Annotated in this window: 53 protein-coding genes, 1 pseudogene and 1 riboswitch; of the genes and pseudogenes, 37 read left to right on the top strand and 17 right to left on the bottom strand. The window is 73.0% G+C overall.

The features are described from left to right. Positions 1-121: 121 nt before the first annotated feature. The 3 genes from ACFVWU_RS27260 (at position 122) to ACFVWU_RS27250 (ending at position 4,013) form a co-directional block, all read left to right on the top strand. Positions 122-1,033: an AAA family ATPase gene (locus ACFVWU_RS27260; RefSeq protein ID WP_387625775.1), complete on the top strand. Its 912-nt coding sequence runs from the start codon at positions 122-124 to the stop codon at positions 1,031-1,033. A gap of 82 nt (positions 1,034-1,115) precedes the next feature. Beyond that, positions 1,116-1,925: an Fpg/Nei family DNA glycosylase gene (locus ACFVWU_RS27255; RefSeq protein ID WP_387625773.1), complete on the top strand. Its 810-nt coding sequence runs from the start codon at positions 1,116-1,118 to the stop codon at positions 1,923-1,925. Positions 1,926-2,012: 87 nt separating this feature from the next. After that, positions 2,013-4,013: an AAA family ATPase gene (locus tag ACFVWU_RS27250; RefSeq protein WP_387625772.1), complete on the top strand. Its 2,001-nt coding sequence runs from the start codon at positions 2,013-2,015 to the stop codon at positions 4,011-4,013. Here the strand turns inward: ACFVWU_RS27250 and ACFVWU_RS27245 are convergent. Next, positions 4,010-5,683 (bottom strand): hypothetical protein, encoded by a 1,674-nt coding sequence (locus ACFVWU_RS27245; RefSeq protein ID WP_387625770.1) that lies wholly within the window; start codon positions 5,681-5,683, stop codon positions 4,010-4,012. The genes ACFVWU_RS27250 and ACFVWU_RS27245 overlap by 4 nt on opposite strands. 70 nt (positions 5,684-5,753) lie before the next feature. Next, positions 5,754-6,137 (bottom strand): ArsR/SmtB family transcription factor, encoded by a 384-nt coding sequence (locus tag ACFVWU_RS27240; protein ID WP_387625768.1) that lies wholly within the window; start codon positions 6,135-6,137, stop codon positions 5,754-5,756. Between the two features lie 81 nt (positions 6,138-6,218). After that, a riboswitch (cobalamin riboswitch) is annotated at positions 6,219-6,412 on the top strand. A gap of 31 nt (positions 6,413-6,443) precedes the next feature. Here ACFVWU_RS27240 and ACFVWU_RS27235 point away from each other — a divergent pair. Continuing rightward, on the top strand, positions 6,444-7,553 hold the full coding sequence (locus ACFVWU_RS27235) for a HoxN/HupN/NixA family nickel/cobalt transporter (protein WP_387625766.1): 1,110 nt from the start codon (positions 6,444-6,446) through the stop codon (positions 7,551-7,553). Positions 7,554-7,561: 8 nt separating this feature from the next. On the opposite strand, the gene ACFVWU_RS27230 is transcribed toward ACFVWU_RS27235, so the two are convergent. Further along, the gene (locus tag ACFVWU_RS27230) at positions 7,562-8,413 is read right to left on the bottom strand and encodes an EamA family transporter (RefSeq protein ID WP_387625764.1); all 852 of its coding nucleotides are present in this window, start codon (positions 8,411-8,413) and stop codon (positions 7,562-7,564) included. A 151-nt stretch (positions 8,414-8,564) separates the two neighbouring features. Between ACFVWU_RS27230 and ACFVWU_RS27225 the strand changes: the two genes are divergently transcribed. Beyond that, a complete protein-coding gene (locus tag ACFVWU_RS27225; RefSeq protein WP_387625762.1) occupies positions 8,565-9,137 on the top strand; it encodes a helix-turn-helix domain-containing protein in 573 nt (190 codons plus the stop codon). Positions 9,138-9,199: 62 nt separating this feature from the next. Here ACFVWU_RS27225 and ACFVWU_RS27220 read toward each other — a convergent pair. Continuing rightward, positions 9,200-9,474, bottom strand: a pseudogene (locus tag ACFVWU_RS27220) (type B 50S ribosomal protein L31). Positions 9,475-9,510: 36 nt separating this feature from the next. Then, complete coding sequence (gene rpmG / locus ACFVWU_RS27215) at positions 9,511-9,675, bottom strand: 50S ribosomal protein L33 (RefSeq protein ID WP_387625760.1); 165 nt, start codon at positions 9,673-9,675, stop codon at positions 9,511-9,513. A gap of 228 nt (positions 9,676-9,903) precedes the next feature. Between rpmG and ACFVWU_RS27210 the strand changes: the two genes are divergently transcribed. From ACFVWU_RS27210 to ACFVWU_RS27190, 5 genes are all read left to right on the top strand, one after another. After that, on the top strand, positions 9,904-11,010 hold the full coding sequence (locus tag ACFVWU_RS27210; RefSeq protein WP_387625758.1) for a M24 family metallopeptidase: 1,107 nt from the start codon (positions 9,904-9,906) through the stop codon (positions 11,008-11,010). A gap of 79 nt (positions 11,011-11,089) precedes the next feature. Next, positions 11,090-11,653, top strand: coding sequence for an elongation factor P (gene efp, locus ACFVWU_RS27205; RefSeq protein WP_387625757.1), 564 nt, complete (start codon positions 11,090-11,092; stop codon positions 11,651-11,653). Between the two features lie 4 nt (positions 11,654-11,657). Further along, positions 11,658-12,095 (top strand): transcription antitermination factor NusB, encoded by a 438-nt coding sequence (nusB, locus tag ACFVWU_RS27200; protein WP_030290257.1) that lies wholly within the window; start codon positions 11,658-11,660, stop codon positions 12,093-12,095. A gap of 123 nt (positions 12,096-12,218) precedes the next feature. Beyond that, complete coding sequence (locus ACFVWU_RS27195) at positions 12,219-13,046, top strand: thioesterase family protein (RefSeq protein WP_387625754.1); 828 nt, start codon at positions 12,219-12,221, stop codon at positions 13,044-13,046. Between the two features lie 159 nt (positions 13,047-13,205). Beyond that, positions 13,206-14,126, top strand: a complete 921-nt coding sequence (locus ACFVWU_RS27190; protein WP_387625752.1) for a hypothetical protein — start codon at positions 13,206-13,208, stop codon at positions 14,124-14,126. Between the two features lie 145 nt (positions 14,127-14,271). Here the strand turns inward: ACFVWU_RS27190 and ACFVWU_RS27185 are convergent, their stop codons facing one another. Beyond that, the gene (locus ACFVWU_RS27185; protein ID WP_030056198.1) at positions 14,272-14,775 is read right to left on the bottom strand and encodes a transcriptional regulator; all 504 of its coding nucleotides are present in this window, start codon (positions 14,773-14,775) and stop codon (positions 14,272-14,274) included. Between the two features lie 331 nt (positions 14,776-15,106). Between ACFVWU_RS27185 and pyrR the strand changes: the two genes are divergently transcribed. The 14 genes from pyrR to ACFVWU_RS27115 all read left to right on the top strand — a co-directional run bounded on the left by pyrR (position 15,107) and on the right by ACFVWU_RS27115 (position 31,733). Further along, positions 15,107-15,730 (top strand): bifunctional pyr operon transcriptional regulator/uracil phosphoribosyltransferase PyrR, encoded by a 624-nt coding sequence (gene pyrR, locus ACFVWU_RS27180; RefSeq protein ID WP_387625750.1) that lies wholly within the window; start codon positions 15,107-15,109, stop codon positions 15,728-15,730. 5 nt (positions 15,731-15,735) lie between these two features. Continuing rightward, positions 15,736-16,722, top strand: coding sequence for an aspartate carbamoyltransferase catalytic subunit (locus ACFVWU_RS27175; RefSeq protein WP_387625748.1), 987 nt, complete (start codon positions 15,736-15,738; stop codon positions 16,720-16,722). Then, positions 16,719-18,023 carry a dihydroorotase gene (locus tag ACFVWU_RS27170; protein ID WP_387625746.1) on the top strand — a complete coding sequence of 435 codons (1,305 nt, stop codon included), beginning with the start codon at positions 16,719-16,721 and terminating at the stop codon, positions 18,021-18,023. The genes ACFVWU_RS27175 and ACFVWU_RS27170 overlap by 4 nt, the downstream gene beginning before the upstream one ends. Then, on the top strand, positions 18,020-18,592 hold the full coding sequence (locus ACFVWU_RS27165) for a hypothetical protein (protein WP_387625744.1): 573 nt from the start codon (positions 18,020-18,022) through the stop codon (positions 18,590-18,592). Before ACFVWU_RS27170 ends, ACFVWU_RS27165 begins: the two co-directional genes overlap by 4 nt. Next, a complete protein-coding gene (carA, locus tag ACFVWU_RS27160) occupies positions 18,589-19,746 on the top strand; it encodes a glutamine-hydrolyzing carbamoyl-phosphate synthase small subunit (RefSeq protein ID WP_387625742.1) in 1,158 nt (385 codons plus the stop codon). The genes ACFVWU_RS27165 and carA overlap by 4 nt, the downstream gene beginning before the upstream one ends. Further along, positions 19,739-23,050, top strand: coding sequence for a carbamoyl-phosphate synthase large subunit (carB, locus tag ACFVWU_RS27155; protein WP_387625740.1), 3,312 nt, complete (start codon positions 19,739-19,741; stop codon positions 23,048-23,050). Before carA ends, carB begins: the two co-directional genes overlap by 8 nt. Before the next feature lie 135 nt (positions 23,051-23,185). Next, complete coding sequence (locus tag ACFVWU_RS27150) at positions 23,186-24,289, top strand: quinone-dependent dihydroorotate dehydrogenase (RefSeq protein ID WP_387625738.1); 1,104 nt, start codon at positions 23,186-23,188, stop codon at positions 24,287-24,289. A 53-nt stretch (positions 24,290-24,342) separates the two neighbouring features. Next, positions 24,343-25,176 (top strand): orotidine-5'-phosphate decarboxylase, encoded by an 834-nt coding sequence (pyrF, locus tag ACFVWU_RS27145; RefSeq protein WP_387625736.1) that lies wholly within the window; start codon positions 24,343-24,345, stop codon positions 25,174-25,176. 383 nt (positions 25,177-25,559) lie between these two features. Beyond that, the gene (mihF, locus tag ACFVWU_RS27140) at positions 25,560-25,886 is read left to right on the top strand and encodes an integration host factor, actinobacterial type (protein WP_030290269.1); all 327 of its coding nucleotides are present in this window, start codon (positions 25,560-25,562) and stop codon (positions 25,884-25,886) included. A 49-nt stretch (positions 25,887-25,935) separates the two neighbouring features. Then, positions 25,936-26,493 (top strand): guanylate kinase, encoded by a 558-nt coding sequence (gmk, locus tag ACFVWU_RS27135; protein ID WP_387625733.1) that lies wholly within the window; start codon positions 25,936-25,938, stop codon positions 26,491-26,493. A 37-nt stretch (positions 26,494-26,530) separates the two neighbouring features. Further along, positions 26,531-26,797, top strand: a complete 267-nt coding sequence (rpoZ, locus tag ACFVWU_RS27130; RefSeq protein WP_030240625.1) for a DNA-directed RNA polymerase subunit omega — start codon at positions 26,531-26,533, stop codon at positions 26,795-26,797. Positions 26,798-26,965: 168 nt separating this feature from the next. Continuing rightward, the gene (gene coaBC / locus ACFVWU_RS27125; RefSeq protein WP_387625731.1) at positions 26,966-28,201 is read left to right on the top strand and encodes a bifunctional phosphopantothenoylcysteine decarboxylase/phosphopantothenate--cysteine ligase CoaBC; all 1,236 of its coding nucleotides are present in this window, start codon (positions 26,966-26,968) and stop codon (positions 28,199-28,201) included. A 150-nt stretch (positions 28,202-28,351) separates the two neighbouring features. After that, positions 28,352-29,560 carry a methionine adenosyltransferase gene (gene metK, locus ACFVWU_RS27120; RefSeq protein ID WP_387625729.1) on the top strand — a complete coding sequence of 403 codons (1,209 nt, stop codon included), beginning with the start codon at positions 28,352-28,354 and terminating at the stop codon, positions 29,558-29,560. Positions 29,561-29,648: 88 nt separating this feature from the next. Next, positions 29,649-31,733: a primosomal protein N' gene (locus ACFVWU_RS27115; RefSeq protein WP_387625727.1), complete on the top strand. Its 2,085-nt coding sequence runs from the start codon at positions 29,649-29,651 to the stop codon at positions 31,731-31,733. Positions 31,734-31,854: 121 nt separating this feature from the next. On the opposite strand, the gene ACFVWU_RS27110 is transcribed toward ACFVWU_RS27115, so the two are convergent. After that, complete coding sequence (locus ACFVWU_RS27110) at positions 31,855-32,472, bottom strand: hypothetical protein (RefSeq protein ID WP_387625725.1); 618 nt, start codon at positions 32,470-32,472, stop codon at positions 31,855-31,857. A gap of 248 nt (positions 32,473-32,720) precedes the next feature. On the opposite strand from ACFVWU_RS27110, the gene ACFVWU_RS27105 reads away from it, so the two are divergent. From ACFVWU_RS27105 to ACFVWU_RS27080, 6 genes are all read left to right on the top strand, one after another. Further along, the gene (locus ACFVWU_RS27105) at positions 32,721-33,296 is read left to right on the top strand and encodes an IS607 family transposase (RefSeq protein WP_387625723.1); all 576 of its coding nucleotides are present in this window, start codon (positions 32,721-32,723) and stop codon (positions 33,294-33,296) included. Beyond that, the gene (locus ACFVWU_RS27100; RefSeq protein WP_387625721.1) at positions 33,293-34,456 is read left to right on the top strand and encodes an RNA-guided endonuclease TnpB family protein; all 1,164 of its coding nucleotides are present in this window, start codon (positions 33,293-33,295) and stop codon (positions 34,454-34,456) included. The genes ACFVWU_RS27105 and ACFVWU_RS27100 overlap by 4 nt, the downstream gene beginning before the upstream one ends. 87 nt (positions 34,457-34,543) lie before the next feature. Further along, entirely contained in the window at positions 34,544-35,089 is a 546-nt protein-coding gene (gene def, locus ACFVWU_RS27095; protein ID WP_387625719.1) for a peptide deformylase, read from the top strand. 42 nt (positions 35,090-35,131) lie between these two features. Continuing rightward, positions 35,132-36,091, top strand: a complete 960-nt coding sequence (fmt, locus tag ACFVWU_RS27090; RefSeq protein WP_387625717.1) for a methionyl-tRNA formyltransferase — start codon at positions 35,132-35,134, stop codon at positions 36,089-36,091. Positions 36,092-36,169: 78 nt separating this feature from the next. Further along, positions 36,170-37,603 carry an RsmB/NOP family class I SAM-dependent RNA methyltransferase gene (locus ACFVWU_RS27085; RefSeq protein WP_387625715.1) on the top strand — a complete coding sequence of 478 codons (1,434 nt, stop codon included), beginning with the start codon at positions 36,170-36,172 and terminating at the stop codon, positions 37,601-37,603. A gap of 48 nt (positions 37,604-37,651) precedes the next feature. Beyond that, entirely contained in the window at positions 37,652-38,593 is a 942-nt protein-coding gene (locus tag ACFVWU_RS27080) for a MerR family transcriptional regulator (RefSeq protein ID WP_387625713.1), read from the top strand. A 13-nt stretch (positions 38,594-38,606) separates the two neighbouring features. Here ACFVWU_RS27080 and ACFVWU_RS27075 read toward each other — a convergent pair whose 3' ends face one another. The 6 genes from ACFVWU_RS27075 to ACFVWU_RS27050 all read right to left on the bottom strand — a co-directional run bounded on the left by ACFVWU_RS27075 (position 38,607) and on the right by ACFVWU_RS27050 (position 42,476). Beyond that, positions 38,607-39,053 (bottom strand): hypothetical protein, encoded by a 447-nt coding sequence (locus ACFVWU_RS27075; RefSeq protein WP_387625711.1) that lies wholly within the window; start codon positions 39,051-39,053, stop codon positions 38,607-38,609. A gap of 189 nt (positions 39,054-39,242) precedes the next feature. After that, a complete protein-coding gene (locus ACFVWU_RS27070; RefSeq protein ID WP_387625709.1) occupies positions 39,243-39,557 on the bottom strand; it encodes a sulfurtransferase TusA family protein in 315 nt (104 codons plus the stop codon). Beyond that, positions 39,554-40,240 (bottom strand): class I SAM-dependent methyltransferase, encoded by a 687-nt coding sequence (locus ACFVWU_RS27065; protein ID WP_387625707.1) that lies wholly within the window; start codon positions 40,238-40,240, stop codon positions 39,554-39,556. The genes ACFVWU_RS27070 and ACFVWU_RS27065 overlap by 4 nt, the downstream gene beginning before the upstream one ends. 58 nt (positions 40,241-40,298) lie before the next feature. Next, entirely contained in the window at positions 40,299-40,775 is a 477-nt protein-coding gene (locus ACFVWU_RS27060) for a MarR family winged helix-turn-helix transcriptional regulator (RefSeq protein WP_387625705.1), read from the bottom strand. Positions 40,776-40,851: 76 nt separating this feature from the next. Then, positions 40,852-41,208, bottom strand: a complete 357-nt coding sequence (locus tag ACFVWU_RS27055) for a DUF6204 family protein (protein WP_387625703.1) — start codon at positions 41,206-41,208, stop codon at positions 40,852-40,854. 89 nt (positions 41,209-41,297) lie between these two features. Beyond that, positions 41,298-42,476, bottom strand: coding sequence for a serine hydrolase domain-containing protein (locus tag ACFVWU_RS27050; protein ID WP_387625701.1), 1,179 nt, complete (start codon positions 42,474-42,476; stop codon positions 41,298-41,300). Positions 42,477-42,635: 159 nt separating this feature from the next. Between ACFVWU_RS27050 and ACFVWU_RS27045 the strand changes: the two genes are divergently transcribed. Together ACFVWU_RS27045 and ACFVWU_RS27040 are read left to right on the top strand one after the other, a co-directional pair. Beyond that, positions 42,636-42,893, top strand: a complete 258-nt coding sequence (locus ACFVWU_RS27045) for a hypothetical protein (RefSeq protein ID WP_387625699.1) — start codon at positions 42,636-42,638, stop codon at positions 42,891-42,893. A gap of 42 nt (positions 42,894-42,935) precedes the next feature. Beyond that, positions 42,936-43,301, top strand: a complete 366-nt coding sequence (locus tag ACFVWU_RS27040; protein WP_387625698.1) for a hypothetical protein — start codon at positions 42,936-42,938, stop codon at positions 43,299-43,301. Positions 43,302-43,360: 59 nt separating this feature from the next. Here ACFVWU_RS27040 and ACFVWU_RS27035 read toward each other — a convergent pair whose 3' ends face one another. Together ACFVWU_RS27035 and ACFVWU_RS27030 are read right to left on the bottom strand one after the other, a co-directional pair. Then, the gene (locus ACFVWU_RS27035; RefSeq protein WP_387625696.1) at positions 43,361-44,050 is read right to left on the bottom strand and encodes an alpha/beta hydrolase; all 690 of its coding nucleotides are present in this window, start codon (positions 44,048-44,050) and stop codon (positions 43,361-43,363) included. Positions 44,051-44,118: 68 nt separating this feature from the next. Beyond that, positions 44,119-44,454 (bottom strand): ArsR/SmtB family transcription factor, encoded by a 336-nt coding sequence (locus ACFVWU_RS27030; RefSeq protein ID WP_387625694.1) that lies wholly within the window; start codon positions 44,452-44,454, stop codon positions 44,119-44,121. A gap of 127 nt (positions 44,455-44,581) precedes the next feature. On the opposite strand from ACFVWU_RS27030, the gene ACFVWU_RS27025 reads away from it, so the two are divergent. Together ACFVWU_RS27025 and ACFVWU_RS27020 are read left to right on the top strand one after the other, a co-directional pair. Further along, complete coding sequence (locus ACFVWU_RS27025; RefSeq protein WP_387625692.1) at positions 44,582-44,953, top strand: VOC family protein; 372 nt, start codon at positions 44,582-44,584, stop codon at positions 44,951-44,953. 268 nt (positions 44,954-45,221) lie between these two features. After that, positions 45,222-46,721: a PQQ-binding-like beta-propeller repeat protein gene (locus ACFVWU_RS27020; RefSeq protein ID WP_387625690.1), complete on the top strand. Its 1,500-nt coding sequence runs from the start codon at positions 45,222-45,224 to the stop codon at positions 46,719-46,721. 248 nt (positions 46,722-46,969) lie between these two features. Here ACFVWU_RS27020 and ACFVWU_RS27015 read toward each other — a convergent pair whose 3' ends face one another. Next, positions 46,970-47,134 carry a hypothetical protein gene (locus ACFVWU_RS27015; protein WP_387625688.1) on the bottom strand — a complete coding sequence of 55 codons (165 nt, stop codon included), beginning with the start codon at positions 47,132-47,134 and terminating at the stop codon, positions 46,970-46,972. A gap of 122 nt (positions 47,135-47,256) precedes the next feature. On the opposite strand from ACFVWU_RS27015, the gene ACFVWU_RS27010 reads away from it, so the two are divergent. Beyond that, positions 47,257-47,439 carry a hypothetical protein gene (locus ACFVWU_RS27010; RefSeq protein ID WP_387625686.1) on the top strand — a complete coding sequence of 61 codons (183 nt, stop codon included), beginning with the start codon at positions 47,257-47,259 and terminating at the stop codon, positions 47,437-47,439. A 60-nt stretch (positions 47,440-47,499) separates the two neighbouring features. Beyond that, complete coding sequence (locus ACFVWU_RS27005; RefSeq protein WP_387625684.1) at positions 47,500-48,309, top strand: alpha/beta fold hydrolase; 810 nt, start codon at positions 47,500-47,502, stop codon at positions 48,307-48,309. Positions 48,310-48,369: 60 nt separating this feature from the next. Here the strand turns inward: ACFVWU_RS27005 and ACFVWU_RS27000 are convergent, their stop codons facing one another. Beyond that, complete coding sequence (locus ACFVWU_RS27000; RefSeq protein WP_387625682.1) at positions 48,370-49,359, bottom strand: helix-turn-helix domain-containing protein; 990 nt, start codon at positions 49,357-49,359, stop codon at positions 48,370-48,372. Positions 49,360-49,557: 198 nt separating this feature from the next. Here ACFVWU_RS27000 and ACFVWU_RS26995 point away from each other — a divergent pair, with 198 nt between their 5' ends. Next, a complete protein-coding gene (locus ACFVWU_RS26995; protein WP_387625680.1) occupies positions 49,558-50,946 on the top strand; it encodes an alpha/beta fold hydrolase in 1,389 nt (462 codons plus the stop codon). Positions 50,947-50,997: the final 51 nt, after the last annotated feature.

Raw genomic sequence — 50,997 nt, 5'->3', positions numbered from 1 at the left:
GCGGCGGACTGTGCCCGCCGCCGGGCGGCCGTGTAGTGTCCCCGCTGAGAAAGTGTCGGGAGGTGCCGTGACGCAGTACGCCGGAGGTGGGCAGGTCCCGCCGCGTCCCGCCGCTCCGCCGGTGCCGCCGGGGGGCGGTGCGGGGGCGTCCCCGTCGGAGGCGCCGGTTCCGCCGCCTCAGCCCCCGCCGCCGCCGGTTCGGCCGGCCGCCGCTCCTGCGCCTTCCGGCGGTGCGGTACCCGTGCCGGTGCCTGCTGCCGTTCCCGCCGCTGCCCCGGTGCCGCCGCCTCCGGTGGCGCCCGCTCCGGCTCCCGCACCCGCTCCGGCTGTTGTGCCCGCTCCGGCTCCCGCGCCCGCTCCGGCCGCGGCGCCCGCGCCGAGCGCGCCCGTTCCGGCCGGGGGCACCGGGCACTTCGTGCTGCCCACCGGCGCGCCCGTCCAGCTCCCCGTCCACCCGCCGCAGCGGCACGCGCCCGCCGGTCCGATCGCCGTGCTGCTGATCGGCCCCGCCGGGGCGGGCAAGACCACCGTCGCCCGGTACTGGGCCGAGCGCCGGGCCACCCCGACCGCGCACATCAGCCTGGACGACGTCCGCGAGTGGGTGCAGTCCGGCTTCGCCAACCCGCAGTCCGGCTGGAACAACGCCTCCGAGGCCCAGTACCGGCTGGCCCGCCGCACCTGCGGCTTCGCCTGCCGCAACTACCTGGCCAACGGCATCTCCTGCATCATCGACGACGCCGTCTTCCCGGACCGCCCGGCCATCGGCCTCGGCGGCTGGAAGCGGCACATCGGCCCCGGCATGATCCCGGTCGTCCTGCTGCCCAGCCTGGACTCGGTGCTGCGCCGCAACGCCCGCCGCAGCGGCACCCGGCGGCTCGGCGACGAAGAGGTGGCGCGGATCCACGGGCGGATGGCCGGCTGGTACAACTCCGGGCTGCCGATCATCGACAACTCCTACCTGGACGTCGCCGGTACGGCCGCCGAGCTGGACCGGGTCATCCTGGCCCGGCTGATGGGCATGCCGGTCCGCTGACCTGCGCGGTCGTGGAGCTGTCGGTGGCGGCTGCGATGATGGACCCTGTCCTGCCGTACCACTTCTGGGGGAGCTGACGCCCGTGCCGGAAGGCCACATCATCCACCGCCTCGCCGCCGAGAACCGCAAGGCCTTCGGTGACCGCCCGGTCGCGGTCTCCAGCCCGCAGGGCCGGTTCGCCGACGAGGCCAAGGTGATCGACGGGCAGTTGCTCACGGGCGCGGAGGCCACCGGCAAGCACCTCTTCCTCGGCTTCGAGGAAGGGGCCTGGGTGCACATCCACCTCGGCCTCTACGGTGGTCTCACCTTCGGCACCGGCCCAGCGCCCGACCCGGTGGGGCTGGTCCGGCTGCGGCTGGCCAACGACGACGGCTACGCCGACCTGCGCGGCCCCAACACCTGCAAGCTGATCACCGATGCCGAGAAGGCCGCCGTCGCCGCCCGGCTCGGCCCGGACCCGCTGCGCGCCGACGCCGACCCGGAGGCCGCGTGGCGCCGGATATCGGGCAGCCGTACGACCGTCGCCGCGCTGCTGATGGACCAGAAGGTGCTGGCCGGGGTGGGCAACGTCTACCGCGCCGAGGTGCTGTTCCGGCACCACATCAACCCGCACCGGGCCGGCCGCGACCTCACCCGCGGCGAGTGGGACGCGATCTGGGCCGACCTGGTCGCCCTGATGCGCGAGGGCGTCGCCGCCGGCCGGATCGACACCGTCCGCCCCGAGCACACCCCCGAGGCGATGGGCCGCCCGCCCCGGGTGGACGACCACGGCGGCGAGGTGTACGTCTACCGCCGCGCCGCGATGCCCTGCCTGGTCTGCGGCACGGATGTCCGGACCGAGGAGCACGCCGCCCGCAACCTGTTCTGGTGCCCGACCTGCCAGGCGGCCTGAACGGCTGATCCGCCCACCGGCCGCAGGCCCGGACCGTAGGCTGGGCCCAGACCGGCCGGAGGGAGCACGCGGATGGATCGGCGCGAGGTGACGAACACCGTGTCAGGCGCCACGGTGGGCGGCCACGTGGTGCAGGCCGACAGCATCGGATCGGTGCACTTCCACCAGCCCGAACCGGTGCCGAGGCCGCGTCAGGTCCGGGCGCCGCACGGCCCCTTCGTCAACCGTGAGCCGGAACTCGCCGCGCTGACCGGGGCGTTGGGGCGGATGGAGGCGGGCGGGCTCGGGATCGTGGTGTTCACCGGCCTCGGTGGGGTCGGGAAGACGGAGCTGATCGCCAAGTTCACCGAGGAGCACCGGGCCAGATTCCCGGACGGAGACCTCTACGCGGACCTGCTGGCCTACCGGCACCAGGGCGGGGTGGACCTGCCCGAACTGTTGGCCGGCTTCCTGCGCGCGCTCGGCTCCGAGCCCCCGGCGGTGGAGGCGGAGCGGTTCACCGAGTTCCGGACCGTCACCGCCGAGCGCCGCTGCCTGTTCTTCCTGGACAACGTCGAGCACGCCGCCGAGGTCCGGGCGCTGCTCCCGTCCAGCGGGCTGGTGGTCGTCGCAGGCCGACGGCGGCTGCCCGCGCTGCGGGTGGACGGCGCCGAGGTGCGGCAGCTCGGGCCGCTGAGCGGGACGGCCGGAACGGAGCTGGTGCGCCGGTGGCTGGGCGCCGGGCGGGGCACCGAGGCGGAGTTGGCGGCGCTGGTCGAGGAGTGCGGCGGGCTGCCGCTCGCGCTGAACGCGGTCGGCAGCCAGCTGCTCGACCGGGAACACCTGCCGGTCGGCCGGGTGGTGGCCGAACTGCGCGACCGGGAGGGCGGGTTGGCCATGCTGGACGACGAGGGAACCGACCTCGGCCCGACCTACGACGCGGTGTACGAGCGGCTGTCGCCGCAGGGCCGGGCGCTCTACCGGCTGATCGGTGTGCACCCCGGCCCCTTCCTGTCGGCCGAACTGGCCCGCGCGGCGGGCGTCGAGGAGGCCGCGAAGGCGCTGACGGAGCTGCGGGCCGTGCATCTGGTGGACGAAGTGCTGGACGCCGACGACTCCGAGGAGCGCTTCCGCGCCCATGACGTGGTGCGGCGGCACGCCTACGGCCGCACCCGCGAACTCCCGGGCCGGGCCGAGCTGCTGGCCCGGGTGGTGGCGTACTACCGGGGCCGGTCCTCGCTGGCCGACCGGGCGATGGGGTCGCGGCTGCGGCTGCAGGAGGCCGGCGGCGAGGGGCTGTCCGGCTTCGCCTCCGGAGCGGCGGCGCTGGAGTGGCTGCACGCCGAGCGGGCCAATCTGCGCGCGGTGGTGGAGGCGGCGGCCGAGCAGCGCTGGCACGGCGAGGTGTGGCGGCTCTGTGAGTCGCTGTGGCCGCTCTACCACGGCCGCAAGCTCTACCAGGACTGGATCGCCACCCACCGGCTCGGCGTCGAGTCGGCCCAGTGGGACAACCAGCCGGACGCCGTGGTCCGGATGCGCAACCAGCTCGCCCGCGCCCACTACGAGCGCAAGGAGTACGGGCCGGCCGCCGAGCAGTTGGCGCTCGCCGCGGCGCAGCTGCCGCTGGTGGCCGAGCGCCGGGTGGTGGGGGTGCTGCTCGAGACGGACGGCCTGCTCTGCCTGGCCGACGGCCGCCCGGGCGAGGCGGTGGACCGGTTCACCCGGGCCCTGGCGGAGAACCGGGGCGACGACCACGGCGAGATCGTGCAGAGCTACAACCTGGCGCAGGCGCTGATCGCGGACGGCCGCCCGGAGCAGGCGCTGACCGTGCTGGCCGAGGCCGCCGCGCGGGCCGAGGCCACCGCGGACCACGACATGCTGATGAAGCTGCCGCTGGTCCGAGCCCGGGCTCACCGCGCGCTCGGGCGGCTCGACCTCGCCGTCGCGGCCGCGGGTGACTGCGCCCGCCGGGCCGGGGAGCGCAAGCAGCACCCCAAGGAGGCCCAGGCCCACACCCTGCTGGTGGCCCTGGCCGAGGAGCTGGACGACCCCGAGCTGGCGGAGCGCAGCCGCGCCCGGCTGCGGGAGCTGCGGGAGCTGCGGCCTTAAGGACCGGTCCGGAAGGACACCCGGGTGCGGTGCTCGCCGGTGCGGACGGTGAGGCCGTGTTCGGGCAGGCCGGCCGGGTCGCCGCCGTCGGCGAGCCAGGAGGCCACGGCGGAGCCGAGCAGCAGCGGGTCGAGGACGGGCTCGGCACGGCCGAAGTCCCGTTCGGCGAGGGCCTCCAGCAGCCGGCCGGTGTGCAGCCTGAGCAGGTGGCGGGCCGGGCCGAGGGCGGCCACCGCGACGGCGAGGCCGGGGAGTTCGACGGCGGTGTCGGCGAGCCAGTGGGTGGCGGGGTGTTCGGCGTGCGGCTCGGTGCGGGCGAGGACCTCGGCGGTGTAGCGCAGGGCGTCGCCCGGGTGGTCGTCGGTGAGCGCGTGGAAGCCGCGCGGGGTGGGGTCGTTCGGGTCGAACGGGTAGCGCCGCAGGCTGACTTCCGTCCCCTCGCTCTTGCCCTCGACGTCGTACGCGGTGGGCCGGTCGGTGCCGCCGGGGCGCGGGACGGGCTTGGGGTAGGGCGGCAGGACGGGTTCGCCCTCGGGCTCGTCCAGGCGCTCCAGGAAGGAGTAGAGCAGCGGGCGCAGCAGCCGGGCGGATTCGCCGCGGTGGGCGAGCGAGCGGTCGGTGATGTCGCTGAGGTCGGCCGGGTCCCGGGCCAGGGCCTGTTCGAGCTGGGCGGCGAGGTCGCCGTCCGGGTCGAGGACGGGCGCGGCCTGGCCGAAGGCGTAGCTGGGGGAGTGCGGGTCGAGTTCGGCGGCGCCGGTGGCGACCAGCAGGGTGCGGCGGCCCAGGGCGGCGCCGTAGACGGAGACCGAGCCGTGGTCGCCGATCAGGCAGTCGGCGGCGACCAGCGCGGCCTGCCAGCCCTGGTGCGGCGGGATCAGCCGCAGGCCCATCCGGCGGGCGTCGTCGAGCAGCGCCTCGGGGTCGTGCCGGCTCCAGATGTTGGGGTGCAGCACGACGGCCACCGTGTACTCGTCGGCGGGCAGCCGGCGGACCAGACGGCGGGGCAGGTCGGGGCGGCGGCCGAGTAACGAGTGCCCGCTCCAGGTGGAGTTGACGACGACGAGCCGGCGGCCGTCGACGGCGCCGAGTGCGGCGCGGTAGGCGTCCCGGGAGCGTTCGCTGCCGAGGATCCGGTCGAAGCACGGGTCGCCGACGACCCGGGCGACGTCCAGGGCCTCGGGGCAGGAGACCCGCAGCCGGTCCAGCTGCTCGGGGTGGGAGAGACCGAGGACGTCCACGAACACCCGCCCCCGGTGGGTGAGTTCGTTGCGGGACAGCCCCGCGGCGCTGACCGTGTCGCCGGTGGACTCGGTGACCAGGCGGTTGTAGCCGGCACCGTGCGGGAGGACGACCAGGTGGGCGTCCAGCCGGTGCATGGAGGCGTGGACGGCGCAGGCGACGGCCAGGTCGAAGCGGCGGCGGACGGCGTCCTCCCACTCCAGCACGGTGTAGCCGGGCAGGCCGCGCAGGTAGTCGGTGAGGCCACGGTCGGCGAAGGCGGAGCCGGGGTTGACGGTGAAGTACCGCTCGATGCCGTCCTGGTTCAGCAGGGTGAGGACGTCCAGGACCCGGGTCGCCGAGGTGAGGGTGCGGGCGACCGCCAGCACGCGGGCCTTGACCGGGCGGGTGTTCCAGCGGTCGGCGGGCCAGACGTGGGGGTGGGACGGCACCTCATGATCGTACTCATCCGGGCCGCTCCCGGGGTGCCCCTCGCGAGAGACGGTCGGGCCCGAGTGTCGGTCAGCCCGCCGCTGCGGTGGGTTCGTGGTGCTCTCCGGCGGCGCACTCGTCGAGGAGGGGGCGCATGCTGTCGTCCACGAGCCGGTAGCGCACCACGCGTCCGTCCTTGTCCCCGGTGACCACGCCCGCCGTGCGCAGCAGTCGCAGGGCCTGGGAGACGGCGGGGTCGCGCATGCCGGTGGCAACCGCCAGGTCGGTGACGGCGAGCGGGCCGGCCCGGTGCAGAGCGAGCAGCAGGGCGAGCCGTCCGGGGTCGGCGAGCAGGGAGAACCGCTCGGCCCAGGACCGGACGTGCGCGGTGTCGCCGATCGCGGCGATGGCCTCGCAGACCCGGTGGCCGTCGATGGTGCGGTGGCCCGCGCGGTCGGCCGGTACGAGATGCATGCGGACATTCTTGCAGGCAGAGGCCTGTGATCCTGGACACCTGCACAGGTGCGCAGCCTTGCGAGGGTGCAGCCGGAGCCCTACGGTGTTCCCCGCCGTGGTGCTCGGGAAGACCGGTGACGGACCCTCAGGGGTCCCAGTCCGGAGCGGCCCTCGCCACTGTGATCGGGGGAGAGTTGTCCGAACCCACGTGCCACTGGGCGCCTCGTGCGCCTGGGAAGGCGGGTCCGGAAGTCCCGTAAGCCAGGAGACCGGCCACGGCATCTCACGAAGTCATTCCACGAGGTGCTGGAGCGTGATCCGAAGATGACCCTGCCCGAAACCGCCACTCCTACGGAGGCGGCCCCTTCCGTCCTGCCCACCTTCCGGTGGAAGCGCGAGGACACCATCCGCACGGCCGGGCTGATGGGGGTGATCCTGGCCATGCACGTGGTGGCCTTCGGGACGCTCGTCTTCCTGGTCGCGCCGCACAACTACGCCGTCGGCACCCAGGTCTTCGGGGTGGGCCTGGGTATCACCGCGTACACCCTCGGCATGCGGCACGCCTTCGACGCCGACCACATCGCGGTGATCGACAACACCACCCGCAAACTGATGGCGGACGGCAAGCGGCCGGTCTCGGTCGGGTTCTGGTTCGCCCTCGGGCACTCCTCGATGGTGGTCATCATGGCCGCCCTGGTGGCGGGCGGCGCCCAGCTGGCGAACACGCTGATGGACGACGACTCGGCCACCCACAAGTGGCTCGGGCTGGTCGGCACCACGGCCTCCGGCGCCTTCCTCTACCTGATCGGCGCGCTCAACCTGGCGGCGCTGCTCGGCATCCTCAAGGTGTTCCGCTCGATGCGGGCCGGGAAGTACGACGAGGCGCAGCTGGAGGAGCACCTCAACTCGCGCGGCCTCATGGCCCGGGTGCTGAACCGGGCGACCCGCTCGATCACCCGGCCCGGGCAGATGTTCCCGGTGGGCATGGTGCTGGGCCTGGGCTTCGACACCGCGACCGAGGTCACCCTGATGGTGATGGCCGGCTCGGGTGCGGCGGCCGGGCTGCCCTGGTACGCGATCGTCTGCCTGCCGCTGCTGTTCGCGGCGGGGATGAGTCTGTTCGACACCCTGGACGGGACCTTCATGAACTTCGCGTACCAGTGGGCGTTCTCCAACCCGGTGCGCAAGGTGTACTACAACCTGACCATCACCGGGCTGTCGATCGCGGTGGCCTTCATCATCGGCACCATCGAGCTGGTCGGGGTGCTGCACGAGAAGCTCGACCTGACCGACCCGGTCACCGGGTTCATCGCGGACATCTCGCTGGACAACGTCGGGTACGCGATCGCCGGGCTGTTCGTGGTGGTGTGGGCGATCGCGATCGCCTACTGGAAGCTGGCCGGGGTCGAGAAGCGCTGGACGCCCGCGAAGTAGCCCGTCGGTCACGCTGCCGCGAGCAGCAGCGTGCCCGCGACGGCGAGCCCGGCGCCGACCACCTGGACCGGGCGCAGCCGCTCCTTGAGCACTCCGCGCGCCAGCAGCGCGGTGACCACGGGGTAGAGCGAGGCGAGCACGGCGGCCACCGCCGCCGAGCCGCTGTGCGAGGCCATCGCGTACGTGGCGTTGCCGGCGACGTCGGCCAGCCCGACGGCGGTGAGCAGGGGCAGCCGGGCACGCAGCTCGGGCAGCAGCTCGGAGGTGTCGGTACCGCGCAGGCCGAACAGCAGCGCGGTGCCGCCGACGGCGACGTTGACGAGCCGCTGGACGCACAGCATGAGCAGCAACCCGCCGCCGGCCGAGGCCTGGGCGAGCAGGACCATGTTGGCGCCGAAGCCGAACGCGGCAGCCAGGGTGAGCAGCAGGGCCGTACGGGCGGCGGACGGCCCGCCGCGCTCGGGGCCGCCGGCCAGCACCACGCCGGCCACGGCCACCGCGATCCCGGCCACCTGGCCGAGGCCGGGCCGCTCGCCGAGCGCCAGCCCGACGCCGACCGGCACCACGACGCCGACGGTGGCCAGCGGGGACACCACGCCCATCGGGCCGAGCGCGAGCGCCCGGTAGAAGGCGAGCATCGCGAACGGGCCGATCACCCCGGCGGCGACGGCGTACCAGAGGGCGGGGGAGGCGTCCGCCCAGCCGCCGGTGGCCAGGACCGCGAGGAGGAGGACGACGGTGGCCGCGGTCTGGGAGGCGACCACGACGGCGAGCGCGGGCAGTCTGCGGGTGAGGACGCCGCCGCCGAAGTCGCCCAGGCCGGTGAGCAGGCTGGCGGAGAGGGCGAGCAGGACGGTCACTGGAGGTGCCAGGAGATCGAGGACAGCACAATGCACTCCGAAGTACAGTCAGATGGACTCGTTGCCGAGAAGGCAGCGTAGTTCACTGAGCTGGACCCCACCGAACAATATTCTGCACTTTCCGTAGTGTGGACACCGGAGGACTGCCCGCGTGCCGGACCCCGACCTCGTCTCCCAGGCCCTCGCCCGGAACCTCAAGCGACTGCGCGCCGAGCGCGGCCACACCCTGGACGCCCTCGCCGCCCGCTCCGGGGTGAGCCGCGGCATGATCGTCCAGATCGAGCAGGGCCGCACCAACCCGAGCGTGGCCACCGTGGTCCGGCTCGGCGACGCGCTCGGCGTCTCCATCGCCACGCTGCTCGACTACGAGGAGGGCCCGGACGTCCGGATCATCCCCGGCGACCAGGCCGTGCCGCTCTGGACCGGTGCGAGCGGCGGGACCGGCACCCTGCTGCACGGCATCGAGGCGCCCGGGCCGCTGGAGCTGTGGGAGTGGCGGATGGAACCGGGCGAGGAGTACTCCGCCGAGCCGCATCCGGCCGGGACGGTGGAGATCGTCCGGGTCGACGAGGGCGAACTGACCCTGGTGCACGACGGTACGGACCACCCGGTGCCGGCCGGCAGCACGGTCTCCTTCGACGCCTCGTACGCGCACGTCTACCGCAACGCGGGGGAGCGGGCGCTGCGGCTGACCATGGTGGTGTCGGTCCCGCCGCCGCGCTGAGGCCCCTCCCGTAGGCCGAAACGGCGCCTCCCCCGGGCGGGGAGGTGCCGTTTCGCTCGTCGTCAGTGCCGGTCGCCGTACCGGCGGCGGAACCGCTCGACCCGGCCGGCGGTGTCGAGCACCCGGGACTGGCCGGTGTGGAAGGGGTGGCTCGCCGAGGAGATCTCGACGTCGATCAGCGGGTAGGTGTTGCCGTCCTCCCGCTCGACGGTGCGGTCGCCGGTGACCGTCATGGGGGTCCCCCGGCCGAAGGCTGGGGGAGAGTGAGGAAGGCGAGGCCGCCGACCTTGTCGCGGAAGACGACCGGGCGGTAGCCGGGGTGGATTCCGGACTTCATGGCTGGGCTCCTCCGGGGTGGTTGCGGGGTGTTCGTTCAGCGCTCCTCGCGGAAGTCGACGTGCCGGCCCGCGACCGGGTCGTGCTTGCGCAGGACCATCCGGTCCGGGTCGTTCCGGCGGTTCTTGCGGGTCACGTACGCGTAGCCGGTGCCGGCGGTGGAGCGGAGCTTGATCACGGGGCGTAGTTCGCTGTGGGCCATGGGATGTCCTCCTGGGCCTCGGGTGCCGGGTTCGAGGGGCCGGGTCGAAACCGTTCACCGAAATGGAAGTCGTTTTCGCTGTCTCAACGTGAACTCCGCCCCGCCCATTCCCGGAGGCATGCGGGGAGAAGGTCTGATGGCCGAGAACGAGCATCGGCGTGCGACCGCAGCCCTCCCCCTGGGGGTGCTCGGCGGGCGGTTCGGGCCGGGGGTTCGTAGGCTCGACGCATGGCCGATGCGTACACGGGGCGGCGGGAGCGGGTGCGGGAGCACTGCAGTGCGGCCGGGGCCGATGCGGCGCTGGTCACCCGGGCGGCGAACGTGCGGTATCTGACGGGCTGCGCGCCGTGCGGGGCGACCTTGCTGCTGACCAGGGAGCGGGCGTTGCTGGCGGTGCCGGACGACCTGCCGCCGGACGACACGGGGGAGCACCTGATCGCCGCCGACGTCACCCAGATGCCGGTGCCGGCCGGGGCCGACACCGCGCTGGCCGCCACGGCCGCGGCCGCGCGGCTGGGGGTGCGGGACCTCGCGGTGGAGGAGCACGACCTGACCGTCACCCGGCACCGGGCGGTGGGGAGCCTGGCGGAGGGCGCCCGGCTGGCGGACCTCGGCCAGGTGGTGGAGCGGCTGCGGGTGGTGAAGGACGAGCACGAGATCGCCGACCTGCGGATCGCCGCCGAGATCGCCGACCAGGCGCTCGGCGAGCTGCTGGAGTCGATCCTGGTCGGCCGCACCGAGCGGCACCTGGCGATGGAGCTGGAGCGCCGGATGATCGACCACGGCGCCGACCGGGCCGCCTTCCCGGTCTCGGTCGGTACCGGCAGCCACTCCGGCCAGCCCGCCCACCAGCCGACCGACCGCCGGGTGGAGGAGGGCGACTTCCTCACCGTGGTGATGGGTGCCCAGTACCGCGGCTACCGCGTCTCGACCGCCCGGACCTTCGTGATCGGCGCCGCCCCCGCGCCCTGGCAGGTCGAGCTGCACCGGTTGGTCTTCCGTGCCCAGCGGGCCGGCCGGGAGGCGCTCGGACCGGGCGTGGAGCAGTGCGTACCCGACCGGGCCGCGCGGCAGGTCCTGGAGGCGGCGGGCCACAGCGAGGCCTCGCCGCACCCGGTGGGCCACGGCATCGGGCTGGAGATCCGGGAGGCGCCGCGCCTCGGTCCGTCGGACATGGGTAAACTGGACAGCCGCGTACCGGTCACCGTCGGCCCAGGGGTCCACCTCCCGGGCAAGGGCGGGGTCCGGATCGAGGACACGCTCGTCGTGCGCCCCCTCGAAGAGGGCGGGCCCGAGCTGCTCACCATCACCACCAAGGAGCTCCTCGCCCTGTGACGGCGGCCCCCGAAGGCCGTCGGCGGCAGGACGCGACCCCTTGGTTCCTTGACAGCTATATCCAGGAGTAAGTGCGCCCGTGGCTTCCACGAACGATCTCAAGAACGGCATGGTCCTCAAGCTGGAGGGCGGCAAGCTCTGGTCCGTCGTCGAGTTCCAGCACGTCAAGCCCGGCAAGGGTCCGGCCTTCGTTCGGACCAAGCTCAAGGAGGTCCTGACGGGCAAGGTCGTCGACAAGACCTTCAACGCCGGCACCAAGGTCGAGACCGCCAACGTCGACAAGCGCGGCATGCAGTTCTCGTACAAGGACGGCGAGAACTTCGTGTTCATGGACATGGACACCTACGACCAGCTGACCGTCGAGCCGGCCGTCGTCGGCGACGCGGCCAAGTACCTGCTGGAGGGCTTCGAGGCCCTGGTCGCCACCAACGAGGGCGCCGTCCTGTACATCGAGCTCCCGGCTGCCGTCGAGCTGGTCATCTCGCACACCGAGCCGGGCGTCCAGGGCGACCGCTCCACCGGTGGCACCAAGCCGGCCACCCTCGAGACCGGTGCCGAGATCCAGGTCCCGCTCTTCGTCGTCACCGGCGAGAAGGTCAAGGTCGACACCCGCGACGGCAGCTACCTCGGCCGGGTGAAGTAAGTCCGTGTCGGCCGCACGTAGCAAGGCCCGCACCAGGGCCTTCCAGATCCTCTTCGAGGCCGACCACCGCGGGGTCGACCCGCAGCAGGTCCTCGCCGACTGGGTGGCCCGCGCCCGCGAGCCGAAGCCCGACGAGGGCACCCCGCAGGTCGGTGAGTACACCATGGAGCTGATCGAGGGGTACGTCCAGCACGCCCGTCGCATCGACGACCTGATCGAGCAGTACGCGGTGGGCTGGACCCTCGACCGGATGCCGATCGTGGACCGCAACGTCCTGCGGCTCGGCGCGTACGAGCTGATCTGGGAGGACGGCGTCCCGGACGCGGTCGTCCTGGACGAGGCCGTCGAGATCGCCAAGGAGTTCTCCACGGACGACTCCCCGGCCTTCGTGAACGGCATGCTCGCCCGCTTCCTGGAGCTGAAGCCGAGCATCCGCCGGTAACGGTCATGCCTTTCGAACGGCCGTCGGATCCGCGAACCCGGATCCGACGGCCGTTCCGTGTTTCACCCGGCAGGCGTAATGTGGAGCCCTACTCGCCAGTAACTTGAAGGGCAGGCCACCCCCATGACCACTGCGACCCGCAGCGAGTTCGACCAGGGCATCGCCCTGACCAGACACCCCGACGAGGCCGGCCGCTACGACGCCGAGCTCGGTGCCGGCTGGCAGATCGGCGGCGGGGTCAACGGGGGGCTGCTGCTCGCCGTGGCCGGACACGCGCTGTCGCTGGAGCACGGCGAGCACCCCGACCCGGTATCGATCAGCGGTTACTACCTGTCCGCCTCGACCCCCGGCCCGGCCACCGTCCGCACCGAGGTGCTGCGCACCGGTCGCGGCCTGTCCACCGGCACCGCCTCGCTCAGCCAGGACGGCGTCGAGCGGCTGCGGGTGGTGGCCAGCCACGGCGACCTCGCCGCCGCCGACGGTGAGGTGCGCACCAGTGCCGTCCCGCCGCAGCTGCCGCCGCCGGACCAGTGCATCGGCGTCGAGCACGCGCCGCCGCAGCTGATCGAGCAGGCCGCCCTGCTGGAGCGCTTCGACCTGCGGCTCGACCCGGCCACCGTCGGCTGGGCGCTCGGGCAGCCCTCCGGCAACGGACGGATCCAGGGCTGGTTCCGGCTCCGCGACGGCCGCGAGCCCGACCCGCTGCTGCTCCTGCTGGTCGCCGACGCGCTGCCGCCGGTCACCTTCGACCTCGGCCTGCCCGGCTGGGCCCCGACCGTCGAACTGACCGTCCACCTGCGGGCCAAGCCGGCCCCGGGCTGGCTGCGGGTCACCCACGCCACCCGCAACCTGGCCGGCGGCTACTTCGAGGAGGACGCCGAGATCTGGGACGAGGCCGGCCGCCTGGTCGCCCAGTCCCGACAGCTGGCCCGGGTGCCGCGTTCGGCGTGAGGTGACGCGGAGACGGCGGCCGGTATTACCGGTGGTTACATTCCTGTGACACGCCGTACGTGTGTGGCGCGCGGAACTGGGGAGTAACACGGTCAGCGGCGAGCCCCCGCCGCTGACCGTCACACCGCCGACGGTCGCCCGCCGACGCCAGGAGCCTCGATGACCAGCCGCAAGGGCCGCGCCCGCCGTAACTCCGACTGCACCGCCGGCGGCCTGCGGCCCGCGCTGCGGGCGCCGCACCGGCCGCGGCCGGCCGAGGGGGCCGAGCAGGCGTTCGTCATCGGGGTGCTCACCAACGCCGCGGACTTCCAGCGGGCCCGCGCCTGGGGCGTGTGCGACGCCCCCGACTTCGAGCGCTACCTGGCCGACACCGCCGAGCTGCTGGCCGACGCGCTGGAGCGGTTCGAGACCGTCCGGGCCCGGATGTTCCACCCGCAGGACTTCGAGGAGTTCTGCCTGCTGCACCGGCTGGACCCGACCGAGCCCGCCGCGCGCGACCGCTACCTGGTCAACCCGCCGCTGCAGACCCAGCTGCTGGCCTACCGGGGCGAGGAGCTGGCCGGGGACTTCGTGCCGCGCCTGGTCCGGGCCCGGGAGAACGGGCTGACGCTCTGCCACGTCGACCTGCTGCTCGACGGCGGCCTGTACGGGGGCGCGGGCGAGGCCGACGAGGAGCAGGCCCGCTGGGTGCGCGCCGCCTACCAGCGCGGGGGCGAGGTGTTCCGCCGGATGCTGGTCGGTGCGGGCGCCGGGGTGTACGAGCTGCGCCTGCGGGTGGACGCGCCGGACGGCAAGCTCACCGCCGCGGCCCGGGTACTGCAGTGGGAGGACGGCGTGGTGCGGATCAACGACGAGGACCTGGAGCTGGTCTGCGCGGTGCTCTGCGCCGGGCTGGCGCTGGAGCTGCCGGCCGTCGCGGTGCTGCACGGCTCGCAGGGCTCGGCCGCCTCCTGCGGCGAGTACCTTCCCGCGGCCTGGGCCTGGTCCAGCGGCGGGCCGGACTGGGCGCCGGCCGCCCGGCCGGTGCGGCTGGACGGCGTCGCGGCGCAGCCGGGCTACAGCCTGGGCACGGTCTGCTGACCGGACGGGCCTGGCGAGGTGGCGGTCACAGGTGGCGGTCACAGGAGACACCGCGGCGCGGCCCCCGAACCCCGGGACCGCGCCGTGACGTTTCTGCTTGGTGCTACTTGGTGTTGCTCACCGATGGGAGCCGGTGCGGCGAGCGTCAGCTCGCGTCCTCCTCGCGCACCGCGCGGCGCGCGTCGGGGTTGAGCACGCCCCAGGAGATCAGCTGCTCGGTGAGGATCGACGGCGACTGGTCGTAGATCACGGCCAGCGTGCGCAGATCGTCCTGGCGGATCGAGAGGACCTTGCCGTTGTAGTCGCCGCGCTGGCTCTGGATGGTCGCCGCGTAGCGCTGCAGCGGGCCGGCCTTCTCGGACGGGACCTGAGTCAGTCTCTCCAGGTCGAGGACCAGGCGCGGCGGCGGCTCGGCCGCGCCGCCCGGCGTACCGCCGGGCAGGAGCTCCTGCACCGGAACGCCGTAGAACTCGGCGAGCTCGGCCAGCCGCTGCACGGTGACCGCACGGTCGCCGCGCTCGTACGAGCCGACGACGACTGCCTTCCAGCGCCCCTGGGACTTCTCCTCGACACCGTGCAGGGAGAGACCCTGCTGAGTGCGGATCGCTCGGAGCTTGCCTCCGAGCTGCTTCGCGTAGTCGCTGGACATTGATCTCCCCGGACGAGATTGCTTCGCGTTCAGTGGTGGGTCACGGGCGATTGCCGACGTCGTTACCGGTGGGTTCGACGCGCGTCTCGTAACTCACTGTGAGGTTACGTAGAGTAAGGTGTTGCGTCAAGCCGAATGGGGCAGTCGTGCGAATGGCTCGCATCGTCGGCGCATCCGGGGCGTTAACCCGATGAAGCGGAATGATGGACGTCCACTTGCCTCCGGGGGCGCTGATAGGATGACCCGAAGCCCACGCCCGGTTAGGCGGGGGCAATTCCCAGACATCCTTTAAGGCCCGTCCCGTGAGGCGGGGAAGGAGGTCCGCTTCGGCATGACCACACACAGAGAACCGACGCCGCGGCCGCCGCACCAGGTGCTGGACGGCACGGACATCGCCCGGGTCGTCACCCGGATAGCGCACGAGATCGTCGAGCGCGCCAAGGGCGCGGAGGACGTCGTGCTGCTCGGCATCCACACCAGGGGCGTCCACCTCGCCCGCCGCCTGCACGGCCGGCTGGCCCAGATCACCGGGAGCGAGATCCCGCTGGGCACCCTGGACATCACCATGTACCGGGACGACCTGCGGCTGAAGCCCGCCCGCGCCCTGGAGCACACCGAGATCCCGCCCGGCGGCATCGACGGCAAGCTGGTGATCCTGGTCGACGACGTGCTCTTCTCCGGCCGCACCATCCGCGCCGCGCTCGACGCGCTGAGCGACATCGGCCGCCCGCGCGCCGTCCAGCTCGCCGTCCTGGTCGACCGCGGCCACCGCGAGCTGCCGATCCGGGCCGACTACGTGGGCAAGAACCTCCCTACCTCGCTGCGCGAGGCCGTGCAGGTGCGCCTGTCCGACACCGACGGCGTGGACGCCGTCCTGGTCGGCGACCGCGACTACACCGCCCGCAGCTCGCAGGCCCTGGCCTCCCAGCCCACCGAACCGCACCTCCCGGAGTAGCCCGCGTGAAGCGCCACCTCGTCTCCGCCGCCGATCTCAGCCGCGACGACGCGCTGCTGATCCTGGACACCGCCGAGGAGCTGGCCCAGCTCTCCGGCCGGGCCGTCAAGAAGCTCCCCACGCTGCGCGGCCGCACCGTCGTCAACCTCTTCTTCGAGGACTCCACCCGCACCAAGACCTCCTTCGAGGTCGCCGAGAAGCGGCTCTCCGCCGACGTCATCAACTTCTCCGCCAAGGGCTCCTCGGTCTCCAAGGGCGAGAGCCTCAAGGACACCGCGCTGACCCTGCAGGCGATGGGCGCCGACGCGGTCGTCATCCGCCACCACGCCTCGGGCGCGCCGGCCCGGCTGGCCCAGTCCGACTGGCTGCACGGCAGCGTGATCAACGCCGGTGACGGCACCCACGAGCACCCCACCCAGGCGCTGCTCGACGCCTTCACCATGCGCCGCCACCTCAACGCCGGGCTGGGCAAGGACCTCGCCGGGCGCCGGGTGACCATCGTCGGCGACGTCCTGCACAGCCGGGTCGCCCGCTCCAACGTGCACCTGCTGACCACCCTCGGTGCCCAGGTCACCTTCGTCGCCCCGCCGACCCTGCTGCCGATCGGCATCCAGAACTGGCCCTGCGAGATCAGCTACGACCTCGACAGCGTGCTGCCCAAGACCGACGCGCTGATGATGCTGCGGGTGCAGCGCGAGCGGATGAACGCCGCGTTCTTCCCGACCGAGCGCGAGTACAGCCGCCGCTACGGCATGAACGGCATCCGGATGGCCCAGCTGCCCGAGCACGCCATCGTGATGCACCCCGGCCCGATGGTCCGCGGCATGGAGATCACCGCCGAGGTCGCCGACTCGCCGCGCTGCACCGTGGTCGAGCAGGTCGCCAACGGCGTCTCCGTCCGGATGGCCGTCCTCTACCTGCTGCTCGGTGGCGTCACCCTCGCCGACGCTGCCGCCGCCCCCCGCACCGACTCCGTGGAGACCGCCCAGTGACCAGCTACCTGATCCGCAACGCCAAGATCCTGGGCGGCGCCCCGCAGGACCTCCACCTCGCCGACGGTGTCATCAAGGCGATCGGCACCGGCCTCGCGGTCGAGGCGGACATCGAGATCGACGCCACCGGCATGATCGCCCTGCCCGGCCTGGTCGACCTGCACACCCACCTGCGCGAGCCCGGCCGCGAGGACGCCGAGACCGTGCTCACCGGCACCCAGGCCGCCGCGATGGGCGGCTTCACCGCCGTGCACGCGATGGCCAACACCACCCCGGTGGCCGACAGCGCCGGCGTGGTCGAGCAGGTCTGGCGGCTCGGCCAGGAGGCCGGCTACTGCGACGTCCAGCCGGTCGGCGCCGTCACCGTCGGCCTGGAGGGCAAGAAGCTCGCCGAGCTCGGCGCGATGCACGAGTCCGCCGCCTCCGTCCGGGTCTTCTCGGACGACGGCAAGTGCGTGGACGACGCGGTGCTGATGCGCCGCGCCCTGGAGTACGTCAAGGCCTTCGACGGTGTCGTCGCCCAGCACGCCCAGGAGCCGCGGCTGACCGAGGGCGCCCAGATGAACGAGGGCCAGGTCTCCGGCGAGCTCGGGCTCGGCGGCTGGCCGGCCGTCGCCGAGGAGTCGATCATCGCCCGCGACGTGCTGCTCGCCGCGCACGTCGGCTCCCGGCTGCACGTCTGCCACCTCTCCACGGCCGGCTCGGTCGAGATCGTCCGCTGGGCCAAGGCCAAGGGCTGGGACGTCACCGCCGAGGTCACCCCGCACCACCTGCTGCTCACCGACGAGCTGGTCCGCTCCTACGACCCGGTGTACAAGGTGAACCCGCCGCTGCGCACCGCCGAGGACGTCCAGGCGCTGCGCAAGGCGCTCGCCGACGGCACCATCGACGCCGTCGCCACCGACCACGCGCCGCACCCGGCCGAGGACAAGGACTGCGAGTGGGCCGTGGCCGCGATGGGCATGGTCGGCCTGGAGACCGCGCTGTCGGTCGTCCAGCAGACCATGGTCGACACCGGCCTGCTGAACTGGGAGGGCGTCGCGGACCGGATGTCGCACCGCCCGGCCCGGATCGGCCGTCTCACCGGGCACGGCCGGCCGATCTCGGCTGGTGAGCCCGCCAACCTGGTGCTGTTCGATCCCGCGTACCGTGGTGCCGTGAACCCGGACAGCTTCGCCACCCGCAGCCGCAACACCCCCTACAAGGGCATGGACCTGCCCGGACGGGTGCACGCCACCTTCCTGCGCGGTCGCGCCACCGTGCTGGCCGGTGAGCTGGCCGAGCAGGGCGGCCCGGCGTGACCGGCGCGACGATCCTGCTCGCCAGGGAGCAGGCGAAGGTCACCAACTGGCCCGGGTACATCGGCTGGACCATCGGACTGCTGATCATCATCGGCCTGGTCTACTGGCTGATGCGCCAGGGCTGGAACTGGCGGCGCACCCTGCAGTCCGGGATCCCGCCGCTGCCCGCGGTGCCGGCCCGCGCCGGCCGGACCATCCTGGAGACCAGCGGCCGGTACCACGGCACCACCACCGCCGGGAACTGGCTCGACCGGGTCGTCGCGCACGGCCTGGGCACCCGCAGCCGTGCCGACCTCACCCTCGGCGAGGACGGCCTGCTGGTGCAGCGCCCCGGCGACGTGGACTTCTGGATCCCGGCCGAGTTCCTGTCGGGTGCCCGGACGGACTCCGGGATCGCCGGCAAGGTCGTCCCCTCCGGGCTGCTCGTCGTCACCTGGACGCACGAGGGCACCGAGCTGGACTCCGGCTTCCGGGCCGACCATCCCGACGAGCACACCGCCTGGGTCGAGGCGATCACCCAGCTCGCAACACGTACGAAGACGAAGAAGACGGAAGAGGCCGCGCAATGACCGCACCTGCCCCCACCACGCAGCGCCAACGGCGGGAGCGCATCCCCGCCGTGCTCGTCCTGGAGGACGGCCGGACCTTCCGCGGCCAGGCCTACGGCGCCGTCGGCGAGACCTTCGGCGAGGCGGTCTTCAACACCGGCATGTCCGGCTACCAGGAGACCCTGACCGACCCGTCGTACCACCGCCAGGTGGTCGCGATGACCGCCCCGCAGATCGGCAACACCGGCTGGAACGACGAGGACGACGAGTCCCAGCAGATCTGGGTCGCCGGCTACATCGTGCGCGACCCCGCCCGGGTGGCGTCCAACTGGCGCTCCCGCCGCTCGCTGGACGACGAGCTGGTCCGCCAGGGCATCGTCGGCATCAGCGGCATCGACACCCGCGCGCTGACCCGCCACCTGCGCGAGCGCGGCGCGATGCGCTGCGGCATCTTCTCCGGCGAGGCGGTGGCCGACCCGGCCGCCCTGCTCGCCCGGGTGCAGCAGTCGCCCGAGATGAAGGGCGCCGACCTGTGCGCCGAGGTGGCCACCACCGAGCCGTACGTCGTGCCCGCGATCGGTGAGAAGCGGTTCACCGTCGCCGCGCTGGACCTCGGCATCAAGGCGATGACCCCGCAGCGGATGGCCGAGCGCGGCATCGAGGTGCACGTGCTGCCGGCCAACTCCACCCTGGAGGACGTCTACGCCGTCAACCCGGACGGCGTCTTCTTCTCCAACGGCCCGGGCGACCCGGCCACCGCCGACCACCAGGTCGCCGTGGCGCAGGGCGTGCTGGAGCGCAAGACCCCGTTCTTCGGGATCTGCTTCGGCAACCAGATCCTCGGCCGCGCCCTGGGCTTCGGCACCTACAAGCTCAAGTACGGCCACCGCGGCATCAACCAGCCGGTGCAGGACCGCACCACCGGCAAGGTCGAGGTGACCGCCCACAACCACGGCTTCGCCGTGAACGCGCCGCTGGACAAGGTGAGCGACACCCCCTACGGGCGGGTCGAGGTCTCCCACGTCTGCCTCAACGACGACGTGGTCGAGGGCCTGCAGGCGCTCGACGTGCCCGCCTTCAGCGTGCAGTACCACCCCGAAGCGGCCGCCGGCCCGCACGACGCCGCCTACCTGTTCGACCGCTTCGTGAAGCTCATGGAGGGCCAGCGTGCCTAAGCGCACTGACATCAAGTCCGTCCTGGTGATCGGCTCCGGTCCGATCGTCATCGGCCAGGCCGCCGAGTTCGACTACTCGGGCACGCAGGCCTGCCGCGTTCTCAAGGCCGAGGGCCTTCGGGTCGTGCTGGTCAACTCCAACCCGGCCACGATCATGACCGACCCGGAGATCGCCGACGCCACCTACGTCGAGCCGATCACCCCGGAGTTCGTCGAGAAGATCATCGCCAAGGAGCGCCCCGACGCGCTGCTGCCGACCCTGGGCGGCCAGACCGCGCTGAACACCGCGATCTCGCTGCACAAGGCGGGCACGCTGGAGAAGTACGGCGTCGAGCTGATCGGCGCCGACGTCGAGGCGATCAACAAGGGCGAGGACCGCGACCTGTTCAAGGGCGTCGTCGAGGCCGTCAACGCCAAGATCGGCCACGGCGAGTCCGCCCGCTCGGTCATCTGCCACACCATGGACGAGGTGCTGGCCGGCGTCGACACGCTCGGCGGCTACCCGGTCGTGGTGCGCCCCTCCTTCACCATGGGCGGCGCCGGCTCCGGCTTCGCCCACAACGAGGAGGACCTGCGCCGGATCGCCGGCCAGGGCCTGGCCCTCTCGCCGACCACCGAGGTGCTCCTGGAGGAGTCCATCCTCGGCTGGAAGGAGTACGAGCTGGAGCTGATGCGCGACCGGAACGACAACGTCGTGGTCGTCTGCTCCATCGAGAACTTCGACCCGATGGGCGTGCACACCGGTGACTCGATCACCGTCGCCCCGGCGATGACCCTCACCGACCGCGAGTACCAGATCCTGCGCGATGTCGGCATCGCCGTCATCCGCGAGGTCGGCGTCGACACCGGCGGCTGCAACATCCAGTTCGCCGTCAACCCCGTCGACGGCCGGGTCATCGTCATCGAGATGAACCCGCGCGTCTCCCGCTCCTCGGCGCTCGCCTCCAAGGCCACCGGCTTCCCGATCGCCAAGATCGCCGCCAAGCTGGCCGTCGGCTACACCCTGGACGAGATCCCCAACGACATCACCGAGGAGACCCCGGCCTCCTTCGAGCCGACCCTCGACTACGTCGTGGTCAAGGTGCCGCGGTTCGCGTTCGAGAAGTTCCCGAGCGCCGACGCGACGCTGACCACCACCATGAAGTCCGTCGGCGAGGGCATGGCCCTCGGCCGCAACTTCCCCGAGGCGCTGCAGAAGGCGCTGCGCTCGCTGGAGAAGAAGGGCTCCCAGTTCAGCTGGATCACCCCGGTCGGCGACAAGGCGGAGCTGCTGGTCAAGGCCGCCGTGCCGACCGACGGCCGGATCAACACCGTGATGGACGCCATCCGGGCCGGCGCCACCCCGGAGGAGGTGTTCGAGTCCACCAAGATCGACCCGTGGTTCGTCGACCAGCTCTTCCTGCTCGACGAGATCGCCGGCGAGCTGGCCGAGGCCGCCGAGCTCACCCCCGAGCTGCTGCGCCACGCCAAGCGGCACGGCTTCTCGGACCAGCAGATCGGCGAGATCCGCGGCCTGCGCTCCGACGTGGTCCGCGAGGTGCGCCACGCGCTCGGCATCCGCCCGGTGTTCAAGACCGTCGACACCTGCGCCGCCGAGTTCGCCGCCAAGACCCCGTACTTCTACTCGTCCTACGACGAGGAGAACGAGGTCGCCCCGCGCACCAAGCCGGCCGTGATCATCCTCGGCTCCGGCCCGAACCGCATCGGCCAGGGCATCGAGTTCGACTACTCCTGCGTCCACGCCTCCTTCGCGCTGGCCGACGCCGGGTACGAGACCGTGATGGTCAACTGCAACCCGGAGACCGTCTCCACCGACTACGACACCTCCGACCGGCTCTACTTCGAGCCGCTCACCCTGGAGGACGTGCTGGAGATCGTCCACGCCGAGCAGCAGGCCGGCCCGCTGGCCGGTGTGATCGTCCAGCTCGGCGGCCAGACCCCGCTCGGCCTGGCCCAGGCGCTCAAGGACAACGGCGTGCCGATCGTCGGCACCCAGCCCGAGGCGATCGACCTCGCCGAGGAGCGCGGCGCCTTCGGCCGCGTGCTGCGCGACGCCGGGCTGCCCGCCCCCAAGCACGGCACCGCCTTCTCCTTCGCGGAGGCCAAGGCGATCGCGGACGAGATCGGCTACCCCGTCCTGGCCCGCCCGTCCTACGTGCTCGGCGGCCGCGGCATGGAGATCGTCTACGACGAGGCCTCGCTCGCCTCCTACCTGGAGCGGCACGCCGGTCTGATCTCCGAGCACCCGGTGCTGATCGACCGCTTCCTGGACGACGCGGTGGAGATCGACGTCGACGCGCTCTACGACGGCACCGAGCTCTACCTCGGCGGCGTCATGGAGCACATCGAGGAGGCCGGCATCCACTCCGGCGACTCCGCCTGCGCGCTGCCCCCGATCACCCTCGGCGGCTACGACATCAAGCGCCTGCGCACCTCCACCGAGGCCATCGCGCGCGGTGTCGGCGTCCGCGGCCTGATCAACATCCAGTTCGCGCTGGCCGGGGACATCCTCTACGTGCTGGAGGCCAACCCGCGCGCCTCCCGCACCGTCCCGTTCACCTCCAAGGCGACCGCGGTGCCGCTGGCCAAGGCCGCCGCCCGGATCTCGCTCGGCGCCACCATCGCCGAGCTGCGCGCCGAGGGCGTGCTCCCGGCCGAGGGCGACGGCGGCACGCTGCCCGCCGACTGCCCGATCTCGGTCAAGGAGGCCGTGATGCCGTGGAGCCGCTTCCGCGACATCCACGGCCGCGGGGTGGACACCGTGCTCGGCCCGGAGATGCGCTCGACCGGTGAGGTCATGGGCATCGACAAGGTCTTCGGCACCGCCTACGCCAAGGCCCAGTCCGGCGCGTACGGCGCGCTGCCGACCAAGGGCAAGGTCTTCGTCTCGGTCGCCAACCGCGACAAGCGCAACCTGGTCTTCCCGGCCCGGGCGCTGGTCGGCCTCGGCTTCGAGGTGCTCGCCACCGCCGGCACCGCCGAGGTGCTCCAGCGCGGCGGCATCCCGTCCACGCTGGTGCGCAAGCACAGCGAGGGCGAGGGCCCGAACGGCGAGAAGACCATCGTCCAGCTGATCCACGACGGCGAGGTCGACCTCATCATCAACACGCCGTACGGCACCGGCGGTCGCCTCGACGGCTACGAGATCCGCACCGCGGCCGTCTCGCGCGGGGTCCCGTGCCTGACCACCGTCCAGGCGATGGGCGCGGCCGTCCAGGGCATGGACGCGCAGCTGCGCGACGAGGTCGGGGTGATGTCGCTCCAGGAGCACGCCGAGCTGATCAACGCCGGCCGCAGCAAGTAGCACCACCGCAGTGGGGGGCACCGGAGCCAGATGGGTGCCCCCCACTTCCATGCCCGTCGCCCGCCACCACCCTGCCTGCGACGGGCTGCGTCCGCGCCCTGAATTCCGCTACCTGCCCTCGGAGTTGAAACCACCTTGTACAAGCTCCTGTTCGACCTCGTCTTCAAGAAGATGGACCCGGAGAAGGCGCACCACCTCGCCTTCTTCTGGATCCGGCTCGCCTCCTCGGTGCCCGGGCTGCGCACCCTGGTGCGGCTGGTCCTCGCCCCGCGTGACCGGGCGCTGCACACCAGGGCCCTCGGCCTCGACCTGCCCGGCCCGTTCGGGCTCGCGGCCGGCTTCGACAAGAACGGCGTCGGCATCGACGGCCTGGCGATGCTCGGCTTCGACTACGTCGAGATCGGCACCATCACCGGCGAGCCCCAGCCCGGCAACCCGGCGCCCCGGCTGTTCCGCCTGGTCGAGGACCGCGCGCTGATCAACCGGATGGGCTTCAACAACCAGGGCTCGGCCCGGGTCGCCGCCCGGCTGGCCGCCCGCCCGCACACCAGCTCCACCCCGGTGATCGGCGTCAACATCGGCAAGACCAAGGTGGTCGAGGAGGCCGACGCCGTCGCCGACTACGTCAAGTCCACCGAGCGGCTGGCCAAGTACGCCGACTACCTGGTGGTCAACGTCAGCTCGCCGAACACCCCCGGGCTGCGCAACCTGCAGGCCGTCGACCACCTGCGCCCGCTGCTGGCCGCCGTCCGTGAGGCCGCCGACCGCACCACCGCGCACCACGTGCCGCTGCTGGTCAAGATCGCCCCCGACCTGGCCGACGAGGACATCGACGAGGTCGCCGACCTCGCCCTGGAGCTGGGCCTGGACGGCATCATCGCCACCAACACCACGATCGGCCGCGAGGGCCTGCGGGCCGACGCCCAGCGGGTCGCGGAGATCGGCATGGGCGGCCTGTCCGGCGCCCCGCTCAAGGCCCGCGCCCTGGAGGTGCTGCAGCGGCTGCGCGCCCGCACCGGGGGCCGGCTGACGCTGGTCTCGGTGGGCGGCGTGGAGACCGCCGAGGACGCCTGGCAGCGGATCATCCACGGCGCCGACCTGGTCCAGGGCTACAGCGCCTTCATCTACGAGGGCCCGTTCTGGTGCCGCAGGATCCACAAGGGCCTCTCCACCCGGGTCCGCGCGGCCGGCTTCCGGGACCTCGCGGCGGCCGTCGGCAGCGCCGTCCGCAGCTCGTGACCCCCTTCATCGCTTCCGGCCCGACCGGTTCCGGAAAGTCTGGAAAGGACGACATGACCCTCGCCCCGTTCGGCGCCCGGCTGCGCCAGGCCCTCGACACCCGTGGCCAGCTCTGCGTCGGCATCGACCCGCACGCCTCCCTGCTCGCCGCCTGGGGGCTCGGCGACGACCTCGCCGGGCTGGAGACCTTCAGCCGCACCGTGGTCGAGGCGCTGGCCGACCGGGTGGCCGTGCTCAAGCCGCAGGCCGCCTTCTTCGAACGCTTCGGCAGCAAGGGCGTCGCGGTGCTGGAGAAGAGCGTGGCGGAGGCCCGGGCGGCCGGTGCGCTGGTCCTGATGGACGCCAAGCGCGGCGACATCGGCTCCACCATGGCCGCCTACGCGGAGGCCTTCCTGTCGCCCGCCAGCCCCCTGTTCTCGGACGCCGTGACGGTCAGCCCGTACCTGGGCTTCGGCTCGCTGCGCCCGGCCCTGGACCTGGCCCGGAAGCAGGGCTGCGGGGTGTTCGCACTGGCGCTCACCTCCAACCCGGAGGGCGCCGAGGTGCAGCGCGCGGTCGGTGCGGACGGCGAGCCGGTCGCGGCGGCGGTGCTGCGGCAGCTGGCGGCCGAGAACGCGGACGCCGCGCCGCTGGGCTCCTTCGGCGCGGTGGTCGGCGCGACGCTGGCCGACGCGGGCGTGGAGCTGGCCATCAACGGCCCGCTGCTGGCCCCCGGGATCGGCGCCCAGGGCGCGACCATGGCGGACCTGCCGCGGGTGTTCGGCGCCTCGGTGATCAACGTGGTGCCGAGCGTCAGCCGGGACGTGCTCAAGCACGGCCCCTCGGTGGCCGCGCTGCGGGACGCGGCGGACCGCTTCGTGGGCGAGTTCGCGGACGCCGTCAAGTAGCGGACAGTGGCCGGTGCGTGACGGGAGCCGTTCGCCGGGTAGCCGGACGGTGACCGTCCGCAGTGTCCGCAGGACGGCGGGGCGGCACCGGAGTTGACGTGAGCGCCGTCACATCGACCCTGTCAAAGTTTCGCAATCGCGGTCATTTTGCCCCGGAAAGTCCTGGTCGGCCTTGGCTGACCAGGACTTTTCGTGTTCTTTTCCTGACGTGGCGCCGCAATGCGGGTAGTGTCCGGCGATAGGTCATCGGCGAGTTGCGAAACCTGTAGCTCCCGCAGGTCAGGGCCCTGTGGTTCCCCATTGGGCTCCCATTGCGGACGGTGTCCTCGGTACCGAACCAGTCATAGCTCAATCCCTTCCTTCCACACCCTGAGGTGAACGGCGTGGCTCTTCCGCCCCTTACCCCTGAACAGCGCACCGCCGCGCTCGCCAAGGCCGCCGAGGCTCGCCGGGAGCGCGCCGAGGTCAAGAACCGGCTCAAGCACTCCGGCGCCTCCCTGCACGAGGTGATCAAGGCCGGCAAGAACGACAACGACGTCATCGGCAAGATGAAGGTCTCGGCCCTGCTCGAGTCCCTTCCGGGCGTCGGCAAGGTCCGTGCCAAGCAGATCATGGAGCGCCTCGGCATCAGCGAGAGCCGGCGGGTCCGCGGCCTCGGCACGAACCAGATCGCCTCCCTGGAGCGGGAGTTCGGCGGTGGCGCCGCCTGACCGTGCCCCCGTGGTCCCGGGATCGTCCGCGATCCGGGATAATCGGTGCATGAGTGAGCGTCCGCGGCTGACCGTGCTCTCCGGCCCTTCGGGGGTCGGCAAGAGCACGGTCGTCGCTCATATGAGGAAGATGTACCCCGAGGTCTGGCTCTCGGTGTCGGCGACGACCCGCCACCCGAGGCCGGGCGAGAAGAACGGGGTCCAGTACCACTTCGTCGACAACGACGAGTTCGACAAGCTGATCGCCAACGGTGAGCTGCTGGAGTGGGCCGAGTTCGCCGGGAACCGCTACGGCACCCCGCGCGCGGCGGTGCTGGAGAAGCTGGAGCGCGGCGAGCCCGTCCTGCTGGAGATCGATCTCCAGGGTGCCCGTCAGGTGCGCGAGTCGATGCCGGAGGCCCAGCTGGTCTTCCTGGCCCCGCCGAGCTGGGACGAGCTGGTCCGCCGGCTGACCGGCCGGGGCACCGAGCCGCAGGACGTGATCGAGAAGCGGCTGGAGGCGGCCAAGGTCGAGCTCGCGGCCGAGCCCGAGTTCGACACGACGCTTGTCAACACCTCCGTCGAGCAGGTGGCGGCCGAACTGCTAGCCTTGCTCGGTGTAGCCTGACCTGTCTGTCTTTTCCACCCTTTCGGAAGGTTTTAGCGTGTCCTCTTCCATGACCGCGCCCGAGGGCATCATCAACCCGCCGATCGACGAGCTGCTTGAGGCCACCGACTCGAAGTACAGCCTCGTGATCTACGCCGCCAAGCGCGCGCGCCAGATCAACGCGTACTACTCCCAGCTCGGCGAGGGCCTGCTGGAGTACGTCGGCCCGCTGGTCGACACCCACGTGCACGAGAAGCCGCTGTCGATCGCGCTGCGCGAGATCAACGCGGGCATGCTGACCGCCGAGGCGATCGAGGCTGCCTGAGGCAGTCCCGTCCCTTTCCCGGAGGGCCCGGCGGAATCGTTTCCGCCGGGCCCTCCGGCGTCTTCGCCGGCGGTGGGGCCGGGCGCTGCGGGGTGGGGCACCGTGCGGGTGGCAGCTGAGGGGCCGTAGGGTGAGCGGGTCCCAGATCCTGAGAAAGGTCGTCGGTACATGAGCGCGAACGCGGACGCGGACGCTCCTCGCGTCGTCCTCGGCGTCAGCGGCGGGATCGCCGCCTACAAGGCCTGCGAGCTGCTGCGCCGGTTCGCCGAGTCCGGCCACCAGGTCACCGTGGTACCGACCGCCGCGGCGCTGCACTTCGTCGGCGAGGCCACCTGGGCCGCGCTGTCCGGCCGCCCGGCCGCCACCGAGACCTGGGAGCGCGTGCACGAGGTGCCGCACGTGCGGATCGGGCAGCAGGCCGACCTGGTGGTGGTCGCCCCCGCCACCGCCGACCTGATCGCCAAGGCCGCCCACGGGCTCGCCGACGACCTGCTGACCAACACCCTGCTCACCGCCCGCTGCCCGGTCGTGCTGGCGCCCGCCATGCACACCGAGATGTGGGAGCACCCCGCCACCCGGGACAACGTCGCCACCCTGCGCCGCCGGGGCGTGATCGTGCTGGAGCCGGCCGTCGGGCGGCTGACCGGCAAGGACACCGGCAAGGGCCGGCTGCCCGAGCCGTCCGCGATCTTCGACGCCTGCCGGGCCGTGCTGCGCCGCGGCGGGGCGGTGCCGACCGACCTGGCCGGTCGGCACGTGGTGGTCTCGGCCGGCGGCACCCGGGAGCCGCTGGACCCGGTGCGCTACCTGGGCAACCGCTCCTCCGGCAAGCAGGGCTACGCGCTCGCCGTCACCGCCGCGGCGCGCGGTGCCCGGGTGACTCTGGTCTCGGCCAACGCCGAGCTGCCCGACCCGGCCGGGGTGGACGTGGTGCACGTCGGGACGGCCCTGGAGCTGCGCGAGGCGGCGCTGAAGGCGGCCGAGGACGCGGACGCCGTGGTGATGGCCGCGGCCGTGGCGGACTTCCGGCCCGCCGAGTACGCCACCGGCAAGATCAAGAAGGTCGAGGGGGTCGAACCGGCGCCGGTCGCCCTCGTCCGCAACCCGGACGTCCTGGCCGAGTTGTCGGCCCACCGCCCCCGTTCGGGCCAACTGGTCGTGGGTTTCGCGGCGGAGACCGACGACGTGCTCGCCAACGGCCGCGCCAAGCTCGCCCGCAAGGGCTGTGACCTGCTGGTCGTCAACGAGGTGGGCAACGGAAAGGCTTTCGGGACGGACGTCAACGAGGCCGTCGTCCTGGGCTCGGACGGCAGCGAGACGCCGATCCCGGTGGGCCCGAAGGAGGCCCTGGCGGACGTGGTCTGGGACCTGGTCGCGGAGCGTCTGGGGCCGATCGGAGACTGATCGAGCAGCGCTCGGATGTGGTCTTGATTTTTGGAACTGGGTCACGTTCGACGGAACCAGACCGTTACACTCCAGGAATCAAGTCTTTCCGGATGTCCCCGGTTCGCCGGGGGCCTTCAGTCAGCAGCCGCTGCAACCCCAGGGAGCGCTGTGTCTCGCCGCCTGTTCACCTCGGAGTCCGTGACCGAGGGACACCCCGACAAGATCGCTGACCAGATCAGCGACACGATCCTTGACGCTCTCCTCCGGGAGGACCCGACGTCCCGGGTCGCCGTGGAGACGCTCATCACCACCGGCCAGGTGCACGTGGCCGGCGAGGTGACGACCAAGGCGTACGCGCCGATCGCCCAGCTCGTCCGGGACAAGATCCTGGAGATCGGCTACGACAGCTCCAAGAAGGGCTTCGACGGCGCCTCCTGCGGCGTCTCGGTGTCCATCGGCGCCCAGTCGCCCGACATCGCGCAGGGCGTCGACACCGCGTACGAGGCCCGGGTCGAGGGCGATGAGGACGACCTGGACAAGCAGGGTGCCGGCGACCAGGGCCTGATGTTCGGCTACGCGTCCGACGAGACGCCCGAGCTGATGCCGCTGCCGATCACCCTGGCGCACCGGCTCTCCCGCCGTCTGACCGAGGTCCGCAAGAACGGGACCATCCCGTACCTGCGCCCCGACGGCAAGACCCAGGTCACCATCGAGTACGACGGCGACAAGGCCGTCCGCCTCGACACCGTGGTCGTCTCGACCCAGCACGCCAGTGACATCGACCTGGAGTCGCTGCTCACCCCGGACATCCGCGAGTTCGTCGTGGAGCCGGAGCTGAAGGCGCTGGCCGACCAGGGCATCAAGCTGGTCACCGACGGTTACCGCCTGCTGGTCAACCCGACCGGCCGCTTCGAGATCGGCGGCCCGATGGGCGACGCCGGCCTGACCGGCCGCAAGATCATCATCGACACCTACGGCGGCATGGCCCGCCACGGCGGCGGCGCCTTCTCCGGCAAGGACCCGTCCAAGGTGGACCGCTCGGCCGCCTACGCGATGCGCTGGGTCGCCAAGAACATCGTCGCCGCGGGCCTGGCCCGCCGCGCCGAGGTGCAGGTCGCGTACGCGATCGGCAAGGCCGAGCCGGTCGGCCTGTTCGTCGAGACCTTCGGCACCGAGACCGTGCCGGTGCTGGACATCCAGAAGGCCGTCTCCGAGGTCTTCGACCTGCGTCCGGCCGCGATCATCCGCGACCTGGACCTGCTGCGGCCCATCTACGCCCAGACCGCCGCCTACGGCCACTTCGGCCGCGAGCTGCCGGACTTCACCTGGGAGCGCACCGACCGGGTGGACGCCCTGAAGGCCGCCGTCCAGGCCTGACCCGTCGCCCGAAGCGGCGCCCACCCCGCACCGGGGTGGGCGCCGCTTTGTGCGTCCTGTCGGTGCGACCTGGTAGTACTTGGGAACGATGAGCAGCACAGGGGAGAACGGGGCCGCCGAGCCGGAGCAGCTGGCGTTCATCCGGGAGACGGTCAAGCGGGCCAAACCCCGGACGTGGAAGGGCGCCAAGCGGGCCGAGCACCTGCCGGTGGCCCGGGTCGTGGTGGACAAGGGCGTGCTCACCATCGACAAGCTCTTCGACTACGAGGTCCCGGCCACCATGGCCGAGGAGGCCCAGCCGGGCGTCCGGGTGCGGGTGCGCTTCGGGGCTCGGGTGGTCAAGGGCCAGCGCGAGGGCGGCGAACTGCACGACGGGTTCATCGTCGCCCGGTTGGAGAAGAGCGACTTCGCCGGTCCGCTCGCGCCGCTCGCCCAGGTGCTCTCGCCCGAGCCGGTGCTCTCCCCGCCGCTGCTGCGGCTGTGCCGCACCGTCGCCGACCGCTACGCCGGGACGCTGGCCGACGTGCTGCAACTGGCCGTGCCGCCCCGGCACGCCAAGGCCGAGGCCGAGCCCTCGCCGCCGCCGCCAGCGCGCCCCCGGCCCCCGGCGCCGGGCGGCTGGCAGCGCTACCCGGCCGGCCCCGACTTCCTGTCCTCGCTGGCCGGCGGCGGTTCGCCGCGCGCGGTGTGGGCGGCGCTGCCGGGGCCCGGCTGGCCGTACGAGATCGCCCGGGCGGTGGCGGCGACCCTGGCGGGCGGGCGCGGCGCACTGGTGGTGCTGCCGGACCGGCGGTCGGTGGCCCGGGTGGACCAGGCGCTCACCGAGCTGCTCGGGCCCGGGATGCACATGGCGCTGGAGGCCGAGCTCGGCCCGCGCGAGCGCTACCGGCGCTGGCTCGCGGTCAGCCGCGGCTCGGTGCACGCCGCGATCGGCACCCGGGCCACGATGTTCGCACCGGTGCGCGACCTCGGGCTGGTGGTGGTCTGGTCCGACGGCGACGGCAGCCACAGCGACCCGCGCGCCCCGCATCCGCACGTCCGCGAGGTCGCGCTGCTGCGCGCGGCCGAGGAGGGCGCGGCGGTGCTGCTCGGCGGGCACGCGGTGACCGTGGAGGGCGCGCAGCTGGTCAGCACCGGCTGGGCGCGGCCGCTGGTCGCGGACCGGGAGACGGTGCGGCAGGTCGCGCCGAGGGTGCGCACCGTCACCGACCAGGACCAGCACCGGGACGCCGCCGCGCAGGCCGCCCGGCTGCCCTCGGTGGCCTGGGAGGCCGCCCGGGAGTCGCTGGCGGCCGGGCATCCGGTGCTCATCCAGGTGCCCCGGCGCGGCTACGTGCCCCGGTTGGCCTGTGGACGCTGCCGCACCCCCGCCCGCTGTCGGCGCTGCGAGGGGCCGCTGGAGGCGCCCTCGGCGGACGCCTCCCTGCAGTGCGGTTGGTGTGGGGAGGCGGAGGGCGACTGGCACTGCCCGGAGTGCGGCTCCTTCCGGCTGCGGGCGCAGGTGGTCGGTGCCCGCCGTACGGCGGAGGAGCTGGGCAAGGCGTTCCCGCGGATCCCGGTGCGGACCTCGGGGCGGGAGGCGGTGCTGGCCACCGTGCCGGACGAGCCCTCGCTGGTGATCTCCACGCCGGGCGCCGAGCCGGTGGTCGAGGGCGGGGCCGGGTACGGGGCCGTGCTGCTGCTGGACGGCTGGGCGCTGCTGAGCCGACCGGACCTGCGGGCCGGGGAGGAGACGCTGCGGCTCTGGCTGGCGGCGGCCGCACTGGCCCGGCCCGCGACGGAGGGCGGGACGGTGGTGGTGGTCGCCGAGCCGTCGGCCCGTCCGGTGCAGGCGCTGGTGCGCTGGGACCCGCTGGGGCACGCCGGGCTGGAGCGGGACGAGCGGGCGCAGCTGCACTTCCCGCCGGTGTCCCGGATGGCCTCGGTGAGCGGCAGCCCGGCGGCGGTCGCCGACCTGTTGAACCTGATCCGGCTGCCGGAGGGGGCGGACGTGCTCGGGCCGGTGCCGGTGCCCGCCCTGCGGGGGGAGGAGCAGGAGCGCGCGCTGCTGCGGGTGGCGCCCGGCCAGGGGTCCGCGCTGGCGGCGGCGCTCAAGGCGGCGCAGATCGCCCGGATCGCGCTGCGGACGGCGGAGCCGGTGCGGGTGCGGGTGGATCCGACGGACATCGGGTAGGGCCTGTCCTCGAACTCGCGTCGTCCGCCCCGCGGGCGGGAGTTCGACGACAGGCCCTGCGCCGGATGGGGCGGGGTGAGTGGGCCACCCCGCCCCGGGTGGCCCGGTGGTGCGGGGTCGGTCAGCCGCGCAGGGGGATGCCGGTGCGGTCGGCCTGCGGGCGGTCGATGCCGCTGCCGCGGTCGACGGGGGTGCGGTCGATGGGCGTGCGGTCCACGGGGGTGCGCTCGATCGGGGCGCGGTCCAGGGCGGTGCGGTCCAGGCCGCCCTGGCGGGCGGCGGGGACGGTGGCAGCCAGGCCGCCGCGTTCGGCGGGGGCGGGCAGGTCCTCGGAGCGGTCCGGGCGGCTCGGGCCCGGGACGGCGCCGCTGGCGGCGAGGAGTTCGCTGGTCGGGCGGCGCATGCCGTAGCGGCGGTGCACGGCCTGCTTGGTGACCCCGAGGGCGGAGCCCACCGAGTCCCAGGAGAAGCCCAGCGCCCGGTCGAACTCGACCGCCGCTGCGACCAGGGTCTCCACGCTCTCCCGCAGTTCCTGGGCCAGGCGCACGGTCGGCGCGGGCGCGCGTCCGTACACCACGAAACCGGCCGAGGTGCTGGGTCGGCGCGGTCGGTAGACGTTGCCCAGTTGGGCGGTGAGCGTCCGCAGCGCGTCGACCTGGCGCCTCACCCGCTCGATGTCCCGCACCAGCAGGTGCAGGCTCGCCCGCGCCCGGGCGTCGTGGTTGATCTGCTCGGCCATGGCCTACGCGCCACCTTCCGTACGGCTCAGCTCGGCCGGGGCGCGGTGTCCCGTGCGCCCGGCCCTGGTCAATCTCTCTTGACCAACGCCGAAGCGGGGGCCGGGGTAACGCGGCTCGGCAGACTCGGGATATGCCGCATACCGGTGCGGCTGTCCAAGGACGGCCCGACAGATTCCCCGGGCGGTTTAAGAACGGCTCCATATTTTATAGGCGAACGTAGTCATCAATAGTTGTGTATGGTGATTACGTGAAGCTCGCAGACTGGGCGCGCCAGCAGGGCGTGACGTATCAGACCGCTTGGCGGTGGGTGAAGGACGGCAAGATGCCGGTCCCCGTGCGGCAGGCCCCGTCTGGTACGTGGATCGTGGAGGAGGCTCCGGCGGCTACCGGCCGCGTGGTCGCGTACTGCCGTGTCTCCTCCGCCGACCGGAAATCGGACCTTGACCGACAGGTCGCCCGCGTCGTTACTGGAGCAAACGCTCAGGGTCTCGCAGTGGCCGAGGTGGTGACGGAAATCGGTTCCGGCCTGAACGGCAAGCGCCGCAAGCTGCACCGCGTCCTTGCCGACCCGGGCGCGGCCGTGATCGTGGTCGAGCACCGTGACCGGCTGGCCCGCTTCGGCGTGGAGAACCTGCAAGCAGCGCTCGCCGCGACCGGCCGCCGCCTGATCGTCCTCGACCCTGAGGAATCCACGGACGGCCTGGTCAAGGACATGGCCGACGTACTGACGTCGATGTGCGCCCGGCTGTACGGACAGCGGGCGGCGAAGAGCCGGGCCGAACGGGCGCTGGCCGCCGCCACCGGTGAGGAGCCGTCTGCGTGAAGAAGTTCGAGCCGCAACCGGGGTTCGTGGTCCAGGCGTTCCGTTTCGCGCTGGACCCGAACGCTACGCAGGAGGCGGCCCTGTGGTCGCACTGCGGCGCGGCTCGGGCTGCCTACAACTGGGCCGTGGGCTGGGTTGAGGCGTCGTGGTGGCAGCGGAAGGCGGAGGAGTCCTACGGAATCCCCGAGGCGGATCTGACCGAGTGGCGGCCGTGGTCGCTCCCGAAGCTGCGGAAGATGTTCAACGAGGTCAAGAAGACCGATCCGCGTTTCTGTGGCTGGTGGGAGGAGAACTCGAAGGAGGCGTACTCCACGGGCCTGGCCAACGCGGCTGCCGCGTTCGACAACTACGCCGAGTCCCAGCGCGGTGAGCGCAAGGGCAAGACGGTGGGAATGCCGCGGTTCACGTCCAACAAGCTCCTCAAGCGGCTCTCTCGTCGAGTCTCCCGCCGTCAAGGACCGGCCGTCTACGACCCGGTGACCGGCAGGACGACCCGGCGTGAGCCGTCCAAGCGGTGGCTCAAGGCGAACGAAGACCGCAACAAGGTGCACCACCGCGTGGCCGACCTGCGTACGGATGCCCTGCACAAGCTCACCAGCGGCATCACCGCCGAGTACGTAACGGTGGTGGTCGAAGACCTCAACGTGGCCGGGATGCTCCGCAATCGCCGACTGGCCCGCAAGATCCAAGATGCCGGGTTCGGCGAGATTCGCCGCCAGATCACCGACAAGGCCGGATGGACCGGCGGAACAACGATCGTCGCGAACCGCTGGTACCCGTCGTCCAAGACCTGCTCCAACTGCGGCGTAGTGAAAGCCAAGCTGTCGCTGCACGTCCGAGTATTCACCTGCGATGCCTGCGGCCTGGTCATCGACCGGGACGAGAACGCCGCAACCAACCTCGCCGCCCTCGCGGCGGCCAGCACTACGGGTACCGGACTGGCCGGAGACCCGGACGCGCGAGCGTCGAAACCGCGTGGAGCCGACCAGAAGACCCGCGCCACCCGCACCCGTCGCACGATGGATGCGGGGCGGGCAGGTGGCGCAGTACCGCAGCAGCGGAAGGAAACGCGAGACCGTCATCAGGACACCCAAGCCTCACGCTTTGGTGGCACCGTTACGGACCTTCCGGGCGGAAACGTCCGGATTGCTGAGGCCTGACCATGGAGTCAGCAACGGTTGCATAGACTTGCGGTGAACCAGCCGTTGCCCGTAGCCCGTGCCCTTACGGACAGGAGCCCGCACCCCGTGGCGATCCAGCCGATCCGTCTCTTCGGAGACCCCGTCCTGCGGGCCACCGCCCAGCCGGTGACCACGTTCGACAAGGAACTGCGCAACCTGGTCCGCGATCTCACCGACACCATGCTGGAGGCCCCCGGCGCCGGCCTGGCCGCGCCCCAACTCGGGGTCTCGCTACGGGTGTTCACGTACCACGTGGACGGCGTCACCGGGCACCTGATCAACCCGGACCTGTCGCTGAGCGAGGAGGAGCAGGACGGCCCCGAGGGCTGCCTCTCGCTGCCCGGTCTGCGCTACGACACCAAGCGGGCGTACGGCGTGGTGGCCAAGGGCTTCACCATGTACGGCGACCCGGTCACGCTGGAGGGCACCCAGCTGCTCGCCCGGTGCATCCAGCACGAGACCGACCACCTGGACGGCATCATCTTCATCGACCGGCTCGACCGGGAGCAGCGCAAGGCCGCGCTGAAGGCGATCCGGGAGACGGACTGGGGCGGCGGGCCGGCGCCGGTCGTCAAGGTCTCGCCGCACAGCACCTTCGGCGCTGCCCGCTGATCTCGTTGGCTTCCTGAACCTCCTTTTACAGAAAGGCACTTGATGCGACTCGTGTTCGCCGGCACCCCCGAGGTCGCCGTCCCCGCCCTGGAGGCGCTGCTCGCCTCCGACCGGCACGAGGTCGTCGCGGTGGTCACCCGCCCCGACGCCCCGGCCGGGCGCGGCCGCAAGCTGGTCGCCAGCCCCGTCGCCCAGCGTGCCGAGGAGGCCGGGATCGAGGTCCTCAAGCCGGCGAAGCCCAGCGACCCGGAGTTCGTCGCCCGGCTCACCGAACTCGCCCCCGACTGCTGCCCGGTGGTCGCCTACGGTGCGCTGCTGCGGCCCGGCACCCTGGAGATCCCCAAGCACGGCTGGGTCAACCTGCACTTCTCGCTGCTGCCCGCCTGGCGCGGCGCGGCCCCGGTGCAGCACTCGGTGCTGGCCGGCGACGAGGTCACCGGCGCCTCCACCTTCCTGATCGAGCAGGGCCTCGACTCCGGCCCGGTCTACGGCGTGATCACCGAGGAGATCCGCCCGGGCGACACCAGCGGCGAGCTGCTCACCCGGCTGTCCGTCTCCGGCGCGCGGCTGCTCGCGGCCACCATGGACGGCATCGAGGACGGCTCGCTGCACGCCGTGCCGCAGCCAGCCGAGGGCGTCACGCTCGCGCCGAAGATCACCGTCGAGGACGCGCGGATCGACTGGAACCACCCCGCGCTGCGGATCGACCGGGTGGTGCGCGGCTGCGCGCCCGCGCCGGGGGCGTGGACGGAGTTCCGGGGCGAGCGGCTGAAGGTCACCGGGCCGGTCAAGCTGCTGCCGGAGTCGGCCGAACTGGCGCCGGGCGAGCTCGCGATGGTCGGCAAGAACAGCGTGCGGGTCGGCACCGGGAGCCACGACCTGGAGCTCGGGGAGGTGCGTCCGCAGGGGAAGAAGGAGATGCGGGCGGCCGACTGGGCGCGCGGGGCGCGGCTGGAGGCGGGGGAGCGGCTCGGCGTCCCGGCCGGCGGCTCCGAGGGCTGACCGTGGGCTGACCGTCGGGTTTGGCGTTACTGTTCGTCTGAGATCTTCTGATAACCACCGCAGCACCTTGAGGCACCTGTGACCACCCCCAGCGCCAAGCGCGCCCCCCGCCCGCACCGCCGACCGAAGAAGGACCCGGCCCGGATCGTCGCGTTCCGCGCGCTGCGCGCCGTCGACGAGCGCGACGCGTACGCCAACCTGATCCTGCCCTCCCTGCTCCGCGAGGCCGAGCAGAAGGGCATGGACCGGCGCGACGCCGCCCTCGCCACCGAGCTCGTCTACGGCACCCTGCGCCTGCAGGGCACCTACGACGCGATCATCGCGGCCTGCATCGACCGGCCGCTGAGCAAGGTCGACCCGCCGGTGCTGGACGTGCTCTCGCTCGGCGCCCACCAGCTGCTCACCACCCGCATCCCCAGCCACGCGGCCGTCTCGGCGACCGTCGAGCTGGCCCGGGTGGTGCTCGGCGACGGCAAGGCCAAGTTCGTCAACGCCGTGCTGCGCCGGATCAGCGCCCACGACCTGGACACCTGGATCGAGCAGGTCGCCCCGCCGTACGACCAGGACGCCGAGGACCACCTCGCCGTCGTGCACTCGCACCCGCGCTGGGTCGTCTCCGCGCTCTGGGACTCGCTCGGCCGCTGGCAGCCGGACGCCTCCGGGCGCGCCGCCGTGGAGGAGCTGCTGCGGGCCGACAACGAGCGGCCCGAGGTCACCCTGGTCGCCCGCCCCGGCCGGGCCACCGTCGGCGAGCTGGCCGACGCGCTGCCCGAGGCCGAGCCGGGCCGCTGGTCCCCGTTCGCGCTGCGGCTCGCCGAGGGCGGCGACCCGGGCGCGCTGACCGCCGTCCGGGAGAACCGGGCCGGCGTGCAGGACGAGGGCAGCCAGCTGGTGGCGCTGGCGCTGGCCTCGGCACCGGTGGAGGGCCCGGACCGGCTCTGGCTGGACGGCTGCGCCGGACCGGGCGGCAAGGCCGCGCTGCTCGGCGCGCTGGCAGCCGAGCGGGGCGCGGCCCTGGTCGCGAGCGAGAAGCAGCCGCACCGGGCCCGGCTGGTGGCACGGGCGCTGGAGGGCAACCCCGGCCCGTACACGGTGATCGCGGCGGACGGGACGCGCCCGGCCTGGCGCTCCGGCGGCTTCGACCGGGTGCTGGTGGACGTGCCGTGCTCCGGCCTGGGCGCGCTGCGCCGCCGTCCCGAGGCGCGCTGGCGGCGCCGGCCGGCCGACGTCGCGGCCTTTGGACCGCTGCAGCGGGACCTGCTGCGCTCCGCGATCGAGGCCACCCGGATCGGCGGGGTGGTCGGCTACGCGACCTGCTCGCCGCACCTGGCGGAGACCCGCGCGGTGGTCGACGACGTGCTGCGCGGCGAGGGCGGCCGGGTCGAGTGGATCGACGCGCGGCCGCTGCTGCCCGGCGTCCCGGCGCTCGGGGACGGGCCGGACGTCCAGCTGTGGCCGCACCTGCACGGGACGGACGCGATGTACCTGGCGCTGCTGCGGCGGACGGCCTGAGGGCGGCGGCTTGCATCTCCCCCAGGGGGAGGCGCCAGGGTGGTGGCCATGAACGGCGACGCGCTCCCCGCGCTCTTCACCATCGGTCCGCTTCTCACGATAGGCGAGTTGGCCCGGCGGACCGGGCTGACGGTGAAGACCGTCCGCTTCTACTCGGACCAGGGGATCGTGTCGCCGGCCGACCGCAACCCGGCCGGCCACCGGCGGTACGGCGCGGACGCCGTCGCCCGCCTGGAACTGGTGCGCACCCTGCGCGAGCTCGGGCTCGGGCTGCCGGTGATCCGGCGGGTGCTGGCGCGCGAGCTCGCGCTGTCCGACGTCGCGGCGGCGCACGCCGAGGCGCTGGACGTCCAGATCCGGGTGCTGCGGCTGCGGCGGGCGGTACTGGGGGCGGTGGCCGGGCACGGGTCCACCACGGAGGAGTTGACGCTCGTGCACCAGCTGGCCCGGTTGACGGGGGAGGAACGGCGGCGCCTGGTCGGGGAGTTCCTGGCCGAGGTGTTCGGCCCGGACGGTCGGTTCGCCGGGGTGGCCCGGTCGCTGACGCCGGAGTTGCCGGAGGACGCCTCGGCCGAACAGGTCGAGGCGTGGGTGGAGTTGGCGCGGCTGGCCGGGGACGCCGGGTTCCGGGAGCTGCTGCGCGGCCTGGCGGCGGACGAGGCGGCGGAGTGCGGTGCGGTCGGCCCGCCCAGGCCCGGACTGGCCGTGCTGGTGCGGGAGTCGGCCGGACGGGCGGTCGCGGCGGGGGTGGCGCCGGAGTCGGCGGAGGCGGCCGGGGTGGTCGCCGGGCTGCTGGACCGGTACGCCGGGCTGCCGGGCGTCGCCGGGGCGGACCGTCCGGCGCGCGCCCGGCTGCTGGAGCGGCTGCGGGCCATGGCGGATCCACGGCGGGAGCGCTACCTGACGCTGCTCGCGGTGGTCAACGGGTGGGCGGCGCCGGAGAGTTCGGCAGCGGCGATGGACTGGGCGGTGCGGGCCGTGCGCGCGTAGCGGGCCGGGCCCGCTACGGTTGGAGCGGGCGCGGGCGGCTGGTGAGGAAGGCGTGGGCCTGGGCGCGGAGGTGGTCGACCGGCGGATCCTCGCAGACCACCTCCAGTCCGAGTCCGGTGGCCTGGCCCCGGTGGTAGTAGGACTGGTAGGCGAGGTACGGGCGGTGGCCGTCGGTCGGGTCGAGGCCGACGGCGAAGGTCGCGAAGTGGATCCGCTCCTTGTCGGTGCGCTCGAACTCCGTTCGGGAGAGCTGCCATTCGAACTCGTAGGGTTCGGGCTCGGCGGGCAGGTCGAGGAGGGCCTGGGCGAGTCGGCGGACGTCGTCCGGATCGGCGAAGGGGAGCGACTCGGACCAGAGCGGTGCGGCGGCGTACAGCTCCCAGCTGTTGCCGTTGTGGCTGACGGTCAGTGCCCACTCGCCGTCCTGGTCGTGCCAGCGGCAGCTGAGGATCGGATCCATGGTGATCAACCTCCCTGTGGCGCACGGCCGGTGTGCCCCCGCCCTCTCATCGTGGCACATCGGGCGGGTTGTCGGACCGGGGCGTGAGCGGTCCTCGGGCGGCTCGGCGTGGGGCCGTTCGGGGCGGGGGTTGCGGGCATGGGGGCGGTGTTCACCCCGGGGCGGGGCGGGCGCGCGGGGATTTTCGGGTCAGTCCGTGGTGGGGTGCCAGGGGCGGTCGGGGCGGGTCGGGACCGGGGAGGAGGTGAGGCGCAGCGCGTACACCTCGCGGTCGTCGGCGGGGTACGGGACCGGGCCGAGGTACGCGTGGCCGGTCAGGTGGCACCAGGCGGGCAGGTCCAGCGGGGCGGCGGGGTCGGTGGTGTGGATGTGGACCACCGCGCCGGCCGGGAGGTGGGAGATCCGGGCGCGCAGCCGGAGCAGGAGCTGGACGCAGAGCAGTCCGGTGCCGTCGACGGTGAGGTCGGGGGTGGTGTCCGGGGCGGTCCGGTCGGGGGCGGTCATCGCGGGGTCTCCTGGGTGATGCGCCAGAGGCGGCGGGGCAGGTCGCCCTCCTCGAAGGGATGGACGTCGGCGAGGTGCCAGCCCTCGGCGAGCCGGTCCACCAACTCGCGGGGGAAGAAGTGGACGGCGAAGCCGCCGTGTTCCCAGATGTCGTCCCCGTGGCCGGTGCCGGCGCCGTAGTGGGCGTCGCCGGTGTGGCGGACGGTGTAGACGAAGGTGCCGCCCGGGCGCAGCACCCGGCGGACCTCCGCGACCAGCGCCGCGATCTCCTCGGTGGAGAGCGCCATGCAGAGCAGCATGTGGGCGAAGACCGTGTCGACGGAGTCGTCGGGCAGGGGCAGCGGCTCGCGGACGTCGTGGACGGCGGTGCCGACCCGGTCGGACAGGCCCTGCTCGGCGGCGGCGGCGCGCAGCTGCGCCAGGCCGGTCGGGCTGAAGTCGGTGGCCAGCACCGTGAAGCCGGCACGGGCGAAGTGCAGCGCGTCACGGCCGTGGCCGGCACCCAGTTCGAGCACCTCGCGGGCGCCGGCGTCGGCGAAGGCCTCGGCCGCGTACCGCGCGGGGGCGGAGGGCTGCTCGCCGTACATCCCGGGGTTGGCGCGGTACGTCCGCTGCCAGTGCTCGCGTTGGGTGTCGGCGAGCGTGGGCTCCCGGCGGGGCGCCGTGCCGGGGGTGTGGGTCATGGTGCTGCCTCAGCGGGGTGTGCGGTGGTGCGGGTGGTGCGTGCCGTACGGGTTCAGCTTAGGGGTGGGGCGGTGCGGCGGGGCGGGCGGTGTCGGGGGCGCTGCCGCCGAGGCGGGTGAGCAGGGCGGAGAGGAGGGTGAGGTCCTCGGCGGGCCACTGGGCGAAGGCGTCGGCGGCGACCTGGCGGGCGGTGTACAGCATCTCGGTGAGGCGTTCGCGGCCGGTTGGGGTGAGGGCGGCGTAGGCGACCCGGGCGTCGCGGGCGGCGGCCTCGCGGCTGACCAGGCCGATGCGCTCCAGCGGGGCGAGGCCGCGGGTGACGCCGGAGGCGGTGAGGCCGAGTGCCTCGGCGAGGTCGACCCGGCGCATCCGGCCGCCGGGGGCCTGGGCGAGGTGCAGCAGCACGGTGAAGTCGGACAGGCTGACGCCGTGCAGGCCGCTGAGGCTGGCGTCGAAGCGTTTGACGACGGCCGTCTGGGCGCGGACCAGGCGCAGGGCGGTTTGCAGGGGATCGGGTGTCGTGGGCTCTGTCATTGCCACCTCCTTGACTGCTCAAGTATACGCCTGTGCGGAGCCGTCAAGGAGGTGGCGGAGGGGGAGGGGGGGCGGGTCAGCCGGTGGCGTTGGCGGCGCGGCGCCGGCGCTTGCCGAGCGGCGCCTGGGAGAGGTCCTCGGCCTGGGAGCGGAGGTTCCTGAAGCCGTAGCCGCGGCCCGTCAGCCAGGACTGCGCGGCCTGCTCGGCCCGTTCGGTGGCCTCCAGGATGTCCTCCTCGGCCTCGCCCCCGTCGAGGAAGCGGAAGGTGAAGGCGGCCCGCGCGGAGAGGTCGTAGCTGAGGTGGCCCTCGCGGGTGAAGGAGGCGTGCAGCACGTCGTGCTCGGGCGCGGCGGCGAGGAGTTCGGCGCGCTGCTCGTCGGTGAGGCCGTCGAAGACGCCGCGCACCATGATGCGGAAGGTTCGGGTAGTCATGCCCCGACGATAGGCAGCAGGGGCGGTGGGCCGCCAATGCGATTTCTGCCGGGTCCCGCCGCCCGGCCCGGCGGCGGGACCCGCGGGTGCTAGCGGGCGAAGGGGCCGAAGACGGTGGAGGCGAGCCGCAGGGCCGGGGCCGGGGTGATGCCGCTGGCGCCGACGGAGTAGACCAGGCGCTTGCTCAGGTCCGGAGTGGTGAAGAAGCCGCCGGAGTAGCCGAGGTCGTGGCCGGTCTTGCCCCAGACCACCGTGCCGTCCTGCAGCGGAACGGCCATCAGCCCGGCGCTGTAGCAGGCCTTGCCCTTGTCCGGCCCGAACTGGCAGTCCCCGGCGTCGCGGTAGGGCACCGGCTGCCCGGCGGCGTCGCGCGGCAGGGCGAGCAGGTCGTGCAGCTGCTGCGGGGGCAGGAGTTCGCCGTCCAGCAGGGCGCGCAGGAAGCGGTCCAGGTCGGCGGGGGTGGAGACCATCGACTCGGGGTTGCCGCCCTGCTCGGAGACGTCGGTCGGGGTGCCGGCGTCGCTCGTGAGGTAGCCGGTCAGGTGGGGCTCGGGCATCTCGGGCCGCCCCTCGGTGACCTCGGTGTGGTGCAGGTGCAGGGGCCGGAGGATGTGGGCGGTCACCTCCTGCTTGACGGAGTGGCCGGTCACCTGCTCGATGATCCGGCCCGCCAGGCGGTAGTTGAAGTTGTTGTACTCCTGCTGGGTGCCCGGTTCGAAGACCGGGGCGGCGGGCACGCCCTTCGGGTACAGCGTGCGCTGGACGACCTCGTCGAGGGTCTCGACCTCGAAGCGCTGGGCGATCAGGCCGTCGTTGTCCTTGACGTCCGGTCCTTCGACGGCCTGCGGCAGTCCGCTGGTGTGGTCGAGGAGTTGGCGGACGGTGATCGGCTTGAAGCCCCCCGGCACGGTGTCGGGCAGGTACTGCTGGACGGTGCCGTCCAGGTCGATCCGGTGCTCGGCGGCGAGTTGCAGCAGGACGGCGGCGACGAAGGTCTTGTTGATGCTGCCGATCCGGAAGGCGGCGTTCGGCGCGACCGGCTGCCCGCTCACCGGATCCTCGGCGGTGCCGCGCCAGGCCCGTCCGTCGACCGTCACCCGCGCGACCGTGCCCGCCGTCGGATCCCCTGGTCGGGCGGCTGTCGCGGCGCTCAGCGCGGCCGGGTCCGGGCCGTCCGTCGGCGTGCGGCCCGCGGCCAGGGCGGGCGTGGGGACGGCGGCGAGGAGCAGTCCGGCGAGGGCGAGGGCGGTGCGCCTGGTGATGGCCATGGGACCTCCGTGGTCGGTGGGGCGAGGGGTGCGGAATGGTCTGTCATGGGGAACACGCGTCTGACGCGCGATCAGTTGCCCTTCTCGTGCGAGGTGTTGCTGGACGAGCCGGTCTCGCCGATGAAGCCGACCTCGCGGGTCGAGGTGCGACGGATCACCATGCCGCCCCGGTTCGCCGCCGGCCGGCACGTGCACAACGGACCGGTGGTGGGCGGCGTGGCGGCCGGTCCGGTGCACTTCCAGGTCGAGGGCGGGCCGGAGACCGTGCTGAAGGCCGGTGAGGTGTTCCACGAGCCGGTCGGGGTGCCGGTACGCTTCGACGCCGGGGCGGAGGGGGCGACCTTCCTGGCGTACTTCCTGCTGGCGGACGGCGAGCAGCCGGAGATCGCCCTGGTGGGCGGCGCCTCCGTGGAATGACGCGCGAGAGGCGACGGGCAGATGCGTGAGGGATCGGGCGCCGTGCGACGGTTTCGGACCGGTGGTCCGCTGCTGCTCGCCGGGGTGGGGTGGCTGTGCGGCGTGCCGACGTTGCTCGCGGACGGCGACGTCCGCGCGCTGGTGAGCCACTGCCGGGACAGCCCCGGCGCGCCGGGGTACGTGCTGCCGTTGGCCTGGTTGGGGCTGCTGTCGGGGATCGGCGCGGTCTGCTGGGGTGGTTGGCAGCTCGTGGCCGCCCGGCGTCGGAGCGCCGTCCGGATCGGCCTGGGGCACGTGGCGCTCTGTGTGGTGCTGCCGGTGGCGGTGCTGGCGACGCCGGTCCAGTACGCGCTGACGCGGACCGCCGCTCATGACACCGGGCAGCAGCGGAGCAGCTGCTTCGGGTAGCGGACGGGTCCTGCCGTATCCACCGATCAGGGGGTGGCCATAGGGGAGTTGACGTCTGGTCAGGCCCGGACGGGCAGCCGGGTGCAGACCGCGCCGGTCGCGAGCGCGGTGGCCTCGGCGCCGAGCGTGCTGAGGGTGAAGGCGGTGGTCAGCGCGTTGATGTCGGCGGCCTGCCGGATCAGGAAGTGGCTGCCGCCGGGCACCTCGTAGCGCGCGAGGTCCGGAACGACCTGCCGGGCGCGCAGCGCGTACTCCAGGGACTGGGCGGCGTTGGCCGCGCTGTGGTCGGCGGTGCCGTGCACGATCAGCACCCGGCGCCCGGCGAGCTGCTCGACGGCGTCGCCGCTGGGCAGCCAGGGGGCGATCCCGGCGACGCCGACGACGCTCGGGTGCCCGGCGCACCGGAAGGCGGCGCGGCCGCCGAGCGAGTTGCCGATGAGCACCACCGGTGCGCCCGGGTGGCGGCGGGCGAGTTCGTCGAGCGCCCAGTGGGTGTCGACGGCGGTGTCGGCGTCGGCACCGTTCCAGCCGCTGTAGCGGTAGCGCAGCAGGTGCACCGCGAGGCCGTGCGGGCGGCCGCGGTCGGTGAGCTCGGTGGTGAGGTCCCGCAGGCCCAGTTCGGCGACCTTCAGCGGCCCGCGCCGGCTCCGGAGGAACCCGCCGGGCAGCAGCAGGGCGACGCCGTCGGCGGGGCCCTCGCCCTCCCACGGGGTGAGCTCGGGGGTGCGGGGGCGCTGCGCTCGGAACACGCCGATCCTTCCTGGGGCTTCCATCCGGACAGGCGGATTCTACGGTTGCGGGGGTGGGTCGTGGTGCGTCAGCGGCGACCGGGAGACCCGGCCGGTGACCTGGGCGCCAGCCCGTCCAGGACGGCGCCGATCAGGTGCGGGTAGCGGGCGTCGAGTTCGTCCAGGCGGAGGGTGACCAGGCGGCTCTTGCCGCTGGTGCGGACCGAGATGACGCCGGCCTCACGGAGTATCCGCCAGTGGTTGGAGAGGGTCGAGCGCGGGACGGTGAGCCCCTCGGGGCTACAGGTGGTCTCGCCGTCCTCGGCGAGGCGCCGGACGAGTTCGAGGCGGACCGGGTCGCCGAGGGCGTGCAGGACGGCGGCGAGGTCGAAGTTCTCGGGGTGGGGCTGGGGCAGGGTCCGCATCGGGGTTCCTCGGGTGGGCTCGCGCTGGCTCTGGCGGTGGGGCGACGCGCTGTCTAGTATGACGGTTCGACAGTTCGGGAAAATCGAATTGATCGTGGGATCGAGCGGGTTCTTCGGAGGTCGGAAGATGAAGGCACTGGCGACGCTGGCCCGGGTGTACGTGGACGACCTGGATGTCGCACTCCCCACACTGCGTGAACTCACCGGCGAGCAGGAGGGGTTGCGCTTCCCGTACGCCGGGGTGGAGGTCGCGCGGATCGGCGGGCTGCTGGTCGTCGCCGGGGCGGAGGAGGCGCTGGCGCCCTTCCGCGACGTGCAGGCGACCGTGCTGGTCGATGACCTGGACGGCCTCGGGCAGCTGCTGCGGGTCCAGGGTGGGGAGCTGCTGGACGGCCCCAACGAGGTGCCGACCGGCCGCAACGCGACCGCCCGGCACCCGGGCGGGGCGGTGTTCGAGTACGTCGAGTTCGCGAAGGGTCGGGTGGTTTTTTCGGGTTGAGGCGTCGCTTCCCGCCGGCGGCCCGGGGCGACCTGGTGGTGGACGGTGCGCCGGCTCCGGAGACGCTGGCCGGGCTGGTGTGGTCGGCGGCTGCCGAGAAGGCCGGGCGCGGCCGGGATTCGTAACGATCGCGCCGGTCAGGACCTCCCATGTGCAGGGAAGGGCGGGGTTTTCCCTGCTCTTTGTTTAGGATCTTGCCCTGCTCTGCGACGATCCGATGATCGTCGCCCTATCGCGGTGGGCGGCGCGTCGCAGGGGAGAGACCGGCATGGCCGAGGGGCCCGAGGACAGCGTCGTCCGGGCGCGGGCGAGGTGGCGCGCCAGGTTCGCCATGAGCAAGGAGACCTGGATGGTGGTCTCCGGCGGGGTACTGGGCGCGATGTTCGCGAGCCTGGGCCTGGCGGTGATCTTCGCCCCCGCCAACGGGTTCGGCGGCGACAGCCTCGCGTTCATGGGCGCCGTCAGCATCCTCGGACTGATGCCCTGCGGCGCCGGCTTCGTCTGGGCGCTGATCCACCCCCGGCACGGGCTCCCGGCGGTGGTCGTCGGGACGCTGCTGGGGCTGGGGATCTTCCTCTGCTTCGCCGGGGACGGCCTCAACGACGCCTGGAAGGCCCCGCTGGACCGTCCGTCCACGGTCCGCGCGGTCGGCAGCTGGACCAGTGGGGGCCTGGTGGTGCGGGTCCGGCCCGACGAGGTGGTGGCGTACCGCAGCGGGGGCGGGTCGGTCGCGTGGCAGTGGACGCCGCCGGGCGAGGACTCGGTGTGCACGATGAGCCGGGGAATCGGACCGGGCGGCATCGGCCTGATCGGGCACTCGCCGCACGGCAAGCCGTGTGCGGCGGTGACGGCGCTGGGCCTCGCGGACGGCAAGGAGGACTGGACCGCCACGGTGGACGCACCCGCCCGGGACGGCGACTCCGCCGATTCGGACCTGGTCGCGATCGCCGGGACGCAGGCCGTGCTGCAGGGCACGGACGGCTGGCGGGCCGTGCGGCTGACGGACGGGCGGGAGCAGTGGCGCAGCGCGCCCGACCCCGGGTGCACGCCGCTGGAGGTCTCCGGCGGCGAGCAGGACGTGGTGACGGTCGCGCAGTGCGGCAACGCGGCGCCGGTCCTGCGGTCGCTGGCGTCCGGGGACGGGCGGGAGCAGTCGCGGGTCGCGCTGCCGGCGGAGGGCGGGCTGAAGAACCTCATGGTGGTGTCGGCCGAGCCGCTCACGGTGTGGGTCGACGCCCAGGCCGAGCGCGGCACCCACGCGGTGCTCAGCTACGACCGGTCCGGGAAGCAGCGCGCCTCGATACCGGTCTCGGGAGACGAGTACGACCTGGACGTGATGCTCGGCGGGGTGCACGCCTTCGACGAGTTCACCGCCCGGCCGCTGCTCGGCGGAGTGGTCGTCGGGGACCTGTTCATCGTGCCGGGCGAGAAGCCGGGCGACGTGAGCATCAGCGGCGGCAAGCACCCGAGCCGCACCGCCACCGGGCGGCTGGTCGCGTACTCGCTGGCGGACGGCGGCAAACGCTGGACGGCGGGCCTGGACGACCAGGTGACCGGCGTGCTGGTGGACGGCACCTCGGTGTGGGCGATGACCCGCGACAAGCTGACCCGGGTCGACGCGGCGACGGGCCGCCAGAGCCGGGAGCTGGACGTCAACGACACCACCTCGCTGTACCCGGTCGACCTGTCGGTGGCCGGGCGGGAGCGGTTCACGGTGGTGGCGGAGGACGGGACCCGGGACGAACCGCCGGTGCGGGGGATGAGCTGACCCAGCGAGGGTCCGGCCCTGCCCGCGAGTAGCGGGCAGGGCCGGAGAGCTGGTCAGGCGGTGAAGCAGGGGTCCTGGGCTTCGATGGCCTGGACGAAGGCGCCCACTCGGCTGTTGGTTGTCGGCGCGGTCGTGGTTGTACGGGTTGTGCATGGCTGCCCACCGATGAAGGGTGGCCTACCGAATGGTGCCCTGGCCGTCCGTCACGGGGGACGGCGGATGGCCGGGGAGGAGGGGTAGGGAGGGGCTCAGGCGACGTAGAAGTGCGCCGTGGCCTTCTGGGTCTCCACGATGGCTCTGGCGAAGTCCTCCGGCTGTCCGCCCCACGGGTCGGTGATCCCGGAGCCAAGGATGCGGACCTGCCGGTTCGGGCCAACCAACTCCTCGACCGCCCGCGCGGTCTCGCCGTCCACCGCGACCAGGTCGTCGGCCCAGTGGAGAAGGCTGTCCCCTCGCTGACACCGACATCCTGTCCATCTGCCGCTGCGTCCGGGACCGCTACGAGGACCACCGCCCCTCCACCGACGACCTGCGGATGCACCTCGCCCTCCACCGCCCGCTGCGCCTCCTCCGCCTGCGCATCGACCCCGGCGAGGGCTGGCTTGCGCCCACCTCCTTCCTCCCGTACGACGAGTCCACCGAGGGCCTGGAGCTGCCTTCCGGCACCTCCTCCTGGCTCGGCCACTGGGAGCCGTACCTCTTCGACCCGCTGATCTGACCGTTCCAATCGCCTGTGTCAGGCTGGTGGGGGAGCACCGCCGAGGCCGGGAGGCTCGTGATGGCCGAGATCAGGGTGAACGGGGTGTCGCTGCACTACGAGGCCCTTGGCCAGGGCCCGGGAGTGGTGCTGGTGCACGGGTCGTGGAGCGACGCGGACGTCTGGGCGCGGGTGGTGCCGGGCCTGGCCGAGTTCACCACCGTGGTCGCGTACGACCGCCGGGGCCACAGCCGCAGCGAGGACCTGCTCACCCAGGGCTCGGTCCACGAGGATGCCGCCGACCTGGCGGGGCTGATCCGGGCGCTCGGGCTGGCGCCCGCTTTCGTCTGTGGGGACTCCTACGGCGCGCTGGTCACGCTCCGTCTCGCCGCCGCCCAGCCAGACCTGATGCGCGGCATCGCCGTGCACGAGCCGCCGGGCAGCGGCATCCTGCTCGCGGATCCGGACCTGCGCCCGATCGGCACCGCGTTCGCCGACCGGATCGCCGCCGTCCGGGAGCTGCTGGAGCAGGCCGAATCCGCTGCGGCCGCCGAGCTGTACGTGGACAGCCTCGCCTTCGGCCCGGGCGCGTGGGAGCAACTGCCCGCGCCGATCCGGCACACGTACATCCGCAACGCGCCGACCTACCTGGACGAGCTGCGCGACCCGGACGCGCTCGACCTCGACCTCGCCGGCCTGGCCCGGTTCACCGACCCGGCGCTGCTCACGCAGAGCGACGACAGTGCACCGATGTTCGGGGAGGTGCTGGACCTGATCGACCTCACCCTGCCGAAGGCGGAACGGCACGTTTACGCGGGCGTCGGTCACGCTCCGCATCTGTCGCAGCCGGAGGAATGGGTGCGGGTGGTGCTCCCGCGCACGTTGGTGTGAGGCGTTTGGGCGCGAAAACCGGGGCACGCGCCGGTGCATGCGCCTGGCGCTGTGCCACCCCTATCGAGCCGCCACCAGCTCCTCCCCGCGCGGCGTCCGCCGGTACAGCACCTCCCGCCCGCTGCGCACCCGGCTGACCAGGCCGGAGCGGTGCAGCACGCCCAGGTGGTAGGAGACGGTGCCGGCGCTCAGGAAGTGCCGGGCGGCCAGGGCGGCGGTGGTCGCCGGATCGATCAGTGCGGCCAGCAGGTCCGCTCGGGTCGGCCCGAGCAGCTGCGCCAGCGCCGGCGTGGGGCTCTGCGGGACGGCCGGCGACTTGGCGAGCGGGTACATCAGCGTCGGCGCCCGGTTCCAGCCGTCGACCGGGTCCAGGATGACGTGGATCCTCCGGCTCACCAGCGTGGGCATCAACAGCACCATCCGGGCCGGCAGGTTCACCTCGAAGCGGCTCTCCAGCCGGATCAGCCCGTCCGACCAGGACAGCTCCGGGGAGAGCGAGTTGAACAGCGCGCCGGAACCATGTCGGGCGAGGAAACGGCCTCGGTGGTCGATCTCGGCATCCAGCACCGCCCGGGCGTCCGGCCAGTACGGGGCGAGCGCCAGCTCCCAGTACCGGCCCAGCTCGTCCGCGACCCGCTCGGCGAAGTAGCGCGGACCGCGCTGCAGGGAGCGCAGCACCGTGTCGGGGACCTGGCGGCCGATCAAGTTCGCGGCGGGAAGGCCGTTTCGGACGGTCTCCAGCTCCGCCCGGACCCGCTCGGGGTCGGTGCGGCGGACGGCCTCCAGCTGCTCCGTGACCGTCGGGTCCGGCCCGGAGGGGTGGGGGGAGAGGAAGTCCGGGATGTAGCCGCCGTCCTGCTCCAGCGCCAGCCCCGCCAGCAGCTCCAGCTTCTCCCGGCGCAGCACCCGGCGGGTGCGTCCTACCCAGGCGTACGGCCCGGTGCGGGAGTTGAGCGAGGAGGCCATCAGGGTGTTGACCGCCTCGTGCAGTGGTGAGACCACGAAGCGGGTGCGGGCGAGCCCGGTCGAGTCGATCGTGAGCCGGATCACGGCGTCCTTCCCCCTGTCGGACCTTCGTGCTGTTGGACTGTCAGGTCGTCGTACCTGACCGGGTTTATTCGGCTTTCGGCACCTGACGTTTCGACCCTGGTCGAATCCTGGCACCGATGCTCGCGTTCGAAGCCTCCCGGGCCCAAGCTGCTTCCGTGACCGCGTCAGCACGGACGCGGTGCGAGCGGAAGGACGAACATGACGAGCAAGCTCGGCCGCATCGCCGCCCTGCTGGGCGCCGTCGCGGTGGTCGCCGGCACCACCCTGGCCGGCCCCGCCGTCGCGGCGCCGACGGGGCCGGACCGGCACGGCGGCGGGATCACCGGGCAGGCACCCTGCCAGAGCGCGCCCGAATTCACCTGCGGGACCATCACCGTGCCACTCGACCACAGCGGCGCCGTCCCCGGCACCCTCCAGCTCGACGTGGCGATGACCGGCAACGCCGACGCCCCCAAGGGCGACCTGCTGTTCCTCACCGGCGGCCCCGGCCAGCCCGGCGTGCCGCTGATCCGGCGGATCGCGGGCAAGATCGCGCCCGTCCTCAAGGGCTACCGCCTGGTGATGTTCGACCAGCGCGGCACCGGCGGACGGGCGCTGCAGTGCCCCGGGCTGCAGGAGGACATGGGCTCCTCCGACCTCACCCCGCCCCGCAAGCAGTCCATCGCCGACTGCGCCGCCGCCCTCGGCCCGAACGCCCGCTTCTACAGCACCGCGGACACCGTCGGCGACATGGACCTGCTGCGCCAGGCCCTCGGCGACCACCGCCTCACCATCGACGGCGTCTCCTACGGCACCTTCGTCGCCGAACGGTACGCGCTCGCCCACCCGGCGCACGTGGCGCGGCTGGTGCTCGACTCGGTGGTCCCGCAAGGGGGCTACGACCCGCTGGACCTGGTCGCGCTGCCCGCCACCGCCCGGGTGCTGCGCGCCGCCTGCCAGGCCACCGGCTGCACCACGGACCCGGCCGCCGACCTCGCCACCACCGTGCGGAAGTACGGCAACGGGCCGCAGATCCTGGACGCGCTCACCAGCTACGAGTTCGCCGACCCCAACTACGCCGTGGTGCCGGAGCTCCTGCACGCGGCCGCCGGCGGGCAGCCGGAGAAGCTCCAGGCCTTCGTCGACGAGGTGCACAAGAACGACGCCGCACCGGCCGAGGCGCTCAGCCAGGGACTGCACGCCGCCACCCTGTGCGCCGACGGGCACTACCCGTGGGGCACGTCGGACACCCCGGTCGAGGGCCGGGCGGCCGCGCTGGAGGAGACCCGGCAGGACCTGACCGCCGAACAGACCTGGCCGTACGACGCGGCGACCGCGACCGGGCTGGGCAGCCTGCTGGTCTGCCAGGACTGGCCGCGCGAGGAGGTGCCGCCGACCCCGCCGGCACACCGCAAGCTGCCGAACGTGCCGGTGCTGCTGCTCGGCGGCGACCGTGACCTCTCCACCCCGTACGAGTGGTTGTACCAGCAGGCCGAGTCGACCCACGATCCGGAGATCGTGATCGTCCCCGGGGCCTCGCACTCGGTGCAGACCCGGGCGGCCGACCCGCTCGGGCGGCAGGCGGTCTACGACTTCCTGCTGAAGTAACCGGAAGCCGCAAGCGGCGACGGACCGTTCCGCACAGGGGTCGGAACGGTC

It is taken from the genome of Kitasatospora sp. NPDC058190 (assembly GCF_042883685.1).
In the GTDB taxonomy this organism is placed as follows: Bacteria; Actinomycetota; Actinomycetes; order Streptomycetales; family Streptomycetaceae; genus Kitasatospora.
This window is presented reverse-complemented; position numbering and strand designations above follow the sequence as displayed.

Excerpts from the sequence above, each read along its gene's own strand:
- ACFVWU_RS27240 (WP_387625768.1), bottom strand. The coding sequence starts at position 6,137 with ATGCATCTCGTACCGGCCGACCGCGCGGGCCACCGCACCATCGACGGC.
- ACFVWU_RS27235 (WP_387625766.1), top strand. The coding sequence starts at position 6,444 with ATGACCCTGCCCGAAACCGCCACTCCTACGGAGGCGGCCCCTTCCGTC.
- rpmG (WP_387625760.1), bottom strand. The coding sequence starts at position 9,675 with ATGGCCCACAGCGAACTACGCCCCGTGATCAAGCTCCGCTCCACCGCC.
- ACFVWU_RS27210 (WP_387625758.1), top strand. The coding sequence starts at position 9,904 with ATGGCCGATGCGTACACGGGGCGGCGGGAGCGGGTGCGGGAGCACTGC.
- ACFVWU_RS27195 (WP_387625754.1), top strand. The coding sequence starts at position 12,219 with ATGACCACTGCGACCCGCAGCGAGTTCGACCAGGGCATCGCCCTGACC.
- ACFVWU_RS27190 (WP_387625752.1), top strand. The coding sequence starts at position 13,206 with ATGACCAGCCGCAAGGGCCGCGCCCGCCGTAACTCCGACTGCACCGCC.
- ACFVWU_RS27185 (WP_030056198.1), bottom strand. The coding sequence starts at position 14,775 with ATGTCCAGCGACTACGCGAAGCAGCTCGGAGGCAAGCTCCGAGCGATC.
- pyrR (WP_387625750.1), top strand. The coding sequence starts at position 15,107 with ATGACCACACACAGAGAACCGACGCCGCGGCCGCCGCACCAGGTGCTG.
- carA (WP_387625742.1), top strand. The coding sequence starts at position 18,589 with ATGACCGCACCTGCCCCCACCACGCAGCGCCAACGGCGGGAGCGCATC.
- pyrF (WP_387625736.1), top strand. The coding sequence starts at position 24,343 with ATGACCCTCGCCCCGTTCGGCGCCCGGCTGCGCCAGGCCCTCGACACC.
- gmk (WP_387625733.1), top strand. The coding sequence starts at position 25,936 with ATGAGTGAGCGTCCGCGGCTGACCGTGCTCTCCGGCCCTTCGGGGGTC.
- coaBC (WP_387625731.1), top strand. The coding sequence starts at position 26,966 with ATGAGCGCGAACGCGGACGCGGACGCTCCTCGCGTCGTCCTCGGCGTC.
- ACFVWU_RS27115 (WP_387625727.1), top strand. The coding sequence starts at position 29,649 with ATGAGCAGCACAGGGGAGAACGGGGCCGCCGAGCCGGAGCAGCTGGCG.
- ACFVWU_RS27110 (WP_387625725.1), bottom strand. The coding sequence starts at position 32,472 with ATGGCCGAGCAGATCAACCACGACGCCCGGGCGCGGGCGAGCCTGCAC.
- fmt (WP_387625717.1), top strand. The coding sequence starts at position 35,132 with ATGCGACTCGTGTTCGCCGGCACCCCCGAGGTCGCCGTCCCCGCCCTG.
- ACFVWU_RS27080 (WP_387625713.1), top strand. The coding sequence starts at position 37,652 with ATGAACGGCGACGCGCTCCCCGCGCTCTTCACCATCGGTCCGCTTCTC.
- ACFVWU_RS27075 (WP_387625711.1), bottom strand. The coding sequence starts at position 39,053 with ATGGATCCGATCCTCAGCTGCCGCTGGCACGACCAGGACGGCGAGTGG.
- ACFVWU_RS27070 (WP_387625709.1), bottom strand. The coding sequence starts at position 39,557 with ATGACCGCCCCCGACCGGACCGCCCCGGACACCACCCCCGACCTCACC.
- ACFVWU_RS27065 (WP_387625707.1), bottom strand. The coding sequence starts at position 40,240 with ATGACCCACACCCCCGGCACGGCGCCCCGCCGGGAGCCCACGCTCGCC.
- ACFVWU_RS27060 (WP_387625705.1), bottom strand. The coding sequence starts at position 40,775 with ATGACAGAGCCCACGACACCCGATCCCCTGCAAACCGCCCTGCGCCTG.
- ACFVWU_RS27055 (WP_387625703.1), bottom strand. The coding sequence starts at position 41,208 with ATGACTACCCGAACCTTCCGCATCATGGTGCGCGGCGTCTTCGACGGC.
- ACFVWU_RS27050 (WP_387625701.1), bottom strand. The coding sequence starts at position 42,476 with ATGGCCATCACCAGGCGCACCGCCCTCGCCCTCGCCGGACTGCTCCTC.
- ACFVWU_RS27045 (WP_387625699.1), top strand. The coding sequence starts at position 42,636 with ATGCCGCCCCGGTTCGCCGCCGGCCGGCACGTGCACAACGGACCGGTG.
- ACFVWU_RS27030 (WP_387625694.1), bottom strand. The coding sequence starts at position 44,454 with ATGCGGACCCTGCCCCAGCCCCACCCCGAGAACTTCGACCTCGCCGCC.
- ACFVWU_RS27025 (WP_387625692.1), top strand. The coding sequence starts at position 44,582 with ATGAAGGCACTGGCGACGCTGGCCCGGGTGTACGTGGACGACCTGGAT.
- ACFVWU_RS27020 (WP_387625690.1), top strand. The coding sequence starts at position 45,222 with ATGGCCGAGGGGCCCGAGGACAGCGTCGTCCGGGCGCGGGCGAGGTGG.
- ACFVWU_RS27010 (WP_387625686.1), top strand. The coding sequence starts at position 47,257 with ATGCACCTCGCCCTCCACCGCCCGCTGCGCCTCCTCCGCCTGCGCATC.
- ACFVWU_RS27005 (WP_387625684.1), top strand. The coding sequence starts at position 47,500 with ATGGCCGAGATCAGGGTGAACGGGGTGTCGCTGCACTACGAGGCCCTT.
- ACFVWU_RS26995 (WP_387625680.1), top strand. The coding sequence starts at position 49,558 with ATGACGAGCAAGCTCGGCCGCATCGCCGCCCTGCTGGGCGCCGTCGCG.